Raw genomic sequence first — 49721 nt, 5'->3', positions numbered from 1 at the left:
CTGCTTGGGCATGATGGGGCTTCCTTCTTCGTCCCGCAAAGTCTATACCAAACCCCTCAGAGCGCGAGGTTTTTCAGACCTTCCTTAGGTAAATTTCTTTCGTACCGTCGCTAGAATTGTGAGTTCTAACTTGAATTAGAACGGCCAGCATACCACCAATCACTGCTAAGGAAAGCGTGGACAAGAGCTCCGCCTGACTAATTATGCTGCGCTCAGCAGAACCCGCAATTTCCAAGTCCATGTCTACCTCGAAGTGCTTTTCTAAACCAGTCGAAATCCAGCCTGGGAAATCCGTTCACGATCCACATCGTCTCGAGATTGAACGCGTCCACGCATTGAAATTACTCCATAGGATAGAAGGAACCGCCGACGGTTTCAATCCGCCAACGGATGGCTGAATTTTTGGGGGTATCGTCAAACATGAGCGAGCCGTCCCGACTGTCAACTCTGCGGGACGAAGCGGACGTTGGCGCAACGCGCAGCATGCGCAAACTGGCCTCCAACCGATCATTCGCCAACCCCTGCGAGAACGACGACTTTCAGCGCCCTCAGGCGAGCGGCCGCTCCCGGAAAGGCAAGCCTCTCCTACATAAGGGACAGGCCCCGCCTCGGATTGTCCGGCGCGCCTTCACGACACGGCCCTCCACCGTCGAGACAGAGCAGACCCAGGCCCGCCCAGCTTGACCCGCATGCCGCTAACGCATTTGATGGCGCGGCCTGCACCATCCGCGAAAGGACCCCGATGGCCAAAGCCGAGCTTGCCCATCTTGCCACACCCGGCGCCACGCTGGAGCTGCGCGTCACGCCCAAGGCCTCGCGCAACGAGATCCGTGCCGAAGAGGGCACGCTGCGGGTCTATGTCACCACCGCCCCCGAGGACGGCAAGGCCAACGCCGCCGTGCAAAAGCTGCTCGCCAAGGCGCTGGGCGTGCCGAAATCGCGGCTGACGCTGATCCGCGGCGCCACCGCGCGCGACAAGGTGTTTCGGGTCGAGCCCTGAGGCCGTGAGGCGCTATTCTTCCTCGTCGCGGACGTAGACGCCTTCGGGCAGGGAGATGGCGGCGGCAAGATCCTCCATCTGCGTGATCGAGAGGGTGATCTTGTTCACCCGGTCGGTGCGCGGATCGTATTGCTCGACCGTGACGCATTCCTCGAAGGTCGAAACGATCACGTCTTCCTGGAGGGGCTGTTCGCCCTCGTCGACCAGGGTGACGATCGTGGCGTCAAATTCGTGCTCGATGCTGAACATGACGGCAGCCTAGCCCAGCCGGAAGAGGCTGCCTATCCCGAAAACGCGCCCGTGCGGCACTGTGACAGTCAGCCTCTGGCGCGATGCCCTCGCGCCCCCTATGGTGACGGGACCCAACCCCGGACCCGAGCCCGACCGCCCATGCGCCGCTTTCTGCCCCTCGTCCTGTTCCTGCTCGCGGCCTGCGAGTCCGTGCCGGTGCTCACCGGGCCGGATCTCTCCACCCCGGACGACCCGGTGCAACAGCAGGCCGCCCGCGCCTCGCGGCAATTCGTGGCTGTCGCCAGCACCATCGAGCCGGTGGCCGAGGCCGAATGCCGGCGCCTGACGCGCAACCTCAATTGCGACTATCTGATCGTCGTCGATGACCGGCCGAACGAAGATCCCAACGCCTTCCAGACCCTCGACCGGCGCGGCCGTCCGATCATCGCCTTCAACCTCGCGCTGATCGCCTCGGTGCAGAACGCCGACGAACTGGCCTTTGTCATGGGGCATGAATCCTCCCATCACATCCTCGGCCATCTCGCGCGGGTCGAGGAAGACGCGGCGATGGGCGCGATCATCTTCTCGGGCATCGCCGCGATGTCGGGGGCCGACGAGGCGACGGTGCGCTCGGCCGAACAATACGGCGCCAGCGTCGGGGCGCGGACCTTCTCCAAGGAATACGAGCTCGAGGCCGATCAGCTCGGCACGATCATCACGCTGCGCGCGGGATACGACCCGGTGCGCGGCGCGGCCTTCTTCACGCGGATCCCCGACCCCGGCGACCGGTTTCTGGGCACCCATCCGCCCAATTCCGCGCGAATCGCCATCGTGCGCCGCACCGCCGAGGCCTATGCCGCCGGGCTCTAGCCCGTCCGACCCGCGTTGACTTGCATCAAGGGCAAAGCGCCCTTCTGCTGTTACGTTCCCTTACGTCCGACAGCACAATCAGCGGGGGTATGAAAATGCCTGGTCTTACCGATTTCAACAGACACGCCCGACTGGTCGATCACATGGCGACGACCTTGGGGCTCGATCTCGACGAACAGATGATGCGCGGGAAACTGACGTCCTCGCAGCTCGACGATGCCGTCCTCAGTTGCACCGGCTGCACCCAGCCCTGCGCCTGCGAAGTCTGGCTTGCCTCGCAAGAGGAGGTGGCGCCGACGCCGCCGTCCTATTGCCGCAACGTGTCGCTCTTCGAAGAGCTGCGCAAGACCTGAACCGATATGGCGGAGGAGAGAAGGATGTTCGACGCCCGGCCCAACCAGCCGCTCGGTGACGAGAAGGATCATTACTGGCTTGTTCAGCGCATGGCACAGGCGAATGGCACCGATCTGGTCGCCGCCGCCGATGCCGGCATTCTGGCCCAGGAGGATTGGGCGGGAATGGTGCAGCGTTGCCGGGGCTGCCAATGGACCGAAGGCTGCCAGCGCTGGCTGGATCAGCCCGAAACGGCCCTGCGCGACACGCCGGAAAGCTGCGTGAACCGGGGCCATTTCGCGGCGCTGCAAGCCAAGTTGCAAGAGTGAAGACCATGAAAGAGACGCTAGGAGACCCCGCCAGACATTTCTGGATGACCCGAAGCGTGGCCCGAGCAATGGGGCTGAACCTGTCCGAAGAGATGCTTTCCGGCCGGCTTGAACCCGACGATTACGCCGATATGGTCACCTGCTGCCGCGGCTGCGCGCTGGTCGAGGCCTGCGAGAAGTGGCTGGGGACGCAAACCGCCGTTTCCGCCGCCCCGCCGCCGGGCTGCTGCAACGGGATGATGCTGGCGCAGCTCAAGAAACTGCATTGATCCCGCGCCCATGACAGAACGCCCAGACCCCGCGGCCTGGGGTCTCTCCGCGAAACTGGACCGCCTGCCGACAGGCGCCCGGAATGCGGTGTTCCGTTGCGGCGATCTGGTGCTGAAATCCACGCGCCGCAGCGAAGCGGCGCTGCGCTGGCTCGGACCCGTTCACGCAGCCGCACGCAAAGCGGGCTTCACCGTCCCCGAGCCCGTGCCCACCCGCGCGGGTTTGCTGATCGCCGACGGCTGGACCGCCGAACGGTTCCTGAACGGACGGCTGGCCAAGCCTGCGGAGCTTGCCGGGCTTGCACCTCGCATCGCCACCTTTCACCGATATGCGTTGCGGCTGCCGCCCCGCCCCGGGGTGCCGGGGCTGCTGGCCTTGCCGCAAACGGGCCGGGGCGGTGACGTCGATCTGTCGGCGATGCCCCGACCGCTGGCCGGGGCGCTGCGCAGGGCATTCGCGGCGGTACAGCGCGCCGAGCAGGGGGTCGTGCATGGCGATCTCAACGCCGGCAACGTGATCATGGCGGAGCCAGGGCCGGCATTGATCGACTGGGACGAATCCCGTCGTGACGCGCTGTTTCTAGATCAGGCGGCCTTGGGCCGACCGGTGCCGCGCAAGGCAGCGCGCGCGGCGCTGGCCTGGGAAATCGCCTGCTGCTGGCAGCTGGAGCCGCAGCGCGCGCGCCGTCTGGCGCGCGGCTTTATTCGGTCCGCAGGTTCTGCGCCGATTCCTTGATCAGATCGTATTGGCCGGAGGGACGGAAGCGCCACAGATAATCCGGCAGCACCGCTTCGGGCGAGGTCGGCACGATCCCGAGCGCGGCAAAACCCTTGGCATCTTCTGCCACCACATTGTCCTGGCGCAAGGACGTGACCTGATCGCGGGTGATCTGCGCCTTGAACAAGCCGCCCGTCAGCGTTTGCAGCAGCTCAAAGCTCCAGCCCATCACCGAGGCGATCCCGAAGGGGATATTGGCGATGAGCTTGCGGCGGCGGATCACCAGCAGCATCTGCTCCATCAGCGCGCGGAAGCTCAGAACTTCCGGACCGCCCAGCTCGTAGATGCCCGGCGCGGCATCGCCCGTCACGCCCATGACGGCGGCCTGCGCCACATCGTCCACATAGACCGGCTGGAATTTCGTATCGGCGCCCACCAGCGGCAGCACCGGCCCCAGCCGCGACATCGCAGCGAAGCGGTTGAAGAACTGGTCCTCGGTCCCGAAGATCACCGAGGGGCGCAGGATCACCGCCTCCGGCATATGCGCCAGCACCGCCTCCTCGCCCAGCGCCTTCGTGCGGGCATAATCGCTGTCGCTGTTTTTGTCCGCGCCGATGGCCGAGATCTGCACCATCCGGCCGACCCCCAGCTCGGCGGCGATTCGCGCGATGCGCTCGGCCCCCTCGTGCTGGACGGCGTCGAAATTGTTCTTGCCCTTCGCATCGAAGGTGCCGACGCAGTTCACCACCGCATCCGCGCCCTGCATGACGGCACGGACCGACTCGTCGTCGCGGATGTTGCAGAGTACCGGTTCGACCTGGCCGACAACACCATAGGGTTTGACGAAAAGCGCCTCGTTGGGGCGCCGCACCGCGACGCGCACGCGCCAGCCCAGCTTGGCCATGCGGCGTGCGATATAGCGGCCCACAAAGCCGGACCCCCCGTAGATGGTGACGAGTTTGCTCATTGGCCTGGCTCCGTGCTGCGAGGTTTTCAGACTCTGAATACCGGCAGGCGGCCAGCGCGGCAAGGTGCCGTGGCGCGGGATGGAAAACAAAGCGAAAAAACGGCGTTGACACCGGATCGCGGGCCGCGTAAACGCCTGCCTCACATCACCTGTGCCCAGGTGGCGGAATTGGTAGACGCGCTGGTTTCAGGTACCAGTGGCTTAACGGCCGTGGAGGTTCGAGTCCTCTCCTGGGCACCATCACCCCCTCTCTGACGGGTGTGACTTTCCTCCGATTTTCGAGCGATACGAACAGGCCCTTTAAGCCCCTCATCCTTAGTGCCCAGAGCGCGCTGGGACGGCCCGACGCACTCTGTGCAACGCAAGGCCGCGCGCCCGGCCATGCCGGTTGCCCCCTTGCCGCAGCAGCCGATCCGTGTCGAAGCTGAGGCGTTCCGTCGCAGCCCCCCTCGCCCGCTCAGGGCGGCGCGCCGAAACAGGCCATGCCCGTATCACGAACACCCAGATGGGGCATCTCGCAGACGGATCTTTCGACGCAAAAGCCGTAGAGACATCAACCACTTGAAAAGAATATGTAATTTTTCCGATTTTTCATCGCGACGCATGGCGAATGCCACGCCTTGAATGATCGTCACGGTCGCGCCACCACGGCAGGTCCGTTCCCCATGCGCACGACCGGAATAGGACAGCGCACGTCCCGCGTGGGCCTGAACATTAAGGGTCTGTAAACCATAATTTTGCCCGAATTGATGACAATACAGTGACACAAGAATTCGACTCATGCGGTCCGTCGCGTGCGTCCTGGAATATGAACATCGGGAAGATCATCGCTCGTAGAAACGTGAGTATGGAGAGGCAAAATGCCTATGCGTTTGGTAAGAATGTCCGCCGCCGCCGTCCTGGTGGCCTCTGTTGCAACTGCTGTCGCTCCGCACGCCACAAACTACATCTCGACCTCGGCAGTGGTGAACGCGCCGCTGGTCTCGGTCTATTCGCCCTTCGAAGGCATCGTCGAAACGCCGAGCCTTGGCCCCGCACGCACCATTCACGCTGGCGACTACGCCTTCGAGCTGCGCAAGGCCCGCAATGAAAGCGCCGGCCTGCGCGCGCTGAAAAGCGAAATGACCAGCCTGTCCGGCGAAATCTCGAGTCTCAAGATGCAGCGTGAGCGCCTTGATGCGCTCCGCGAGACGCTGCTCGAACGCCGCAAGCATCAGATCGCCGTGCGCGGCCAGTGGTACGAGACGCGGCTGCTGGAAGCGCAGGCCGAACTGTCCGGCGCCGAAGGCGCGCTGCACCGCATCCAGGCGGCGTACGACCGGGCCGCGCTGCTCGCCGCAAAGGACCGCCTGTCCGAAAGCGAACTGATCGAGGCGCAAGGCGAACTGGCCGAGGCCCGGGCCGTGGTGTCCGGCCGTGAGGCGACGCTGAAACGGCTCGAACTCGAACGCGACTTCCTCGCCGAAGGCGATGTCCTCGACACCTCGACCAACGACATCGAGGCCATCGAATACCGGCTTGACGAGATTGCCGTGCGCACGGCCGAGCTGGACGCCCAGCTCATGACCCGCCAGACCCGGCGCGAAGCGCTGTACCGGGAAATCTCCGGCATGGAGATCGAACAGACCAAGAATGATGCGTTCCGTCCCAAATCGGCGACCGACGGCATCGTCTGGGAATCCTCCCCCCCCGCCGGGGCGAACGTCACCACCGGCGAACAGGTGGTGCAGATCCTCGACTGCACGCGGCGCTTCCTCGAATTCGAACTGCCCGAGCGCCATTTCGAGCGGATCACCCCGGGCACCGAGGTCAGCGTGCGTCTGAAAGGCGCCGAAAGCTCCTTTACCGGTCAGATCTTTGCGGCCTATGGCGGCGGATCGCGTCCGAACCGGAACATGCAGGCGGCGCAGCCGCGCATCACCACGCCGAACGGGCTGCGCGTCATCGTCACCATTCCCATGGCCGATGTCAGCGATCAAACCGTCGCCCGGGCGTTCTGCGATGTCGGACGCTCGGCGGAGGTGCGCATGAAACTTCCCTCCGGCTCGATCGCCAAGGAATGGATGGGCCGCGCGCAGGATATGGCGCGGGCGCTCTTCGGACGCGGCGGGCAGCAGACCGACAGCACCCCGGAAGAAGAGATCGCCGCGAATATCGGCCCGGCGCGGCAGCCCGAGATCAACTGACATGCCCGAGTATCTCGTTCCGCTGGCGGTGACGCTGACCGCGCTGCTGCTCTTTCCGCGCAATGCGCTGAGCGGCGCGCAGGTCCAACGCCTCCCCGCGATCGTCGTTCTGGTCGCGCTGGCCGGCATCACCCTGCGCTATCTGCACTGGCGGATCACCGCGACCCTGCCCGGACCGGAAAGCAGCACCGGAGAGACGATCTTTGCCTGGGTCCTCTTCGTGATCGAGATGCTGGTGCTGTTCGACACCACGATCCTCTTTTCGACGCTGCTGCGCAAACGCGACAACACGCCCGCCGCCGATGCCGGCGAGACCCGGCTGCGCGCGCGCGACCCCGGCGACCTGCCCACGGTCGATGTCTTCATCGCGACCTATAACGAAGGTCTGGACGTTCTCGAAAAGACCATCATCGGCGCGCTGGCGCTCGACTGGCCGGCCGAGCGGCTGAACGTCTACATCCTCGATGACGGCAAGCGGGACTGGCTGCGCGATTTCTGCGCGCGCAAGGGCGCGGGCTATCTGACCCGCGCCGACAACAAGCACGCGAAGGCCGGCAATATCAACGCCGCCATCGCCCGGACCAGCGGCGAGTTCTTCATGGTGCTCGATGCGGATTTCATCCCGCAGCGCAACTTTCTCTATCGCGCGATGGGGCTTTTCGACGATCCGAAGGTGGGCATCGTGCAGGCGCCGCATTGCTTCTACAACGCCGATCCGATGCAGACGAACCTGAACATGCGTCACCGGATGCCCGACGACCAGCGGCTGTTCTTCGATTCGATCATGCCCGGGCGCGATGGCTGGGACGCGGCTTTCTGCTGCGGATCGAATTCGATCACCCGGCGCTCGGCCATCGAGGCGGTGGGCGGCGGCCTGCCCACGGGCTCGATCACCGAGGACATTCTGCTGAGCCTGGCGATCCTCCGCAAAGGCTATGTCACCCGCTATCTCAACGAGCGGCTGGCCATCGGCCTGGCGCCGGAATCCCTCAGCGCGATGTATGTCCAGCGCACCCGCTGGGCCCGTGGTGCGATCCAGATCCTGTTTCTCCGCGAAGGGCCGCTGGGCCCGGGTCTGAAACTCCGTCACCGGCTCATGTTCCTGCCGCTGCACTGGGTCATTCAGCCGCTGATGGTCACCGCCACGCTCACCGTCCCCGCGATCTGCCTCTGGACGGGCTGGGCGCCGCTGCCGAAATCCAGCCTGGCGGATCTGCTGAACTTCCAGATTCCCGTATTGCTTGCGACGCTGGGAACGCTGCGCCTGATCGCGCCGACCGCGTTCTTCCCGCTTGCCTCGACCGTGCATGCCGCAATCCAGGCCCCGCGCATCCTGCCAACGGTGATCGGCACGCTGATCCGCCCGCATGGCCATGTGTTCAAGGTGACCCCCAAGGGCCGCGGCGTTGCGGGGCGGACGGTCGATCACCTGATGATCCTGCTTCCGGCGCTGCTGATCTTCGCGACCGCGCTCGGCTTTGCCACCAACGCGAATTTCAATTCGCGCATTCTCACCTCGCTCAACCAGATGCCGGTGCTTGCCTTCTGGGCCTGCGCAAGCGTTCTGGTCCTGCTCTGTGTCCAGGCCGTCGCGGTTTCGGCGGAATCGCCCAACCGCGACGAGCATTTCGCGCTGGATCTGCCCTGCACCGTCGGCGCGCGGCCCAACCAGAGCCTGACGGCGCGCATCGACTGGCTGTCGGTGTCCGAAGCCTGCATCACCGTGACCGACCCAGACGAGATCGGCTATAACAAGAGCTGGATGCGGCTGGACATTCCTCAGATCGGATCGGTCTCCGCACGGGTCCTGCGCCAGCAGGGCGCCGGGCTGAAGCTGGCCTTCGAGCTCGAGGACGACGCGCGCCGCGACCAGCTCCTGCGTCTTCTGTTCACCAGCGGATACGAGAACACACCGAGCACGCAAAACGCCCTGCGGGCCAGCCTGTCGATGCTGACGAGGATCTTCATGCAGCAAAGCCACGCGGATGCGGCGCGACAGGCCGATGCCGGGCAGGTGACACCGCCCGAGTGGCTGCGGATGGAAGCGGCACGGCCCTTGCCCCAGGCATAGCCTCTGCCCCGCATGGGAGATTCAGGAACTTATGGCCGGGTCCGTCCCGGCCATACGCCGTTTTGCACTGACCTGCCACGGGTTTTTCATCCGGCCGCGACCGGAGCCCGATTGGTGTTTACGCAGATCAGCGCAGGTTGAGCAATCGCCCGACACGCGGAGTTATCATCTCGAGCAGCGGGGCGGGCGATTGCGGCGGTCAGGGCCCGTGCGTAGTCAGCCGGGGTCTGGTAGTCCAAGGCCGAATGCGGGCGTTCGGTATTGTAGTCGGCAGCCCAAGCGGCGATCACGACGCGCGCATGAGCCAGGTTGCGGAACATGGTCTCGTTGAGAAGTTTATCCCGCATCCGCCCGTTGAAGCTCTCCACGAAGCCGTTCTGCATCGGCTTGCCCGGCGCGATGTAGTGCCACTCGAGCTTCCGGTCTTCCTGCCATTTCAGAATGGCGTTCGATGTCAGCTCCGTTCCATTGTCGCTGACCACCATGCAGGGATAGCCACGTACTTGGGCAATGTTGTCGAGCTCGCGGCCAACGCGTAGCCCCGACAGGGAGGTGTCCACGACGGCGGCCAGGCAGTCGTCGATGACGCAGAGCACCCGGAAGCGGCGGCCATCCGAGAGACTGTCCGAGACGAAGTCCAGGGACCATCGCTGGTTCGGCCCCTGAGGGATCGCCATCGGCGCCCTCGTTCCGATCGCGCGCTTGCGACCGCCACGCTTGCGCACTGTCAGCCCCTCTTCACGGTAAATCCGGTAGAGTTTCTTCCAGTTCACCTTCCAGCCCTCGCGTCCGAGCAAAAAGTGCAACCTTCGATAACCGAACCGTCGCCGTTCGCAGGACAGCTCCTTCAGCCTCTCTCGCAGTCCGGTGTCCGCAGGCCTCGTTGATCCACGCCGATAGACACGCGGGTCGATCCCGGCCAGGGCACAAGCCCGCCGCTGGTTGTAGCTCTTCTCTTTCATGGCCCAGTCCACGGCTTTCCGCCTTGCACCGGGCTTCAGAAGTTTTTCCCAGCATCTCCTTCAGCGTGGCCACATCCAGCATGTGCTCCGCGAGCATCTTCTTCAGCTTCGCGTTCTCAGCCTCCAAGGCCTTCAGCCGTTTGGCCTCCGACACCTCCATGCCGCCATGCTTCGAGCGCCACTTGTAAAACGTGCCATCGCTGATGCCGTGCTTGCGGCACAGCTCTTTCGCGCCCAGCCCGGCCTGGTGCTCCTTCAAGATGCCAATAATCTGCTCTTCGCTGAACCGGCTTCTCTTCATCGTCTGTCTCCTCGTCTGGAGAACAGGCTAACCTCAAAACGAGGACATTTCAGGGGAGCAGGTCAAATCGGTTACGGTCCGGGATCTTCGGAAAACGGAAATGACCAACGCATCCGATACCGAAGCAAGCGATGCCGTCTCTACTCTGGGCTTGGCCGACTGGGAAAGACGTTGCGAGCACCCTGCCTTCCCCCAGACGCCAATACTCTGCCCGCCAGCCACCGGGCTTCCCGGGCCGTGATGCATGTTGTCGCTCCGGGAAGAACGGCGCACAGGCGCGGCGGGCAGCCGGTGATCTATGGAAAAGCGCAGACCGACGCTCGAGTTCCTGCTCCGCGGACCGCTGCGAGACTTGGGATTTTGCCGAACCTGATCTGACCTTGGAACGCCCGGCATGTCGCGCCCGCTCGGAACAGGATCGCACCGGCGGAGGCCCTCGATACGCAAGGGCCGCACGGGATCTCCACGCGTTGCGATGCGGCCCAAAGCCGATGCGCGTGGCGATGCCGTTGCATCGTGATTCTGCCTTGCGCGGGCTGCTGCTTGTGTTTAAACGACACATCCGCAGAGCCCCCGTGGCTTGGCTGGCAGAGCATCTGTTTCGTTTGTCGCGGGGTCGCCCGCGCGCGACATGTCAAAGCCAGTCGCCAGTGGGGCGTGCAGTAGCAAGTAGGGCCATGGTAAGGCCGCACGAGAGAAGGATGCCGGTGTAGCTCAGCTGGTAGAGCACGTCATTCGTAATGATGGGGTCGGGGGTTCGAGTCCCTTCACCGGCACCATCCTTCTCCGATTTTTCCCGATACTGCCATCTCGTCCCATGCAAAATCTCTGCATGAGCCAAGCAGCTTTGGCCTTCGCCCGCTCCGGAGGAAATCTGCTCTCGGCTGAGACAAAAGCGATGTCTGGACGGCTCGGGTCGCTCAGCCTGCACCCATACAGGCGTAAGCCTGCAACCAATACCCTGGTCTCGATGGCTTGTCCGAACCTATAGGAACGACGCACCATGCCGCACGCTGGCCGATGCGGCGGGAAAACGCTCGGACGGCAGCGCACGAAAGGGCGGCTTCCGCGATGGGGCTTCGACCCCAAGAAAGATCGCGCCGCCGGGGCCGGCACACAGGGCCATCAGTGGTAGACAGCGCAAAGGCGGCCCCGGCAATCCGGGACCGCCCGTGGCAAAGCGTTACTTTGCCGGTTCTTTCTCGGGCTCTTCCGAAACCTCCTCGGCGTCCTCCACCGACGGCTCGGGCGCCGTCTCCGCGCTCTCTTCGGCGGGCGGCTCGGGTTCGACGATTTCCGCCTCGGGCTCGGGCATTTCGGCCTCGCCGGCCTTGTCCTCGATGGCTCCGACGATCAGCGGCAGCATTTCGGCCCCCGGCGGCACCGCATCCGATTGCGGCGGCGCGGTCCAGCTCAGCGTGTCGAACCCGCCGCAATGCTCGCAGACCGGCACCCATTCGCCATGGATGTGGTTGCAGTTGTCGCAAACCCATTGCGGCCCGCGCGGCGCCACCAGCGCCTTGGCCAGCCAGCCGCGCACCTCGGCCTCGCCCGCACCCTCGCCGCGCGCGATCGCCGCCATCACCGTCAGCACCCGGGCATCGGGCTCCTTCTCGACCAGATCGCCCACGGCACGGCGCGCCTCGGGGAAATCCTCGGCCGCCAGCGCCAGTTCGGCGCGCAGCAGCCGCGTCTCGCGATGTTCGGGCTTGATCGCCGTCAGCGTGCGGAAGCGCTTCATCCGCTCCGCCGGTGTCTCTTCCGGCGCGATCTCGGCGAAGGCGGCGGCGAGATCGGGATGAGGCTGCACGCTCCACGCCTTTTTCAGCAGGCGCACCGCCAGCTTGGGCCGCTGCTGCGCGATATAGGACCGAGCCGCCATGGCCGCCGCCGGAATGAGATCGGGCGAGCCCTTGGCCGAGGCGATGGCCGCCTCGCGGGCCTCGATGGGCTTGTCCTCGGCGAAGATGTCCTTTGCCTCCGACAGCGCCAGCACCGCGTCGCGCCGCTTGAACACGTCGCGCGGCAGGGCGCCGTGCTTGAGCTTGGCCGACAGCGTTTGCCGCGCGCCGCGCCAATCGTGTTTCTGCGCCTGAAGCTGGAGCAGCGTGTCCTGGATCTCCGGATGCTTGGGCTTGAGCGCAAAGGCCCGCTCGGCGAGCTTCAGCGCCGTCTCGGTGTCGCCCTTGGCGAGCTTCTGCTTCATCATGCCGCGAATGCCGACAAAGCGCGTCTCGTCATCGGTGATGAGCTTTTTATAGACCTCTTCCGCCTTGCGCGTGTCGCCGGTCATCTCGGCGGCCTGCGCGGTCAGCAGGTTGGTGAGGCCCGGCTTGTGCAGATAGCGGTCGGCTTTCTGCGCCTTGGCCATGGCGAGCTTGCCCTCGCCCGAGGCCAGCGCCAGCAGCCCCTCGGAGAGCGCCTGATAGCCCTTGCGCTCGCGGTTGCGGTCGAAATAGCGCGACAGCGCCGTGTCGTCGCCATTGATGAATTTCAGCACCGCGATCAGCAGCGAGACCAGCTTGAACAGCACATAAAGCACAATCACCAGCACGACGGCGGCAATCACCGATTGCAGCGGGCCGAGATTGAACTCATAGCCGCCGGCGGTGATCTGGAGGCCGCCCTGGCTCTCCATGATATAGCCGGCACCAAGGGTCAGAGCCGCCACCGCGGCGACGAAGAGAGTGATCTTCAGAAGTGACCAAAGCATGTTGCGACCCTTATTCCTTGTTCAAATCCTGCGCCACGGCCTCGGCCGCCGCGACTGCGCCGGCGCGGGCCTGCGCGTCGGCAATCCAGGCCGACAGCGGGCCCCCGGCCGCCTCCGGAAGCGCCTCGAGCTCGGTCAGGGTCTGCCCCAGATCGCCGCTTCGCAGCGCCGCCTCGGCACGCGAGAGCACCGCGTCGGGGCTGTCGCCCTCACGCGCGGTAACCGAGCGGGCGCCAAGCTGATCGGCAAGGAACGTGGCCAGACGGTTCGTGCCGCTCTCGGCCTCGGCCTCGCTTTGCCGGGCAGCCGAGAGCGCCTCGCGCGCGGCGGGCGGGAAGGCCTCGGTCAGCGCCGCAAGCGTCGGCACGCCGTCGGCGGCGGGGGCGCTGAGCGCGGCGGGAATCTCGGTGCCGTTTTCGGCGATCACGCCCAGCGCCTCGGCATAAGGCGCGCCATTCGTAAGCGCCGACATCACCTCGGAGAGCGCCGCGCGGGCCTTCGACAGCGCCGCCTGATCCTGGGCATTCGCCTCGGCCTCCAGCGCCTGGCGGGTCATCTGCTCGACCTCCTGGCGCTGCGTGGCGATGGCCTGGCGCACATCTTCCAGCTCGCGCTCATAGGCGGCGATGGCCTCGGGCGAGACCGCCTCGGCGACGGGGCGTTTCTCCATTGCGCCAAGCCGGGTGTCGAGATCGCCAAGCTGCGCGGAAAGCCCGTCGATCTGGCCACCAGCCGCGTCGAGCCGCGCGCCCAGATCCGACACCGCGCTTTGCAGGCCGGAAAGGTCGATGCCCGAGACCGCGTCGCTGGCCGCCTGAACCGCACCTTTCAGCGTCTCGATCTCGCCCGCCTGGCTTTGCAGCGCGGCGGTGGTGTCGGCCTCGAACGTATCCGCATCGCCGCCGCCCAGGAACGGCAGCGTGCCGCTCTGATAGGCCGAGGCGCCATAGCCCAGCGCCGCTGCGACCACGCCGCCCAGCAGCATCGGGAAAAAGCCGCCCTTGCGCTCGACGATCTTCTCCTGAACCACCGGGGCCGCAGCGGGCTCGACAGGTTCGGGCGCAGGCGGCGGGGTCTCTTCCTCGGGCTTTGCCTCGGCTGCGGCGACCGCCTCGTCAGACGCTGTCTCATCTTCCTCGGCGGGCTCATCCTCGACAGGTTCGGTGCTCTCCTCTTCGGGAGCCTCGCCCTCATCCGTCTCCGGCTCGGGCTGGCCCTCTGCCGCGACATCGTCTTCGCTGGTGTCCTGGCCGAGCGCTTCCGCGTCGTCCTCTTCGGTCACCACCGCATCTGCGACCGTTTCCGGCGTCAGTTCGGTGTCGGGAGTTTTCGCCTCATCCGTCCCGGCGGTCTCCTCGGTGCCGTCCACTGGCTTTTTCTCGTCGGCCACGCTCCACCCTTTCAAATTCATGCCTCGGCACGTTTTCCGTGCCTGTCTAACCTTCCACAGACCTGCGGCCTTCTACAAGCGCACCGCAGTCCCTGAGTAAACCAATCACAACCGACCGCATTTGCGCTGCGTCAGGCCGTGCCGGAATTTCCAATCGAGTCACATATAGCGCCTCCAGTGCCGCAGACACATCCCCGCTCATCGCTGCGACGAAAAGCGGCGCGCGTCCCTGCGGCGCGCGGGCAAACTGCGCCGCACTGCGCGGAGAGAAAAGGGGAAGAATCACAGGCACATCGCCATCCAGCGCCGCTTTGGCCCCGGCGCTCAATTCCTGTGCAGGCTGGTCATAGATCACCGCATCGCGCGTTTCGATGCCCGCGCGCGTCAGCCGCCCCGCCACATCGCCACGGGCATGGGTGCCGTGCAGATGCATCAGCGGGCCTTCAGGCGCCGCTTTCTCGATCATCTCCACCAGCGCATCGGCAGTGCCATCGGCGCTTTGGGGGGCGAATCCCGCGTCGCGCGCCGCCAGCGCCGTGGCCTCACCCACCGTATAGCAGAGCGGCAGCACGCCGCCGCCGAGCTGCGCATAGGCCCGCACGCCATTGGCGGAAGTAAAGATCGCGCCCCGCACCCCCGCCAGATCGGGCAAAGGCCCGGTGATCTCGATCCCGATCAGCGGGCTGATCACCGGCGTGAAGCCGGTGACCCCCTCTTCCGACAGCGCCGCCAGAAACCGCCGCGACGCCGCTTCCGGGCGGGTCAGCAGCAGAATGGGCGGGGTCGGGGCCATGGGCGCTCTGGCATTGTGGGGCGGTTGTCGTGGTGGTAGCTGCATGGGGAGAGCTTTGCAACGGACGTGCCGATGCCGGATCCCATCATCCTCGGGCTGGAAAGTAGCTGCGACGACACCGCCGCCGCGGTGCTGCGCGGGCACGAGATCCTGTCCTCGGTGGTCATGGGCCAGACCGAGCTGCACGCGGCCTTCGGCGGCGTGGTGCCCGAGATCGCCGCCCGCGCCCATGCGGAAAAGCTGGATCTTGCGGTGGAAGAGGCCGTCGCGCGTGCCGGTGTGACGCTGGCAGAGGTCGATGCGATCGCGGTCACCGCCGGGCCGGGGCTGATCGGCGGGGTGCTGTCGGGGGTGATGCTGGCCAAGGGGCTGGCGACGGGGCTGGGCAAGCCGCTGGTCGGGGTGAACCACCTCGCGGGCCACGCGCTGACGCCGCGCCTGACCGACGGGCTGGCCTATCCTTACCTGATGCTGCTGGTCTCCGGCGGCCATTGCCAGTTCCTGATCGTGCGCGGCCCGCAGGAGTTCACCCGGCTCGGCGGCACCATCGACGACGCCCCAGGCGAGGCCTTCGACAAGACCGCGCGCCTGCTGGGCCTGCCGCAGCCGGGCGGCCCCTCGGTCGAGAAGGCCGCGCAAGGGGCCGACGAGAGGCGCTTTGCCTTCCCCCGCCCGCTGCTCGACCGCGAGGGCTGCGACCTGAGCTTTTCGGGGCTGAAAACCGCTCTGCTGCGCACCCGCGACAAGCTGGTGGCCGGACAGGGCGGGCTGCACGAAAGCGACCGCGCCGATCTTTGCGCCGGGTTCCAGGCCGCCGTGCGCGACGTGCTGCGCGAGAAGACCCGCCGCGCGCTGGCAGTTTATCTCGCCGAGACCCCCGCCGAACCCGCATTCGCCATCGCGGGCGGTGTCGCGGCGAACAAGGCGATCCGGGCGGCGTTAGAGACGCTTTGCGCCGAGCAGGAGGTGCGTTTCACCGCCCCGCCACTGCCGCTTTGCACCGACAACGCGGCGATGATCGCCTATGCCGGGTCCGAGCTTCTGGCGGCGGGCGAGACCGCCGACATGACGCTCGCCGCCCGCCCGCGCTGGCCGCTCGACCGCGCCGCAGCCCCCTTGCTGGGCTCGGGGAAAAAAGGGGCCAAGGCATGAGCGTCGCTATCCTTGGCGCTGGCGCCTTCGGCACCGCGCTGGCCGTTGCGCTGGCCTCGGCCGGACAGCCCGTCACGCTCTGGGGCCGCAATGCCGAGACCATGGCGGAGATGCAAAAGACCCGCGAGGCACCGCGCCTGCCCGGCATCGCATTGCCGCCCGAAATCACGATCTCCGCTGAATTGGAGGCGGTTGCGCAGGCGGAAACCCTGCTGCTCGCCGTGCCCATGCAGACGCTCTCCGCGCTGCTGCACGACATCGCCGCCCCGCTGAACGGCCAGCATCTCGTGGCCTGCTGCAAGGGCATCGACCTTGCCACCGGCACCGGCCCCTCGCATGTGATCGCCCAGGCGAAACCGCAGGCGGTGCCCGCTGTGCTCACCGGCCCCAGCTTTGCCGCCGACATCGCGCGCGGCCTGCCGACCGCACTGACGCTGGCCTGCGCCGATCCCGAAATCGGCCACACGCTCCAGCATGCGCTCTCCACCCCCACGCTGCGGCTCTACCGCAGCACCGATGTGGCCGGGGCCGAGCTGGGCGGGGCGCTCAAGAACGTCATGGCCATTGCCTGCGGCGCCTGTATCGGCGCGGGCCTGGGCGACAGCGCGCGGGCCGCGCTGATGACGCGCGGCTTTGCCGAGATGACCCGCTTTGCCGTGTTCTACGGCGCCCAACCGGAAACGCTCGCCGGGCTTTCGGGGCTTGGCGATCTGGCACTGACCTGCACGTCGGAGCTGTCGCGCAACTACCGCTTCGGCCAGGCACTGGGGCGCGGCGAAAATTTCGACGCAAGCGTCACCGTCGAAGGCGCCGCCACCGCCCGCGCCGTCACCGCGATTGCGCAACAACAGTCTCTGTCCCTGCCCATTTCCACCGCTGTTGCCGCGCTGGTCGAACAGCGTGCTACGGTCGGCGAGGTGTTGCAGGACCTGCTTTCACGACCGCTCAAGGAGGAATAACCATGCTCGTCGCTCTCATCGCCAAGGACAAACCCGGCGCCCTTCAGATCCGCAAGGACACCCGCGAGGAGCACCTCGCCTATCTCAAGGCCACCGGGGTCGTGTCGCAGGCGGGACCGCTGCTGGACGACGCCGGAGAGATGTGCGGCAGCCTCGTCATCCTCGACGTGGCCGACATGGCGGCCGCGCAGGACTGGGCCGACAACGACCCCTATGCCAAGGCCGGGCTTTTCGACAGCGTCGAGCTGGTGGCCTGGAAAAAGGTCATCTGATGGCCCGCTGGCTGTTCAAGTCCGAGCCTTCAACCTGGTCCTGGGAGGATCAGGTGGCCAAGGGCGACGCGGGCGAGGAATGGGACGGCGTCCGCAATTATCAGGCGCGGAACTTCATGCGCCAGATGGCGGTGGGCGACCGGGGGTTCTTTTACCACTCGCTCAAGGAGAAATCCGTGGTCGGCATCGTCGAGGTGATCGCCGAGGCGCATCCCGACAGCAAAGCCAATGATCCGCGCTGGGAATGTGTGGACATCAAAGCCGTGCAGGCGGCGAAGCGACCTGTCTCGCTGGACGAGATCAAGACCGATCCGCGCCTGTCCGAGATGGTTCTGGTGAAAAACTCGCGCCTGTCCGTGCAGCCGGTGAGCGAGGACGAGTGGCAGATCATCTGCGATCTGGCGGGGCTCGACCCCTGAGGCCATCGGAACTGGCCTCTCTATTCTCCGCATCGCATGGCCAATGCCTGAGCGGCCTTGAAACGCTGTAGGCAAACGCCTCTGTCTCGGGAAGAGTTCTTGCGCGTGAACAGGGAGGAACCGGAATGGGCATAATGTCCGTACTCGCCGCGGCGGCGGCTGGCTGGGTGTTCGGGGCCGTCTGGTATATGGCGCTGTCGAAACCTTGGCTCGAGGCCTCGGGCATCGACTGCGACGAGACCGGCAAACCGAAAGGCGGCAGCCCCCTGCCCTTCGTGCTGTCGGCTTTCGCGATGCTGCTGGTGGCGGGCATGATGCGGCATATCTTCGGCATGGCAGGCATCGCCACGGCGGGCGCCGGGTTGGTGTCGGGACTGGGGGTCGGGCTGTTCTTCATCGCACCCTGGATCATGATCAACAACGCCTACGGCATGCGCCCGTTCAAGCTGACACTGATCGACGGTGGCTATGCGACATTCGGCTGTGGCGTGATCGGGCTGGTGCTGACGCTGATCTGAGCGGCGACTGAGGAGCACGGGCATGGACGGGGCCCGGCCGCTGCCGGACCCCGTTCTCACCCCACGGCAACTCCCACATTGCGCACGGTTCGACCCGGTTCCGGCCATTCTGGCCACCCATCCGTTATAAACCCCCGCCCCGGTTTTGGCAAAACACAAATAGCTAAAACCCCGTGCCAATAAAGAAACGCCCGGTTAAGACCGGGCGTTTCTTCTTGGCTCCGAAGCGCGGTTCAGCCGTAAACCGCTTCTTTTCCGAAATGCTTGACCAGCATGTAATAGACGACCGCACGATATTTGTTGCGCTCGGACCGGCCATAGGTCTCGATCACCGCATTGATCGCATCCATCAGCTCGGGACCGTCGGCGAGGCCCAGCTTCTTGATGAGGAAGTTGGTCTTGACGGTCTCCAGCTCGCTCTCCTGCGTGGCGGCAACGGTCGAGGCATCGTCGTTGTAGATCGCCGGGCCGCAGCCGATGGTGACCTTGGTCAGCAGGCCCATATCCGGCTCCATGCCGCATTTTTCGCTCAGATCCGCAGCGTATTTCGCGATCAGTTCGTCTCTCTTGCCCATGTTCCGTTCTCCCAATCTGGCGGGTGTCGCCCGCATGCTCGTTTCGCGAGAGCGCCTCGCGATCACAGGCACTTTACCGCCGCCGCTGGGGATAAAAAGAGATAAATATCGCCGCATTTTCCCCAGCAGAGGCAAAACCGGGCCTGAAACCGGCAATTTCGTGCTGATCTGCAAAATTTTCGTGACAGACTCGCCGACTGTCGCCGAGCATTGAGTCATTCGCAGGGCAACAATTTCGCCCAATAGACCCGAACATAAAGACAAAAAGGGACAGTCCGAATGAGTTCAGAGATATTCGTCGTGGCCTATGAAGGCGCACCGGACGACCCGGGGGTTCTCGATTACGCCATCACCCGCGCCAAGGCCGAAGACGCCCGGCTGCTGCTGGTTCATATCCTCGAATGGTCGCCTTATTCCTTTCTTACCCCCCAGGAGCTGGAAGAGCGCCACGGGCGCCGAAAGCAGGAGCTCGCCCGCGCGCGCGAGGTGGTCATGGCCCCGGCGCTGCAAAAGGCCGAGGCCGCAGGCGTGACCGCCGACGGCGTGATCCGCTACGGCCAGGTCGTCGAGCTGATCGTGGAAGAGGCGAAAAAGGCCGAGGCCTCGGTCATCTTCGTGGGTCGGTCGGGATCCAACTCCATGGCGGCACGGGTCTTTGGCTCGGTGCCCCTCGGTCTGGCCCAGATTGCCCCCGTTCCCACCGTTATTGTGCCCTGAGCCAAGGAGAGTACCGGAATGTTTGACAGAAAAACCGTATCCCTGGCCACCGCCTTTGCGCTTTCGGGCGCCGCGCAGGCCCAGGCCTCCATCGACGAAACCATCAACAGCGTGATCGGCGCCGCCACCGGCCCCTTCGTGAGCTTTATCTTCTCGCCCTTCCCCGGCACCTCGTTCCCCTGGATCGTGCTCTGGCTGGTGATCGCGGCGACGATCTTCACCCTCTATTTCGCCTTCGTGCAGTTCCGCGCCTTCCCGCATTCCATCGCGCTGGTCTCGGGCAAATATTCGGACCCGGACGATGCCGGCGAGGTCAGCCACTTCCAGGCGCTGGCCACGGCGCTTTCGGGCACGGTGGGGCTCGGCAATATCGCGGGCGTCGCGGTCGCCGTCTCCATCGGCGGGCCCGGCGCCACGTTCTGGATGATCCTCGCGGGGCTCATGGGGATGGCGTCGAAATTCACCGAATGCACATTGGGCGTGAAATTCCGCAACGAATACGAAGACGGCTCGGTCTCGGGCGGCCCGATGTATTACCTGTCGAAAGGCATGGCCGAGCGCGGTTTCGCCGGGCTGGGCAAGGGGCTGGCCATCGTCTTCTCGATCTTCTGCGTCTTCGGCGCGCTGGGCGGCGGCAATATGTTCCAGGCCAATCAGGCGCATGCGCAGATCACCAATATCGTCGGCGATTACCCCGGCTGGATCACCGGCGTGATCTTTGCGGGAATCGTCTTTGCGGTGATCGTCGGGGGTCTGAAATCCATCGCTCAGGTGACCGAAAAGGTCGTGCCCTTCATGGGTGTGCTCTATGTCGGCACGGCGCTGATCGTGATCCTGATGAACTTCGACAAGATCGGCTGGGCCTTCGGACAGGTCTTCGACGGCGCCTTCACCGGCGCCGGTGTCGCGGGCGGTCTGGTCGGCGCGCTGATCCAGGGGTTCAAGCGCGCGGCCTTCTCGAACGAGGCGGGTGTCGGCTCGGCGGCCATCGCGCACTCGGCGGTGAAAACCAAGGAGCCGATCACCGAGGGCTTTGTGTCGCTGCTGGAACCCTTCATCGACACGGTGGTGATCTGCACCATGACCGCGCTGGTGATCATCATCACCGGGGTGATGCAGATCGACCCGGAGACCGGCAATTACATCTGGAACGCCGATCTGGGCCGGGTGGAAACGGTGGGCGATGTGTCCGGCGTGGCGCTGACCTCGGCGGCCTTTGGCTCGGCGATCTCGTGGTTTCCCTATGTGCTGGCCATCGCGGTCATCCTCTTCGCCTTCTCGACGATGATCTCGTGGAGCTATTACGGGCTCAAGGCCTGGACCTACATGTTCGGCGAGGGCAAGGCGCAGGAGCTGAGCTTCAAGGTGCTGTTCTGCGTCTTCGTGGTCATCGGCGCGGCGATGAATCTCGGGCCGGTCATCGACTTCTCGGACGCCTCGATCTTCGCCATGGCGCTGATCAATATCATCGGGCTCTATTTCCTGATGCCCATCGTGAAGGCCGAGTTGACGAGCTACAGCGCGCGGCTCAAGTCCGGCGAGATCAAGCGCTTCGCCTGAGCGCTCGATAGGTGAGGGGTGGGCAGATTGCCCACCCTACGGGGTCCGAACACGGCAACCCAAACTCTCGCACAAAGTAGGGTGGGTAATCTGCCCACCCTTTTTTCCGGCCTACTTCGCCGCCAGCAGCTCCGGCACCGAAAGCAGGATGAACTCGTTATGCGCGGCCTTGCCGATCTCGCGCCCGCCCGAGAAGGGCAGGTTGTTGTCGTTGGCGACCACGATATGAGTCTCGTCCACCCGCACCACATCCTCGATGGTGAAGAAGGGGAAGGTGAACGGCCCCTCCGCCGGCGCCAGGCCCGCGATGGCCTTGCCGTCCGGATCGGCGATGTTCATCAAGTCGATATGGCCGATCCGGCGCATGAAACCGTCAGCATCGACATCCGCCGTATCCACCAGAACGATATTCTTCACCTTCGCCGGACGCGGATAGCAGGACGAGGTATCGGTCACGCCCTCGGCACAGGCCAGCGCCGCGTCGCCCTCGCCATTGTCACGCTCGATCACCAGCGCGCGGGTCTCGTCGATGAAGTTGAAATCGCCGATGGCGGTCGCCCCCTCGGCCAGCGCGAATTTCACGCTCTCGCCGGTCCAGTCGCCGGCTTTCGGATCGAACTGGATCACGCGCAGGAAGGGGCCCTCGGTCTCGCCACCGTCGAGCAGGATCGGTTTCTCCAGCATCGCCCAGAGCAGATCCGTGCCCGGCTGTAGCGCCATGCCCTCATAACCGCCCGACCGCTGCACCTGGAAATCGCTGCCCGCGCTGGCGGGCACATAGACGCTGTAGGTATCGGGGCCGTGCAGTTCCTGCCCGTCGAGCAGAGTGGCGTAGACCTCTTTCACCACCCCGTCGAGGCTGGCGCGGATGATGTAGGGGCCGAACTCGTCACCGATGAAGACCTCGTCGCCCAGCACCTGAATCGACTCGGTGTCGAAATCGGCGCCGGTCAGATAGCGGCTCTCGCTGCCCTCATAGGCGATGCGGAACGGCACCTTGTGATCGGGGTCGCGCAGGAAGATCGTCTCGCGGCGCGCGACGGTGCCCGCCTCGAAATCCGGTGCCATGCGGTGGAAGAACAGCAGCGCGTCAGGCGAGTTGCGTTTGTTGCCGAACCCGTTGTCGGTCAGCGTATAAAGGCTGCCGTCCTCGGCGGGCGTCATGGCAAAGCCCGACATGCCCTGCACCGGCTGGCCGATGAAGGGCAGCGCGATCCCGGTCTCGTGGCCGCCATAGCCTTTGCCCACATTGCCCATGACGCTCATCGGCACATCGTTGCGCGCCCCGCCGGTGAATTTGCCCGACACCCAGGCATCGCGCGGCGCGTCGGCCGGCGGCGCAACCAGCGACAGGGCCGGCAGATAGGCATGGCCCGCCAGCGTGGCGGGAAAGATCTCTTCGGCGAGCGCCGGCGCGGACAGCGCCGCAGCCATGGCGAAAACGGAAAGCGAAAGACGCATTGCAGTCATCCCTTGATGCAAGTGAATGACCGGCTGCTACCGCCCGACGGTAACGCCCCCATGGCCGGGCCGTGTCACTTTGGTAACGTGCCCCTGCCTTTCATCTTTCCGAAAAATACTCCCGCCGGAGGCATCCCTCCGCGCCACAAACACCACGGCCTCAGAGCGAGAACACCGCCTCCAGATCCGCCTCGCGCATCCCTCCGGCCCCCTCGCCACGCGCCACCATCGCGGCGGCGACCCCGGTCAGCCTTGCATTGAGCGGCGCGGGCACCCCGTGCAGCCGCCCCAGCAGCGCGATCTCACCGTTCAGGTAATCGGTCTCGACGCTGCCCGCGCCCCGCGCGATGCTCTGCCGCGTCGAGCTGCCCGCCCGGGGCGCACCGTCGATATCGACGATCTGCAGGAACTCCTTGCGCCGGGGCGTGTCGAGCCCGACATCGCTCCAGGCGATCCCCGCCGCCTCGAAGACCGCCATCGCCTCCGCCTTGAGCCGGTCGGTGAACTGCGCGCGATCGGCCTCCTGCGGCAGCAGCGCATCGACGATATTACCGAGATTCATCAGCAGTTTGCCGTATTTCGACTCCATCACCGCCTGCATCGGGAAGGCGGCGATATTCGCCTGCGTCAGAACCGCCGCCAGGGCCTCGTCCACAGCATCAACGCCGCCCGGAAAGCGCCCCATCTCGAACAGCCCGTAGCAGGGGGCGCCATGGGTGATCACCTCACCCGGCTCCAGATAGGTTGCGGGCATCATCACAGTGACGCCATGCACATTGGGGAAATAGCGCAACGCCAGCCGCTCGTTGGCCACCCCGTTCTGAAGGCAGAAAAGCGGCTGATCCGTCATGCCCGCCGCGCGCAGGTCGCGCAGCGCCGCCTCGGTATCCTGCCCCTTCACGCAGAGCAGCACCACATCGTCGGGGCGGAACGCGATCTCGGAGGGATGTCCGACGCAGGGCATCGCCACCTCAAGCCGGCCCTTGGGGCTGATCATCGTCAGCCCCTTCGCGCGGATCGCCTCAAGCATGCGCCCGCGCGCGATGCCCAGCACCTCCTGCCCGGCCTCGATCAACGCCGCGCCGACAACCCCGCCGATGGCGCCGACCCCGTGAATGATGATCCGCATATCCTGTCCTTCCCGTACTGACCGCCGCAAGGCACCGCCATTCGCCGGCGATTGCAAGGCCCGGACGGCAAAACGCCCCGCTGAGCCAGCGGGGCGTTTTGTGAAACGATGCCACAACGGGCAGGGCGTGTAGGGTGGGCAATTCTGCCCACCTTCCGCTCAATAGCGATAATGCTCGGGCTTGAACGGCCCTTCCGGCGTCACACCGATGTAGGCGGCCTGCTCGGGCGACAGCTTGGTCAGCTTCACCCCGATCCGGTCGAGATGCAGCCGAGCGACTTTTTCGTCCAGATGCTTGGGCAGGATATAGACCTTGTTCTCGTATTGCGCGCCGTTCTTGTAGAGTTCGATCTGCGCCAGAACCTGATTGGTGAAGCTCGCCGACATCACGAAAGAAGGGTGGCCGGTGGCGTTGCCGAGGTTCAGCAGACGGCCTTCGGACAGCAGGATGATCCGCGCACCCGAGGGCATCTCGATCATATCCACCTGGTCCTTGATATTGGTCCATTTGTGGTTGCGCAGCGAGGCCACCTGAATCTCGTTGTCGAAATGGCCGATATTGCCGACGATGGCCATGTCCTTCATCTCGCGCATATGCTCGATGCGGATCACGTCCTTGTTGCCGGTGGTGGTGATGAAGATATCCGCCGAGGACACAACCTCTTCCAGCAGCACCACCTCGAACCCGTCCATGGCGGCCTGAAGCGCGCAGATCGGGTCGGCCTCGGTCACTTTCACACGCGCGCCCGCGCCCGCCAGCGACGCCGCCGAGCCCTTGCCCACATCGCCATAGCCGCAGACCACGGCGACCTTGCCCGCCATCATCACATCGGTGGCGCGGCGGATGCCGTCGACCAGCGATTCCTTGCAGCCGTATTTGTTGTCGAACTTCGACTTGGTGACGCTGTCGTTCACGTTGATCGCCGGGAAGGGCAGACGGCCGGTCTTTTGCAGGTCATACAGGCGGTGCACGCCGGTCGTGGTCTCTTCGGATACGCCCATGATCTGGTCGCGCACCTTGGTGAACCAGCCGGGGCTCGCCGCCATGCGCTTGGCGATCTGCGCCTTGATCACCGTCTCTTCCTCGGATTGCGGCACCGGGATGATCTCTTCCCCGGCCTCGGCGCGGGCGCCCAGCAGCACATAAAGCGTGGCGTCGCCGCCATCGTCGAGGATCATGTTCGGGCCGTCCTCGAACTGGAAGGAGCGGTCGAGATAATCCCAATGCTCTTCCAGGCTCTGCCCCTTGACCGCAAAGACCGGAACGCCGCCCGCCGCGATGGCGGCGGCGGCGTGGTCCTGGGTCGAGAAGATGTTGCAGGAGGCCCAACGCACATCGGCGCCCAGCGCCACCAGCGTTTCGATCAGGCAGGCGGTCTGGATCGTCATATGCAGCGAGCCGACGATGCGCGCGCCTTTCAGCGGTTTTTCTTCGCCGAATTCGGCACGGCAGGCCATCAGGCCCGGCATCTCGGTTTCGGCGATGTCCAGTTCCTTGCGGCCGAACCCGGCCAGCGCGATGTCCTTGACGATATAGTCCTGTGCCATTTCCGGCGCTCCGATCCTGTCTCTGGGTTGCATGCGGGGTAGCATCCCTTGATTTGGCAGGCAACGTGCATCAGAATCCTTGCCAAACAGAACAATAAATCCCGAGGCAACGCGGTGGAAAACGTGGATACGTCCTATCCCGAGAACGAATACGGGCGCTATTGCGTGCCCGAGGGGCTGGAGGCCCGGCCCGCCGCCAAGGCGGTGCTTGCGGGCCAGGCCTATGAGCCCGACACGCTGCGCTTCATGCGCGCCCATGCGGGCGATGGCGACATCATCCATGCCGGGACGTTCTTTGGCGATTTCCTGCCCGCGCTGTCCTCGGCCATGGCCGAGGGCCGGACGGTCTGGGCCTTCGAGCCGAACCCCGGCAATTACGCCGCCGCCCGCAAGACCGTGGAGCTGAACGGGCTGGAAAACGTCACGCTGACCAACGCCGCGCTGTCGAACCGCGACGAGACGGTCCTCTTCCGCACCCGCGACGCGACGGGCAAAAGCCTGGGCGGTCTGTCGCATTTCACCGAGGAGGAGGGCGAGGGCGTCGAGCCGGTGCAGGCGCTCATGCTGGATTTCACCGTGCCGCTGGCGCGCAAGGTTTCGATCCTGCAACTCGATGTCGAGGGGCACGAGAAACAGGCCCTGCGCGGCGCCTGGCACCTGATCCACCGCTGGACCCCGATCCTGATTCTGGAATATTTCAAGCAGGAGCAATGGCTGCAGCGCACCTTCCGGGGCCTCGGCTATCGCAAGATCGGCCGTCTGCACGGCAATTTCGTATACGCCTGCACGCCCATGGAGATCTGAGCCTCAATCTAGTACCGGGAGATCTCTTCTAATGTCAGCTGACACTTACGCTCATCGAAGACTAGGCTTATCTTTAGTCTCACTTCGTCTTCAAAAAGCTCGAGGGCGTTGCCCGGCCCTGCGATCATGCTTCGAAATCGAGCCTTGTCCAGATCAACGACCGATAAGTCTTCCTGTTCCGTCGCAGCCCTTAGCCAAGCGGCTATGAAAAGCAGGAGAAGGCCGTCGACAACTAGACGCTCACATGGTGACGAGCTTTCATATACAGCGCGCGCGCGACGAGATAATATGAAGAACTCACCGCTCTCCATCATTACTTTTTCCGTAAAATTTCATGAATATCTTGCACTCGTGGAACATTTGTAGTAGGTATGAGTTGTCAGGGCGGCTCTGTGAGGAGCCCGCCCTATCGGGAGTCGGAGGGTTGTGACCGTACTGGAGCACGCCTTTATCGGAGAATCAAAATGGAAAAGTATCGCTTCACGGTTGATGTAAACAAAGCTCTCGCTGAAGAGATTGAAAAGCTCGCCCGAGAAACGGGTAAGCCAAAGTCTGAAGTCTTTCGTCTGGCGATAAATCTTTTGGCTCACGCAAGAGATGCTCGCGACAAGCGCGGCATGACCGTTGGCGCATGGAGCGACGATAACGAAACCAAGAGTGAATTTATCGGGTTCTAAAAACCCGTCTTGCGCAATGCTGCCCATCGGAGATGACCGAAGGATAGTTCATGGCAGATCAGACACCGATCAACATCAGCGAAGGCGACGCACGCGCGTTCGACGATGCTGAGTTGGGCCGAAAGAAATTCGACCTCAAGCAACGCCAGGTTATTTTCTACCTGTCTATAGGTATCGTGATAGTGCTAACCCTGTTCTCTATTACCGTCGTCGCATACGACGTCATCTCCGGGGTCAGCACAAATCCAAAGGCTGCTTGGTTTTATGATCTTCTAAAGATTCTATTCGGCTTCGTCGCAGGAGCGATTTGGCCTTCGACCCAGCAATCCTAGGACGATACTCGAACTTATGAAGCAACCCCGCGCCTGGCAACGGATGCTCTCGGGCCGCAGGCTCGACCTGCTCGATCCGACCCCGGTGGATATCGAGATCGAGGACATCGCCCACGGGCTTGCCTTTGTCGCCCGCTGGAACGGCCAGACCGAGGGCGATTATCCCTATTCCGTGGCCGAACATTCGCTGCTGGTCGAGGCGCTGTTCTCGCGCCTCTGCCCCACAGCCCGCCCGCAGGAGCAGCTCACCGCACTGCTGCACGACGCGCCGGAATACGTGATCGGCGACATGATTTCGCCGGTGAAAGCGGCGGTGGGGCCCAGCTATGGCGAGCTCGACAAGCGGCTCTCGGCGGCGATCCACATCCGTTTCGGCCTGCCCGCCCTGACGTCTGCGAAGCTGAAAAAGCAGATCAAGAAGGCCGATCTGGTCTCGGCCTGGATGGAGGCCACGCAGATCGCGGGCTTTACCGAGGCCGAGGCGACGAAGTTCTTCGGCCGTCCGGCACCCGAGGTGATCGCGGGGCTCGACATCCATCTGCGCCCGCCGGTCGAGGTGCGCCGCGATTTCACCGCCCGCCACGCGGCGCTGCTGGAGCGCCTGCCATGACGATCACCACCCGCCGTGCCGGACCGCTCGACGCCCGCCCCATGGCCGAACTGCTGAACGAGATCATCGCGATCGGCGGCACCACCGCGATTACCGACCCGGTGAGCCGCGCGGATCTGCAAAGCTGGATGGAGGCCGACCCGTGCTCGATCTGGCATGTGGCCGAGGATGCGGGCGGCCATCTGATGGGGTTCCAGTGGATCGAACCGCACCGCGACCATGGCGCGACCGTCGGCCAGATCGCCACATTCGCCCGCGTGGGAAAGACCGGGCTGGGCATCGGCTCGAAACTGTTCGACGCCACCAGGGCCGCCGCGCGTGCCGCGGGCTATGCCTGGATCAACGCCGAGATCCGCGCCGACAACGAGGGCGGGCTGATCTATTACCAGTCGCGCGGCTTCGAGGATTACGGCGCGATCAGGGGCTATGTGATGGGCAACGGTCAGGTCGTGGACAAGGTGCTGAAGCGCTATGATCTTTGAAACCGCCCCGTTGCGCATCCGCCCGGCGACGCCGGAGGACGCGACCGGCATGAGCCGTCTGCTCACCGCGATCCTGAAAGCGAAGAACAGCCCCCGCCCCTCCGCACCCGAAGATGTGCTGGCCCGCTATATCGACAACCCCGACCGCATCGCCTGCACTCTGGCCGAAGCCGGGGGAGAGGTGATCGGCTTCCAGTCTCTGAAACGCGCCCGCACCGGCAATCCCTATGGTGTGACTCCCGGATGGGGCATCATCGGCACCTATGTGGATGCAAACCACAACGGGCGTGGCATCGGCCGTCGTCTCTTCGAAATCAGTCATCGCGCCGCGAAAGACGCCGGATTGCCCGCCATCGACGCCAGCATCGGCCATGCGAATGCGGGCGGGCAGGCCTATTACGAGGCGATGGGGTTCCAGAGCTACGGGCAAACGCCCAGTGCCGTGATGAAGAAATTCACCCTGTCCTGAGACCGTTCTTCATCTTTCCGTGAAATACTCCCGTCGGAGACATCGCACAGGCACAACGGCGGCGGAACACCCCGCCGCCCTCCACGAGCGAGAGGACTTCAGCGCGGCGAGCGCTTCGCCAGGATCCGCTGAAGCGTGCGGCGGTGCATGTTCAGCCGCCGCGCGGTTTCCGACACGTTGCGGTCGCAGAGCTCATAGACCCGCTGGATGTGTTCCCAGCGCACCCGGTCGGCGCTCATCGGGTTTTCCGGCGGTGGCGGCAGCGTCTCGCCCTTGGCCAGCAGCGCGTTGGTGATGTCGGTGGCGTCCGCAGGCTTCGACAGGTAATCCGTCGCGCCGATCTTGACCGCGGCCACCGCCGTGGCAATCGCGCCATAGCCGGTCAGCACCACCACGCGGGAATCCGGGCGCCGTTCGCGCAGCACCTCGACCACGTCGAGCCCGTTGCCATCGTCGAGCCGCAGATCGACCACCGCATAGGCGGGCGGACGCGCCGTGGCGATGGCACTCCCGGCGGCGACCGATCCGGCGGTCTCGACCTCGAAGCCGCGCTTTTCCATGGCTTTGGCTAGACGCCGCAGGAACGGCTCGTCATCGTCGACAAGAAGCAGCGATCTGTCGTCGCCCAGCTCTTCGATCGTCTGTTCCGACACGATTTTCCCCCCGGTCCCGTTCACCGTCTGGAAGACGGTAATATCCCGCAGGGGCCAAGGGGTCAAATGCCCAAAGCGCTTACATCCGGTCGATAAAGCAGGCCGCGCGCTCGGCAAGCGCCTCGGGCGGCAGATCGCGGCGGAAATATTCGACAAAACCGTGCCCCGGCAGCACCAGATAGGTGAAGGTGGAATGGTCCACCAGATAGAACTCGTCGTCCGAGGGCTGCTTCTTGTAATAGGTCCGGTAGGCCAGGCTCGCCGCCTTGACCTGCTCGAGCGAGCCGGTCAGCCCGATCATCCGCTCGTGCACGTTATGGGCAAAATCGCCCACCGCCTCGGGCGTGTCGCGCTCCGGGTCGATCGAGATGAAGACCGGCGTCACCATCTTGCCCTGCGCCTCGAGAAGATCCACCGCATCGGCGTTGCGCACCGTGTCCAGCGGGCAGACATCCGGGCAGAAGGTATAGCCGAAATACAGCAACGTCGGCCCGGTGATCACATCTGCGTCAGTCACCGTCTCGCCATCGGAATTGACCAGCGTGAACGGCCCGCCGATCTGCTCGGCCCCGCCCGCAATGGCCGCCGTGCGGCAGGGCGCGAACGGGTCCACCGCCTGATCGCCGGGCCGGGTGGCGTACCAGATCCCCCCCAGAAGCAGGGCGAGAACGGCGGCGGCGGCGGCGAAAATCCAGCGCATGGGCAACGGGTCCGGAGTTGATTGCGTAAAAGACCCCGCAGACCTATCAATTGACCACGCAGGATCAAGGGACGAAAGCGCGCAGATGAGCCAGACCGACCTGGGATTGCTGGGCGAGGACCAGCGCGGCAACTTCATCCGGCTGCGCACCATGATCCTGTTGCGCTGGGTCGCCATCGGCGGCCAGCTCATCGCGATCCTGGTGGCGCAGCAGCTTTACGACCTGCGGCTCGAGCTGGGGCTCTGCTATCTCGCGGTGGGCGTGTCGATCATCGGCAACCTCGTGGCGATGTTCATCTTCCCCGAGAACAAACGCCTGTCGGAAAACGAAAACTCGCTCATGGTCATGTTCGACCTGCTGCAACTCTGCTTCCTGCTGTTCCTGACCGGCGGGCTGAACAACCCGTTTTCGCTGCTGGTGCTGGGGCCCGTCACGGTCTCGGCGGCGGTGCTGTCGCTGCGCTCGACCATCATTCTCAACATCACCGCCTTCGTGCTGATCTCGGTGATGGCCTTCTTTCACCTGCCGCTGAGGACCTTCGACGGCGTCACCCTGCGCCTGCCCGAAGTGTTCATCTTCGGCCAATGGACGGCGATCACAATCGCGTTGGTGTTCATCTCGGTCTACGCCCGCCGCATCACCCGCGAGATGAACGCCATGTCCGACGCGCTGACGGCGACGCAGATGGCGCTGTCACGGGCGCAGAAGCTGAACGATCTGGGCGGCGTGGTCGCGGCGGCGGCGCATGAGCTGGGCACGCCGCTGGCCACCATCAAACTGACCTCGGCCGAGCTGATCGAGGATCTCGACGACCGGCCCGAATTGCAGGAAGACGCCAGGCTGATCCGCGACCAGGCCGACCGCTGCCGTGACATCCTGCGCGGCATGGGCCGCGCCGGCAAAGACGATCTGCATCTGCGCCAGGCGCCGCTGACCGAGGTGATCCGCGAAGCCGCCGAACCGCATGAGAACCGCGGCAAGCAGATCGTGATCGAGGACGGCCCCGGCCCCGGCGGCGAGCCGCTGCAACCGCAGATCCTGCGCCGGCCCGAGATCATCCACGGGCTGCGCAACCTGATCCAGAACGCAGTGGATTTCGCCCGCAGCCAGGTCTGGGTCGAGGCGATCTGGACCGCGGAAACCGTGACCATCCGCATCCTGGACGACGGTCAGGGCTTTCCGCCGCATCTCATCGGGCGGCTGGGCGACCCGCTGATGCGCCGCCGCCGCAGCGAAAGCGACCGCAGCACGCGCCCCGAATACGAAGGCATGGGGCTGGGGCTGTTCATCGCCAAGACGCTGCTGGAACGCAGCGGCGCCGAGCTGAGCTTTGCCAATGGCGCCGATCCGTTCATCGGCTCGGAAAAAGGCGCCCGCCGCGGCGCCATCGTCGAGGTCGTCTGGCCGCGCGCCAGCGTGGTCCCGGCGCGCCCGGCGCCGGGCACCCCGCTTGGGGAAAACCGCCCCATCGAAATCTGACAGCCACGCCCTTTGTCCCGGCTTAACCCGAAATTAACCTTCTCTGCCTAGTCCGGTCTCTGGGGACAACGATCTGTTTGGGACAGACAGTGTGTTAGATACGGTGATTGCACTCGCCACCGGCCTCGGCGCCGGTGCGGCGGCCTTTTCCGGGGCCTGGCTTATGTGGTTTTCGGGCCGTGACAAACGCCCGGCCGCCGCGCCCTCGTCCGGGCGGACGCAGACCGAGATGCTGGTCACCGACGGCGTCCTCACCGACGCCACCTTCCAGGCACGGCGCCTGCTCGATTGTTCCACCTGCGAACGGCTCGGCTGGTCCGAGATCGCGGCCGCGCTGCAACCGTTCTTCGGGCCCCTGCCCGACCGGCAGCCGGCCGAACCTGCGGTGCTGCCGGCGCTCGGCGATCCCGAAACGCTGCTGACCCTCACCCCCGCGGGGCGCTGCCTGCGCGTCACTCTCTCCGGCCCGCCGCTCGGCACCGGAGAATCACTGCGCCTGCGCGCCGACCAGCACGAACTCGCGCGGCTGCGCGGGGTCATGGCCCGCGCCCCCGCGCCGATCTGGCAGACCGATGCCGACCGCCAGGTGGTCTGGAGTAATGCCGGCTTTGCCGATCTCTGCGCCCAGGCCGGGCTTCCCGGCCAGACCGCCCCGCCCTTCGGCATCCTCCCCGGCCCGGACGAAGACGTGCATGTCACCCGCGCCAGCATCGGCCGGCGCGAGGACGGCACGCAATCCTGGTACGAGGTGCAATCCTACCGGGTGCCCGACGGCTGGCTGCATTTCGGCCAGAACATCGACGCGGTGATTCATGCCGAGGCGACGCAGCGCAACTTTCTCCAGACCCTCACGCGCATCTTCGCGCATCTGCCCATCGCGCTGGCGGTCTTCGACAAGGACCGGCGCCTTGTCCTGTTCAACCCGGCGCTGATCGACCTGACCTGCCTGCCGGCGGAATTCCTCAGCAGCCGGCCCAATCTGCTGAGCTTCTTCGATCTGCTGCGCGAAAAGCAGATGATGCCCGAGCCCAAGAACTACCGGAGCTGGTGCGAAAAGCTGAGCGATGTCATCGCCGCCGCAAGCAGCGATCTTTATATCGAAACCTGGAACCTGCCGTCGGGCCTGACCTACAAGATCACCGGACGGCCGCATCCGGACGGCGGCGTCGCCTTTCTCTTCGAGGACATCAGCGCCGAGATTTCGCTCACCCGCCGCTTCCGGCAGGAGATGGAGATCAGCCAGGCCGTGCTCGACTGTCTCGACGACGGCGTCGCGGTGTTCTCGCAGCTCGGCGTGCTGTCCTTCTGCAACGAGGCTTATCGCCGGCTCTGGGGCACGGACCCGGACAGCGCCTTTGCCGAGGTCGGCATCGCCGAGGCCACGCGCGACTGGCAGGCCGCCTGCAAGCCCAGCCCGATCTGGGCCGAGCTGCGCGACTTCGTGCTGACCCTGCGCGACCGCGCCGCCTGGGATGCCGAGCTGGAAACGCTCGCCGGGCAGCACATGCTGTGCCGGGCAGAACCGCTGGCGGGCGGTGCGACGCTGGTGCGCTTCGGCCAGATCCCCGCCCTGACCGCCCGTCAGCCGGACATGCAAACCGCCCGCGCCTGATCGCCCTTGCGCCGCCGGTCGGGCGCGATATTTTCGCGCCCATGACCCTGCCCCGCGCCGTCCTGACCCTGCCCTCGCCCGAGGCGACCTGCGCCCTCGCCGCCGCGCTGTCCGAAAAGCTGCGCCCGGGCGACGTGCTGCTGCTGTCCGGCGGCATCGGTGCCGGCAAGACCCATTTCGCGCGCTGTCTGATCCAGGCCCTCCAGGACCCGCCCGAGGATGTGCCCTCGCCCACCTTCACGCTGATCCAGGTCTACGACACGCCGGCGGGCGAGCTGTGGCACAGCGACCTTTACCGCCTCTCCGACCCCGACCAATGCATCGAGCTCGGGCTGACCGACGCCTTCGAAAGCGCCATCTGTCTGGTGGAATGGCCCGACCGCCTCCAGGACCTCGCCCCCGAGAGCGCGCTTTCGCTCAGCTTCGGCCCGGGTGAGACCGACGAGTCCCGCAGCCTGGCGCTCGACTGGCGCGACCCGCGCTGGGACGCGACGGTCGCGGAGCTTTCGGCATGAGCGCGGCCTTTCTCGCACGCGCCGGCTGGGACGCGGCCCGCGCCATGCCGCTTGCCGGAGACGCCTCGGCGCGGCGCTACACCCGGCTGGCACGCGGTGGCGAAACCGCGATCCTCATGGAAGATCCCGAGGGCGACACCGCGCTCTTCGCCCGGCTCGCGCGGCATCTGACGGCGCTTGGCCTCAGCGCCCCGCGCATCCTCGCCGAAGCGCCGGGCCTGCTGCTGCTCGAAGATCTGGGCGACGGGCTGATCGCCCGGCTCGCCACCGATCCCGAGACCGAAAAGCGTCTCTATATCGCCGCAACCGACGCGCTGATCGCCCTGCACCGCCATGCGCCGCCCGCAGAGCTGCCGCAGGCCGACCCGCCCCGTCTGGCGGCGATGACCGACCTCGCCTTCGATTGCTATGCCGCCGGCGCCGGCCACAGGCCCGCCGCCGACGCCGCCCGGATCTGCGCCGGGGCCTTCGAAACCGCGCTGCGGCAGCACGCCGCCGACACCGACGTGATGATCCTGCGCGATTTCCACGCCGAAAACATCCTCTGGCTGCCCGCGCGCGCGGGTGCCGCCCGCGCCGGGCTGCTGGATTTTCAGGACGCGCTGCAAGGCCACCGGGCCTATGATCTCGTCTCCCTGATCGAAGACGCGCGGCGCGACGTCTTGCCCGAGACCGCCGAGGCCGTCATCCGGCACTATCTTGACGCAACCGGCCTGCCGGACGCGCCGTTCCGCAGTGCCCTCGCCGTACTCGGCGCCCAGCGCAACCTGCGCATCCTGGGCGTCTTCGCGCGGCTTGCCGCCAGCCGTGGCAAGCCGCATTACATCGACCTCATCCCGCGTGTCTGGGGCCATCTGCAATCCGACCTGAGCCATCCCGCATTGGCCGGGATCGCCACGCTCCTGCAAGAGACGCTGCCCGCCCCGACGCCGGAAAGACTGCAAAGGCTGAAAACCCCATGCCCGATGCCCTGATGCTGTTTGCCGCCGGTTTCGGCACCCGCATGGGCGCGCTCACCGCCGACCGCCCCAAACCGCTGATCGAGGTGGCCGGCAAGCCGTTGATCGACCATGCGCTGGAGCTCACCGACGGTTTCGGCCCGCTGCGCCGCGTGGCCAACGCCCATTACCGCGCCGACCAGATCGAGACCCATCTCGCGGATCGCGGCATCGCCGTCTCGCGCGAGGAACCGCAGATCCTCGACACCGGCGGCGGGCTGCGCGCCGCGCTGCCGCTGCTCGGCGCCGATCCGGTCTTTACGCTCAACACCGATGCGGTCTGGTCCGGCCCCAACCCGCTGCGCCTTCTGGCCGAGGCCTGGGACCCCGACCGCATGGATGCGCTGCTGCTCTGCGTGCCCCTCGCCCGCGCGGTCGGCCGCAAGGGCGGCGGCGATTTCTCGATGGAGAACGACGGAAGGCTCCTCCGCCGGGGCGATCTTGTCTATACCGGCGCGCAGATCCTAAAGACCGGGGCGCTGGAGATCGTCCCCAGACCGGTCTTTTCGCTGAACCTGATCTGGAACGGCATGGACGCGGCGGGCCGCCTCTTTGGCCTGAGCTATCCCGGTCACTGGTGCGATGTCGGCCACCCCGAGGGCATAACGCTGGCCGAAGAGATGCTGGACGCCGATGTTTGACCCGGGCACGACCCCGCGCGTGTTCGCGCTTGCCTCAGGGGTCGATTTTCCCGCGGCGCTGGTCGCGGGGCTGCGCCGGCGCATGGCCGGGCAGCCGCCCGAGGCGATGGCGCGGGTCGAGCTGATCGTCAACACCACCCGCATGGCCCGCCGTATCCGGCAGATCTTCGACAGCGGCCCGGCCTGTCTGCTGCCCCGCATCCGCCTGCTGGGCGGTGTCGCCGATCCGGTGGCGCTGGCCCGGCTGCCCGCGCCCGTGTCACCGCTGCGCCGGCGGCTGGAACTGACCGGGCTGGTGTCGAAACTGCTCGACGCGCAGCCCGATCTCGCCCCGCGCACGGCGCTTTTCGATCTGGCCGACAGCCTTGCCACGCTGATGGACGAGATGCAGGACGAGGGCGTCTCGCCCGAAATCATCGCCGGGCTGGATGTCAGCGATGAGTCCGGCCACTGGCAGCGCGCGCTCAGCTTCCTTTCGATCGTGCAGCGCTATTTCGACACCGGAGAGGATGCGCCCGACACCAGCGCGTTCCGTCGTCTTGCGCTGGAACAGCGACTGAAAGACTGGGAAACGCGGCCGCCCGCACATCCGGTGATCCTGGCGGGCTCCACCGGCTCGCGCGGGATGACCAACCGGCTGATGCGCGCGGTGGCCGGACTGCCGCAAGGCGCGCTGGTGCTGCCCGGGTTCGATTTCGACACGCCCGAGCGGGTCTGGGACGGGCTGAGCGATGCGCTGTCGGGCGAGGATCACCCGCAATTCCGCTTTGCCAGGCTGATGGCCGATCTCGGCATCCGCGCAACAGAGGTGATGCGCTGGACCGACGATCCCGCCCCGCAGCCTGAACGCAACCGCCTGATCTCGCTGGCGCTCCGCCCGGCGCCGGTCACCGACCAGTGGCGCGACGAAGGGCCCGCGCTGCCCGATCTCGCCGCCGCCACCGCCGAGCTGACGCTGGTCGAGGCGCCCTCGCAGCGCGACGAGGCCACCGCCATCGCCCTGCGCCTGCGGCAAGCCGCCGAAGAGGGGGTGACGGCGGCGCTGATCACCCCCGACCGGATGCTGACCCGGCAGGTCACCGCGGCGCTCGATCGCTGGAACATCCTGCCCGACGACAGCGCCGGCACGCCGCTGCAACTGACCCCGCCGGGCCGCTTCCTGCGCCATGTGGCGGGCCTGTTCCAGCAGGAGCTGACCGCCGAGGCGCTGCTGACCCTGCTCAAGCATCCGCTCACCCACAGCACCCGGGCGCGCGGCGAGCATCTGCGCGCCACCCACGAGCTCGAACTGCATATCCGCGCCAAATCCTGGCCCTACCCGCAGCCCGAAAAGCTCCACGCCTGGGGTGTGGCGGCCAAGCAGGAGAGCTGGGCCGCGTGGGTCGTGGCCTGTTTCTGCCAGCCACCGGTGCGCGGCACCCGGTCTCTTTCCGACTGGATCGCCACGCATCTGGAACGCGCCGAGAAGATCGCCGCAGGGCCCGAGGCGGAGGACTCCGAGCTGTGGAAAGAGGCCGCCGGGCGCAAGACCCGGTCGGTGGTCGCGGCGCTAAAGGCCGAGGCCGCCCATGGCACCGATCTCGACCCGCGCGATTATGCCGATCTTTTCGGCGCCATCCTTGCCCGCGAGGAGCTGCGCGACCGCGACGCCCCGCATCCGCGCATTCTGATCTGGGGCACGCTCGAGGCGCGGGTGATGGGCGCCGATCTGCTGATCCTCGGCGGGCTCAACGAAGGAAGCTGGCCGGAACTGCCCGGCGCCGACCCCTGGCTGAACCGGCGAATGCGGCACAAGGCGGGGCTGCTCGTGCCGGAACGGCGCATCGGGCTTGCCGCCCATGATTTCCAGCAGGCCGTGGCGGCGCCGCAGGTCTGGCTCACCCGCGCGCTGAAATCCGACGATGCCGAAACGGTGCCCTCGCGCTGGCTGAACCGGCTCACCAACCTGATGAACGGGCTGCCCCAGCGCAGCGGCCCCGAGGCGCTGAAGGACATGCGGCGGCGCGGCGCCCACTGGCTGGCGCTGGCCCGCGCGCTGGAAGAGCCGCTTCCCAGCGCCCCCGCGCCGCGCCCCTCGCCCGCCCCGCCCGTCGCCGCGCGGCCGCGCCGGCTGTCGGTCACCGAGATCAAGCATCTGATCCGCGACCCGTTCCACATCTACGCCAAGCGGGTGCTGCGCCTTGCGCCGCTGAACCCGCTGCAACGCGCCCCCGACGCGCTGCTGCGCGGCACGCTGATCCACCGCGTGCTTGAGGAGTTCATCAAGGAAAGCGTCTCTGATCCGGCGCAACTCCGCGCCGACGTCCTGCTGCACAAAGCCGCGCAGATCGTCGGCGACCCGGAGATCGTGCCCTATCCGACGACCCGCCACCTGTGGCTGGCGCGGATTGCGCGGATCGCCGACTGGTTCACCGAGACCGAGCTGGCCCGCCGGACCCTTGCCCATCCGACCCATTTCGAGATCATGGGTCAGGCGCTGATCCCCGCGCTTGGCTTTACCCTGCGCGGCAAAGCCGACCGGATCGACATCGACGCGCGCGGCAACGCCCATCTCTACGATTACAAGACCGGCACCGCGCCAAGCCCCAAGGAACAGCGCTATTTCGACAAGCAGCTCTTGCTCGAGGCTGCCATGATCGAGCGCGGCGCCTTCAAGGATCTGCACCCCAGACACACCGAACGGGCGGTGTTCGTCTCGGTCGCCGCGACACCCAAGGAAGTGCCCGCCCCGCTCGACGAGGCGCCCGCCGCACAGGTCTGGGACGAGTTCGAGCGGCTGATGACCCGCTGGTTCGAACGCGAACGCGGCTATACCGCCCGCGCCGCGCTGCTCAAGGAAAAGGACCTGTCCGAATACGATCACCTGTCCCGGTTCGGCGAATGGGATTTGATCGACACGCCGAAGCCCGAGGTGCTGGAATGAGCCGCAACGACGCCAGCGAACGCCAGGTTCAGGCCGCCCGTCCGGATATGTCGACCTGGCTGTCGGCCAATGCCGGATCGGGCAAGACGCGGGTGCTGACCGACCGGGTGGCGCGGCTGCTGCTCGACGGGGTGCTGCCGGAACATATCCTCTGCCTCACCTACACCAAGGCCGCCGCGACCGAGATGCAGAACCGGCTGTTCCGCCGGCTCGGCGCCTGGGCGATGCTCGACGACGGCAGCCTGCGCGACGAGCTGCGCCAGCTCGGGCTCGACGGGGCCTTGCCGCCCGACCGTCTGGCCGGCGCGCGCACGCTTTTTGCCCGCGCCATCGAAACGCCCGGCGGGCTGCGCATCCAGACGATCCATTCCTTCTGCGCCAGCCTGCTGCGCCGCTTCCCGCTCGAAGCCGGAGTCTCGCCGCAGTTCCACGAGATGGAGGATCGCGCCGCGCAACGACTGCGCGCCGAGGTGCTGGACCGGCTGTCCGAAGGCGCAAAAGCACCTCTGGTGGCCGAGATGGCGCCCTGGCTGCCGGAAAACCACGAGGCGTTCCTCGCGGAAATCTGCGGAAACAGAGACACATTCCTGCCGCCCCGCTCCGAGACGGCGATCTGGGCGCTGTACGGGCTACAACCCGGCGACGACGAGGACTCGCTGCTCTCGCAGGTCTTTCTGGGCGGCGAGGCGGAGCTTGTCGGCGAGGCGCTTCCCATCCTGCGAATGGGCAAGAGCACCGACCAGACCGCCGCGGAAAAGCTCTCTGGCGTCTCGGGGCGCGATCTGGACAGTCTTGTCGCGCTTGAAGCGGCCTTTCTAACACAGAAGGGCACCCGCAGCAGCCGCGTCCCGACAAAAGACACCAAGGCCGCGCTTGGCGGGCTCTGGGACCGGCTCGACCAGCTCGCCGCGCGGGTCGAGGATGCCCGTGAAACCCGGCTCGCCCTCGCCGCCGCCCGGCGCGAGCACGCGCTGCACCGCTTCGCGCAGGCTTTCCTCCCCGCCTACGAGGCCGAGAAGCAGCGCCGCGGCTGGCTCGATTTCGACGATCTGGTGACCCGCGCCCGAGACCTGCTCTCCGACGACCGCGTCGCGGAATGGGTGCTGTTCCGGCTCGACGGCGGCATCGACCACATTCTGGTGGACGAGGCGCAGGATACCTCGCCGGTGCAATGGCAGGTGATCGAGCGGCTCGCGCATGAGTTCACCAGCGGCGAAGGCGCGCGCTCGGATGTGCGCCGCACGATCTTTGTCGTGGGCGACAAGAAGCAGTCGATCTATTCCTTCCAGGGCGCCGACCCGCGCGAGTTCGACCGCATGTGCGACGAATTCGCCGAACGGCTGAAACGCACCGACGCGCCGCTGTGCCGCATGATGCTGGAATACAGCTTTCGGTCCGCCGACCCGATCCTGCGCCTGGTGGACACCACCTTCGAGGGGCGCGAGGCGGCGGGGTTCTCCCAGGATCAAAAGCACCGCGCCTTCAAGACGCAGATGCCCGGGCGCGTCGATCTCTGGCCGGCCGTCGAGCCGACGAAGGACGAAGAGGAAGATCGCGACTGGTTCGAACCGGTCGACCGGGTGGGCCAGCAGCATCACGCGGTGATCCTTGCCAACCGCGTCGCCGGCTTTATCGCCCGCACCATCGGCACGCCGCTGCCCGAAGAGATCGGCCATAGCGGCAGCTACCAGACGCGCCCTGCCCATGCCGGCGATTTCCTGATCCTCGTGCGCGGGCGCGGCGCGCTCTTTGCCGAGATCATCCGCGCCTGCAAGCAGCGCGCCCTGCCCATCGCCGGCGCCGACCGCCTCAAGGTCATGTCCGAGCTGGCGGTGAAGGACATCGGCGCGCTGCTGTCCTTTCTTGCCACCCCCGAAGACGACCTGTCGCTGGCCACCGCGCTGCGCTCTCCGCTATTTAGCCTGTCGGAACAGGCGTTGTTCACATTGGCCCACAGCCGCAAGGAGGGCAGCTATCTCTGGGCCGAGTTGCGCGGGAAGAGAGACGATTTTCCCGAGGTTCTGGCGATTCTGGACGATCTGCGCGGCAAGGCCGATTTCCTGCGCCCCTACGATCTGATCGAACGGATCCTGATCCGCCATGACGGGCGGCAAAAGCTGCTCGGGCGGCTGGGGGAAGAGGCCGAGGACGGCGTCAACGCCCTGTTGCAGCAGGCGCTGGCCTATGAGCAGACCGAGGTGCCGTCGCTCACCGGCTTCCTCGAATGGATGCAGACCGACGATCTGGAGATCAAGCGCGCACCCGACAGCGCCGGGGCGCGCATCCGGGTGATGACGGTGCACGGGGCCAAGGGGCTCGAAGCACCCATCGTCATCCTGCCCGATTGCGCCAAACCCATGGTGACGATCCGCGAAAGCCTGCTCGAAGGCGAGACCGGCACGGTCTGGAAGGCCAGCGCCGACAGCCAGCCGCAGGTACAGGCCGAGGCACTGGCGCGCGCCAAGGATGCCGATCAGCGCGAACGCGACCGGCTGCTCTATGTGGCGCTGACCCGGGCCGAGAAATGGCTGGTGGTGGCCGCCGCCGGCGATCTCGGGAAGGACGGCAGCGCCTGGTACGATCAGGTGCGCGGCGGCATGACGCGCGCGGGCGCGATTCCCGCGGAATACGACTTCGGCGCCTGGGGGCGCGGCGACGGGCTGCGGCTGGGTGACGCGGACTGGAGCGATCTGCCCCACGAAACGCGCCCCGAAGAGCCCGAGACCAAAGCCGCCCTGCCCGAGCTCTTCCGCCTGCCGGCCCCCGCCGCCGCGCCGCTGCCCGAGTCGCGCTCGCCCTCGGATCTCGGCGGCGCCAAGGCGCTGAGCGGCGAAGAGGGCGAGGACCCGGACGAGGCGAAACGGCGCGGCACCGTGCTGCACCTGCTTCTGGAACATCTCGCCGCGCTGCCGGCGGCCGAGCGTGCCGCCGCCGTGCCGCATGTCCTGGCCATCGCCGAAGAGCTGCCCGACGAGACCGACACGCTGGCATCCGAGGCGCTGGCGGTTCTGGATGCCCCCGGGCTTGCCCGCTTCTTCGCGGCGGACAGTATCGCCGAGGTGCCCGTTTCCGCCGAGATAGAGCCGGTCGGGCGCATCCATGGCATCATCGACCGGTTGCTTGTCCTGCCCGACCGGGTGGTGGCGGTGGATTTCAAATCGAACCGAACGGTGCCCGACTGCCCGGCGGACACGCCCGAGGGCCTGCTGCGCCAGATGGGGGCCTATGCCGCCGCATTGGCGCAGATTTGGCCGGATCGCGAAGTCGAAACCGGGCTCATCTGGACCACGACGCAAAGCTATATGGCGCTACCACACGATCTTGTGTCTGCGGCGTTGGCGCGCGCTACAACGGCTTGACGACTCTCCGGCGCCTACCTACCTTCCCCACTCAAGTTTTCCGGCTGCCCAACCCGCAAGGAGAGAATCATGGCCACCGTTCCCGTCACCGACGCGACCTTCGATGAGGAAGTGAAAGGCTCCGACATTCCCGTCGTGGTCGATTTCTGGGCCGAATGGTGCGGCCCCTGCAAGCAGATCGGCCCGGCTCTGGAAGAGCTGGCCAAGGAATACGAAGGCAAGGTGAAGATCGCCAAGGTCGATGTCGACCACAACCACGGCGTTGCCGCCGCCCTCGGCGTGCGCGGCATCCCGGCGCTGTTCCTGTTCAAGGACGGTGAAGTGGTCTCCAACCGCACCGGCGCGGCCCCCAAAGCCTCGATCGAAAGCTGGATCAAAGACGCGCTCTGATCCGCGCCTTCCAGAACAATCCGAAAGGCCCCGCACCGGCGGGGCCTTTTTCGTTCCGGGCCCCCGCCGCACCCCACCCGGCCCCCGGTGCATTTCCTTCCGCCCGGCTCTGCGCTATGCCCGGAGCCGGGAACGCCGCCTTGTCGCGGCCCGCTCCGGCCCCCATATGGCGGCAAGCAGGAAAGGAAGCAGCACATGTCCGATCAGGATTTCCCCGGCTGGCACGGCACCACGATCATCGGCATCCGCAAGGGCGGACAGGTGGTCATCGCGGGTGACGGGCAGGTGAGCCTCGGCCAGACCGTGATCAAGGGCACCGCCCGCAAGGTGCGCCGGCTTGCGCCCGGCGGCTACGATGTGGTCTGCGGCTTTGCCGGCTCCACCGCCGATGCCTTCACCCTGCTGGAACGGCTGGAAGGCAAGCTGGAAAAGACCCCGGGCCAGTTGCAGCGCGCCTGTGTCGAGCTGGCCAAGGACTGGCGCACCGACAAATACCTGCAAAAGCTCGAAGCCATGCTGATCGTCACCGATGGCGCCGAGCTTTACGTGATCACCGGCGCGGGCGATGTGCTGGAGCCCGAACACGACGTGGCGGCCATCGGCTCGGGCGGCAATTTCGCGCTGGCCGCGGCGCGGGCGCTGATGGACAGCGATCATTCCGCCGAAGAGATCGCCCGCCGCGCCATGGCCATCGCTGCCGACATCTGCGTCTACACCAATGGCAATCTCACCGTTGAGAGCATTTCGGCCTGAGACGCGCCCCGAAAGGACCACCATGACCGACCTGACCCCCCGCGAGATCGTCTCGGAGCTCGACCGTTTCATCATCGGCCAGCAGGATGCCAAGCGCGCCGTGGCCGTCGCCCTGCGCAACCGCTGGCGCCGCAAGCAGCTCTCCGAGGATCTGCGCGACGAGGTCTATCCCAAGAATATCCTGATGATCGGCCCCACCGGCGTCGGCAAGACCGAGATCTCGCGCCGCCTCGCCAAGCTCGCAAAGGCGCCCTTCATCAAGGTCGAGGCGACGAAATTCACCGAGGTAGGCTATGTCGGCCGCGACGTGGAGCAGATCGTCCGCGATCTGGTCGATAGTGCCATCGCCATGACCCGCGAACAGATGCGCGAGGACGTCAAGGCCGCCGCCCACAAGGCTGCCGAGGACCGGGTGATCGAGGCCATCGCCGGCACCGATGCGCGTGAGGGCACGCGCGAGATGTTCCGCAAGAAGCTGCGCAGCGGCGAGCTGGACGATACCGAGATCGAACTCGACGTGGCAGAAACCGCCTCGCCCTTCCCGATGATGGAGATCCCCGGCCAGCCCGGCCAGAACATGGGGATGATGAATCTCTCCGATCTCTTCGGAAAGGCGTTTGGCGGGCGCACCGCCCGCAAGAAGATGAGCGTGGCGCAAAGCTATGAAGTGCTGATCCAGGAAGAGGCCGACAAGCTGCTCGACGACGAGGTCGTGAAAACCGCCGCGCTGGAAGCGGTGGAGCAGAACGGCATCGTGTTTCTCGACGAGATCGACAAGGTGGCGGCGCGTCAGGAGACGCGGGGCGGAGATGTCAGCCGCGAGGGCGTGCAGCGCGATCTGCTGCCGCTGATCGAAGGCACGACGGTCAGCACCAAACACGGGCCGGTCAAGACCGACCATATCCTGTTCATCGCCTCCGGTGCCTTCCACATCGCCAAACCCTCGGATCTGCTGCCCGAGCTTCAGGGCCGCCTGCCGATCCGGGTGAACCTGCGGGCACTGACCGAAGAGGATTTCGTCCGCATCCTGACCGAGACCGACAACGCGCTGACCCGGCAATACACCGCGCTGATGCAGACCGAAGAGGTCGCCGTCAGCTTCACCGAGGACGGCATCCAGGCGCTGGCCCGGATCGCCGCCGAGGTGAACGAGTCGATCGAGAATATCGGCGCGCGCAGGCTCTACACCATCATGGAACGGGTCTTTGAGGAACTGTCCTTTACCGCGCCGGACCGCGCGGGCGATGCGGTGACGGTGAATGCCGAATTCGTGGAAACCTATCTTGGCGAGCTGACCCGCTCGGCCGACCTGAGCCGTTACGTGCTCTGACCCGCCGCGAAGAACCGGGCGGGCCGCGGGCCGCCCAGGGTTACTTCAGCACCGGATGCCGGTTCGACGCGGCGAATTCGGTGATCGTCATCCTGGCCACCTCGTGAATGGCGAAGGGATCCTGCGCCATCAGCGCCGCAACCTCGTCCTTCGAGGCACCGATGGCAATGATCACCCCGCCGCTGCGCGGGCTCTTAGGGCCCGAGGCCAGAAACCGCCCCTGCCCGTAACCTTCGGCGATAAAGGCCATATGCGGCTCCAGCACCGGCTCGATCTCGGCAAAGGGCACGATATATTCGATGTCCACGACAAAGAGGCTGTGCCCCTCGGGAATGACGCTCATGTCTCTGCTCCTCAGGCCGGGTTGATCGCGGCGGTGACGTAGTTCACCGACAGGTCGCGGTCCGAGATCGTCCACGCCCAGCTCACCGGGTTGAAGACATAGCCCTTGCGGTCCACCGGCTCCAGACCCGCCTCGCGCAGCAGCTTGTAAAGCTCGTCCGGCGTGATGAACTTCGACCATTCATGCGTGCCCTTGGGCAGCCAGCGCATGACGTATTCCGCCCCGACGATCGCCATGGCAAAGCTCTTGGGGTTGCGGTTGATGGTCGAGCAAAGATGCAGCCCGCCCGGCTTCAGCAACTGCCGGCAGGCGGTGAGAAAGGCCAGAGGATCGGCCACATGCTCGACCACCTCCATGTTCAGCACCACGTCGAACCGCTCGCCCGCCGCCGCCAGCGCCTCGGCGGTGTCGTGGCGATAGTCGATCTCGAGCCCGGATTGCGCCGCATGGGTCATCGCCACGGGAATGTTGCGCTCTGCCGCATCGACCCCCACGATCTCGGCACCGAGCCGCGCCATGGGTTCGCACAACAGCCCGCCACCGCAGCCGATGTCGAGGATGCGCAGCCCCTCGAACGGCGCGGGCTGCGTCAGATCGCGCCCGAACTCGCCCGCCACCTGGGCGGTGATATAGTCGAGCCGCACGGGATTCATCATGTGCAGCGGCTTGAACTTGCCGTTCGGGTCCCACCATTCGGCGGCCATCGCTTCGAACTTGGCGATCTCGGAAGGGTCGACGGTCACGGTCATAGGTCACATTTCCCCATGGTCATTTGGGTTTCCATGCCAATATAGATGGGACATGGACAAATTCTCGGGCCAAAAGCGCGCAGTGCAATATCTCTATCCGGCCATCGACCCGTTCGATCAACGCATGATCGACATGGGCGACGGGCACAAGATCTATATGGAACAATGCGGCAACCCGCGCGGCGTGCCGGTGATCGTGTTTCACGGCGGGCCCGGCGGCGGCTGCTCTCCGGCGATGCGGCGCTATTTCGATCCGCGCGTGTTCCGCGTGGTGCTGTTCGATCAGCGCGGCTGCGGACGGTCGCGGCCCCATGCCAGCATCACCGACAACACCACCTGGCACCTGATCTCCGACATCGAGCGCATCCGCGAGACGCTGGGCATCGAGCAGTTCATCGTCTTCGGCGGAAGCTGGGGCGCGACGCTGGCGCTGGTCTATGCCATCAGCCACCCCGAGCGCGTGCGCCATCTGGTGCTGCGCGGGGTCTTCATGATGACCCGGGCCGAGCTGGACTGGTTCTATGGCGGCGGCGCGGGGCAGTTCTGGCCCGAGCCCTGGGCGCGGTTCACCGATCTCATCCCCGAAGACGAGCGGGGCGACCTGATCGCCGCCTATCACCGGCGGCTGTTCTCCGGCGATCTCCAGGAAGAGACCCGCTTTGCCCGCGCCTGGTCGGGCTGGGAAAACGCGCTGGCCTCGGTCTATTCCAACGGGGCCGGCGGCGACGCGCCGGGCGATTACGCCCGCGCCTTCGCGCGGCTGGAGAACCATTATTTCGTCCATGACGGCTTTCTCGAGGAAGACGGCTGGATTCTGAAGAACGTGGACAAGCTGCACGGCATCCCCGGGGTGATCGTGCAGGGCCGCTACGACATGATCTGCCCGCCGCAACGTGCCTGGGAACTGGCGCAGGCCTGGCCCGACGCCGATCTGCGGATGATCCGCAACGCCGGCCACGCGCTCTCAGAGCCTGGAATCAGCGCCGAACTGGTGCGCGCGATGGACCAGATCGCAGGCGCGATGGACGGCCCCGGGGCCTGAACGACAGCCGCTCCGCCAGAGAAATGCACCCGCGACGCCGGTCGCGGCGCAATGCCGCGCGCAGAGCGGAAACTTTGCTTGGGCTCCTTGCGACTTGCCCCTAAGATGCTTCGGCGCCGGGCGCCTGCCCCCGCACCGCAAGGACTCTCGAAAGACCCGCCCATGAGTGGTTTCAAACGCCGTCGCCTGATCCAATCCGCCCTCGCCGCCGCAGTGCTGGGCGCGTCGGGTCTTGCCGCCGGAACCGCACGGGCCGGCGGGACACTGCGCGCGGCACTGGGCGGCGCGCACCGCTCCGACAATTGGGACGCGCGCAACCACGCCGATTTCTTCATGGTCGCCGCCGCGCAGGGCGCGGTCTTCGACACGCTGACCGAGGTCGCCGCCGATGGCAGCCTGCGCGGAGAGCTGGCGACCGGCTGGGATGCCAGCGCCGATGCGCGCGTCTGGACGGTCACGCTGCGCGAAGGCGTGCGCTTTCACAACGGCAAGCCCTTCAGCGCCGAAGACGTCATCGCCTCGCTCCGCCTGCATCTCGATCCCAGGGCCGGATCGGGCGCCCGCCCGCTGGTGGCCTCCATCGCGCAGATGGAGCGCCTCTCCGATCACCGGATCCGCTTTACCCTGTCCGCCGGAAACGCCGATTTCCCCTATCTGCTCGCCGATTATCACCTGCTGATCTACCCTGCGGGACAGATCGACGAGGCCATGGCGAAGGGCATCGGCACCGGCCTTTATCGGGTAGAGCATTTCGACCCCGGCGTGCGCTTTCTCGGCAAGCGGGTCGCGGGTCACTACAAGGACGGGCAGGCCGGCTGGTTCGACGAGATCGAGTTCATCGCGATGAACGACGGCGCCGCGCGGGTTTCGGCGCTGCGCGCGGGCCGGGTGGATGCGATCAACCGGGTGGCGCCGCAGCGCGCGGCGCGGCTGCGGGCGGCCCCGGGCCTGCGGCTACAGGATGTGCCCGGAAACCAGTATTACGGCTTTGCCATGCAGACCGGCGCGGCGCCCTTCGATGCGGTGCAGATCCGGCAGGCGCTGAAACACGCGATCGACCGTCACGAGATGGTGGACAGGCTGTTGCTTGGCCATGGCCGCGTCGGGGCGGACAGCCCGCTTGGCCCGGCCAATCAATATGTCGCCGATCTGACGCCCCCGCCCTACGACCCCGACCGCGCCCGCTATCATCTGCGGCAGGCCGGCCTGTCATCGCTGACCTTGCCGCTATCCGTTTCCGAAGGCGCCTTCGAAGGCGCCCCCGACGCGGCTGAACTGTTCCGCGACTCGGCCCGTGCCGCAGGCATTTCGCTCGAGATCGTTCCGGAACAGGCCGAGGGCTATTGGACGCGGGTCTGGCGCAAGACGCCCTTCTGCGCCTGTGCCTGGTCGGGGCGCGTCACCGAGGACTGGATGTTCTCGACCGCGTTGCAACACGGCGCGCCCTGGAACGACACGCAATGGGGCCTTGAGCAGAGCCCGCGCTTTCAGGCGCTTCTGGGCGAGGCGCGCTCGGAGCTCGACAGCGCGAAGCGGCGCGCGCTTTACGGCGAGATGCAGCAGATCCTGCGCGACGAGGGCGGGCTGCTGATCCCGGTCTTCGCCAACCACCTCCAGGCGGTGAGCGACCGCATCGCCACACCCGCCACGCTGGGCAATCTCTGGCAGATGGATAACGCGCGCTTTGCCGAGCGCTGGTGGCGGGCGTAAGGCATCGGGGAAGGTGGGCAAATTGCCCACCCCTATCTTAGAGCTTGTCGTCGTAATCCGACACCAGCAGATGGAGCGGCGCTTCGTCCTCCTCGACGGTCGAGAACCGGCCGATGTCCATCTCGAAGATATTGTCGGTCAGGTCGTCGTTCACCGTCGAGACCTCGCCAATCAGCACATCGCTGCCCTCGCCCCAGAAGGCGTGCCAGGTGCTGGGGAACAGCGTCACGGATTCGCCCGGATCGAGTTTGAGATGCCCGCCCGGCGGCAGGGTCCGGTCGATGCCGTCGCACATCACCGTCACCGGCCCGTGGCGGTCGATTCCGCCCTCGGGCGTGGCCGCGTGCAGCTCGAGCACCAGCGTGCCGCCACCGCGGTTGATGATGTCCTCGACCTTGAGCGCGTGGCGGTGATTGGGGCTGAGCTGATCGCGGCGCGAGATCATGATCTTTTCCGCGTAAAGCATGGCGCTGCGCTTGCCCAGATCGCCGTTCAGCCCATTGCGGGTGGTGAACAGGAACAGCCCCAGATCGTCGAACCGGCCGGCGCCGTAATCGGTGATGTCCCAGCCCATGCGGCGGCGCTTGATCTCGGCATGATCGGCGGCGCGCAGCGCCTCCGGCGTCCAATAGGCGAAAGGCGGCAGGCAATAGCCATGCGCGCGGATAAAGGCATCGCCTTCGCGGATGATCTCGTTGATACGCGAACGTTTCATTTTGCGCCTCCCGGACGTGTCGGCGCGACCATAGCGGCCCCGGCTGCCGGAGGGTAGAGCCGTGGCGCTCCGGACCGCCCCGCCCTCAATCCGCCTCGAGCTTGAGCCGCAGCTCGCGCAGCACCGGCAGCGCCGCGCGCACCTTTTCCACGCCCAGCTCGCTTACCATCTCGGTGATCACCGGGGTCATCGCCGCCAGCGCCGCCTCGCGCGCGCGCTTGCCGGCCGGGCTGATCGACACCATCTTGCGGCGCGCATCGTCCCAGTCGGGGCGGATATGCACGTATCCGGCCAGTTCGAGCTTGGCCAGCGTGTTGGTCATGGCCCCGCGCGTGACGTGAAAGCTGCGGGCAAGCTGCGCGGGCGAACGTTCGTTCTGCACCCGGGCCAGATGGTTCAGCACCGAGAAATGCGAAATCTCCATCCGGTTCGGCAACACGCGGGTCAACCGGTTCCGCAAAAGCTGATCCGCCGTCAGAAGCTCGCTGAACAGCGAGATGGCAAGCGCATTCTCGGGACTGTTCATGCCGGGCCGGTGAAGCTGCGGTCGTGTTGCAGGGCGGGAATCTGCGCCCGCGCCTTGCGGACCTGCGCCAGATCGAGATCGGCATAGACGATCCCCGGACGGTCGCCGGCATCGGCCAGAACGGCACCCCAGGGCGAGATTGCCAGCGAATGCCCATGGGTCGCGCGCGGTTTGCCGTGGCGGACCGTATGCTGTCCGACCTGACCGGGCGCGAGCACGTAACACCCCGTCTCGATGGCCCGCGCGCGCAGCAGCGGCTCCCAGTGGCCCGGGCCGGTGGCGGGCGAGAAGGCCGCCGGCACGGTGAGAATCTCCGCCCCCGCCTGCGCCAGCGCCCGGTGCAGATAGGGAAAACGCACGTCATAGCAGATCGTCATGCCGACGGCGCCGAAACCGGTCGGCGCGATCACCGCGCGGTCGCCGGGGGCGAACCCCTCGGATTCGCGATAGGTCTCGGTTTCGGTC

Annotated in this window: 50 protein-coding genes and 2 tRNA genes (1 of these 52 only partly in view); 35 read left to right on the top strand and 17 right to left on the bottom strand. The window is 66.0% G+C overall.

Features of this window, described 5'->3' with window-relative positions; all coding sequences use genetic code 11:
• The first annotated feature begins 742 nt into the window (after positions 1 to 742).
• Positions 743 to 1000 (top strand): DUF167 domain-containing protein, encoded by a 258-nt coding sequence (locus tag M4578_RS17490; protein ID WP_258094584.1) that lies wholly within the window; start codon positions 743 to 745, stop codon positions 998 to 1000.
• Between the two features lie 12 nt (positions 1001 to 1012).
• Here M4578_RS17490 and M4578_RS17485 read toward each other — a convergent pair whose 3' ends face one another.
• Complete coding sequence (locus tag M4578_RS17485; protein ID WP_258094583.1) at positions 1013 to 1249, bottom strand: hypothetical protein; 237 nt, start codon at positions 1247 to 1249, stop codon at positions 1013 to 1015.
• Positions 1250 to 1390: 141 nt separating this feature from the next.
• Here M4578_RS17485 and M4578_RS17480 point away from each other — a divergent pair, with 141 nt between their 5' ends.
• The 5 genes from M4578_RS17480 to M4578_RS17460 all read left to right on the top strand — a co-directional run bounded on the left by M4578_RS17480 (position 1391) and on the right by M4578_RS17460 (position 3768).
• Complete coding sequence (locus M4578_RS17480; RefSeq protein WP_258094582.1) at positions 1391 to 2101, top strand: M48 family metallopeptidase; 711 nt, start codon at positions 1391 to 1393, stop codon at positions 2099 to 2101.
• A gap of 95 nt (positions 2102 to 2196) precedes the next feature.
• Complete coding sequence (locus M4578_RS17475) at positions 2197 to 2454, top strand: DUF6455 family protein (RefSeq protein ID WP_258094581.1); 258 nt, start codon at positions 2197 to 2199, stop codon at positions 2452 to 2454.
• Positions 2455 to 2478: 24 nt separating this feature from the next.
• Positions 2479 to 2763, top strand: a complete 285-nt coding sequence (locus M4578_RS17470) for a DUF6455 family protein (RefSeq protein WP_258094580.1) — start codon at positions 2479 to 2481, stop codon at positions 2761 to 2763.
• Between the two features lie 5 nt (positions 2764 to 2768).
• The gene (locus M4578_RS17465) at positions 2769 to 3032 is read left to right on the top strand and encodes a DUF6455 family protein (protein ID WP_258094579.1); all 264 of its coding nucleotides are present in this window, start codon (positions 2769 to 2771) and stop codon (positions 3030 to 3032) included.
• A gap of 10 nt (positions 3033 to 3042) precedes the next feature.
• Entirely contained in the window at positions 3043 to 3768 is a 726-nt protein-coding gene (locus tag M4578_RS17460; RefSeq protein ID WP_274705666.1) for a phosphotransferase, read from the top strand.
• On the opposite strand, the gene M4578_RS17455 is transcribed toward M4578_RS17460, so the two are convergent.
• Positions 3734 to 4717: a complex I NDUFA9 subunit family protein gene (locus M4578_RS17455; RefSeq protein ID WP_258094577.1), complete on the bottom strand. Its 984-nt coding sequence runs from the start codon at positions 4715 to 4717 to the stop codon at positions 3734 to 3736. The genes M4578_RS17460 and M4578_RS17455 overlap by 35 nt on opposite strands.
• Before the next feature lie 153 nt (positions 4718 to 4870).
• On the opposite strand from M4578_RS17455, the gene M4578_RS17450 reads away from it, so the two are divergent.
• The 3 genes from M4578_RS17450 (at position 4871) to M4578_RS17440 (ending at position 8974) form a co-directional block, all read left to right on the top strand.
• Positions 4871 to 4957 (top strand) — tRNA-Leu (locus M4578_RS17450).
• A gap of 626 nt (positions 4958 to 5583) precedes the next feature.
• The gene (locus M4578_RS17445; protein WP_258094576.1) at positions 5584 to 6903 is read left to right on the top strand and encodes an HlyD family secretion protein; all 1320 of its coding nucleotides are present in this window, start codon (positions 5584 to 5586) and stop codon (positions 6901 to 6903) included.
• A gap of 1 nt (position 6904) precedes the next feature.
• Complete coding sequence (locus M4578_RS17440; RefSeq protein WP_258094575.1) at positions 6905 to 8974, top strand: glycosyltransferase; 2070 nt, start codon at positions 6905 to 6907, stop codon at positions 8972 to 8974.
• Positions 8975 to 9060: 86 nt separating this feature from the next.
• Here the strand turns inward: M4578_RS17440 and M4578_RS17435 are convergent.
• A protein-coding gene (locus tag M4578_RS17435; RefSeq protein WP_258094574.1) for an IS3 family transposase occupies positions 9061 to 10237 on the bottom strand; the annotation gives its coding sequence in 2 pieces (ribosomal slippage) (positions 9061 to 9985 and positions 9984 to 10237; 1179 coding nt in all).
• Between the two features lie 703 nt (positions 10238 to 10940).
• Between M4578_RS17435 and M4578_RS17430 the strand changes: the two genes are divergently transcribed.
• Positions 10941 to 11016 (top strand) — tRNA-Thr (locus M4578_RS17430).
• Between the two features lie 404 nt (positions 11017 to 11420).
• Here M4578_RS17430 and M4578_RS17425 read toward each other — a convergent pair.
• Genes M4578_RS17425 through M4578_RS17415 form a run of 3 tightly spaced genes read right to left on the bottom strand, consistent with a single transcriptional unit; the run spans position 11421 to position 15133 of the window.
• On the bottom strand, positions 11421 to 12950 hold the full coding sequence (locus M4578_RS17425; RefSeq protein ID WP_258094573.1) for a heme biosynthesis protein HemY: 1530 nt from the start codon (positions 12948 to 12950) through the stop codon (positions 11421 to 11423).
• A 10-nt stretch (positions 12951 to 12960) separates the two neighbouring features.
• The gene (locus tag M4578_RS17420; protein ID WP_258094572.1) at positions 12961 to 14361 is read right to left on the bottom strand and encodes a COG4223 family protein; all 1401 of its coding nucleotides are present in this window, start codon (positions 14359 to 14361) and stop codon (positions 12961 to 12963) included.
• Positions 14362 to 14386: 25 nt separating this feature from the next.
• Entirely contained in the window at positions 14387 to 15133 is a 747-nt protein-coding gene (locus tag M4578_RS17415; protein ID WP_258094571.1) for a uroporphyrinogen-III synthase, read from the bottom strand.
• Between the two features lie 72 nt (positions 15134 to 15205).
• On the opposite strand from M4578_RS17415, the gene tsaD reads away from it, so the two are divergent.
• The 5 genes from tsaD to M4578_RS17390 all read left to right on the top strand — a co-directional run bounded on the left by tsaD (position 15206) and on the right by M4578_RS17390 (position 18453).
• Entirely contained in the window at positions 15206 to 16285 is a 1080-nt protein-coding gene (gene tsaD, locus M4578_RS17410) for a tRNA (adenosine(37)-N6)-threonylcarbamoyltransferase complex transferase subunit TsaD (protein ID WP_258094570.1), read from the top strand.
• Positions 16282 to 17244, top strand: a complete 963-nt coding sequence (locus M4578_RS17405) for an NAD(P)H-dependent glycerol-3-phosphate dehydrogenase (RefSeq protein ID WP_258094569.1) — start codon at positions 16282 to 16284, stop codon at positions 17242 to 17244. The genes tsaD and M4578_RS17405 overlap by 4 nt, the downstream gene beginning before the upstream one ends.
• A gap of 2 nt (positions 17245 to 17246) precedes the next feature.
• Positions 17247 to 17516, top strand: coding sequence for a YciI family protein (locus M4578_RS17400; protein ID WP_258094568.1), 270 nt, complete (start codon positions 17247 to 17249; stop codon positions 17514 to 17516).
• Positions 17516 to 17935: an EVE domain-containing protein gene (locus tag M4578_RS17395; RefSeq protein WP_258094567.1), complete on the top strand. Its 420-nt coding sequence runs from the start codon at positions 17516 to 17518 to the stop codon at positions 17933 to 17935. The genes M4578_RS17400 and M4578_RS17395 overlap by 1 nt, the downstream gene beginning before the upstream one ends.
• 125 nt (positions 17936 to 18060) lie before the next feature.
• Positions 18061 to 18453: a DUF1761 domain-containing protein gene (locus tag M4578_RS17390; RefSeq protein WP_258094566.1), complete on the top strand. Its 393-nt coding sequence runs from the start codon at positions 18061 to 18063 to the stop codon at positions 18451 to 18453.
• A gap of 233 nt (positions 18454 to 18686) precedes the next feature.
• Here the strand turns inward: M4578_RS17390 and M4578_RS17385 are convergent, their stop codons facing one another.
• A complete protein-coding gene (locus M4578_RS17385) occupies positions 18687 to 19028 on the bottom strand; it encodes a DUF2853 family protein (protein WP_258094565.1) in 342 nt (113 codons plus the stop codon).
• Between the two features lie 279 nt (positions 19029 to 19307).
• On the opposite strand from M4578_RS17385, the gene M4578_RS17380 reads away from it, so the two are divergent.
• Together M4578_RS17380 and M4578_RS17375 are read left to right on the top strand one after the other, a co-directional pair.
• Positions 19308 to 19745, top strand: coding sequence for a universal stress protein (locus M4578_RS17380; RefSeq protein WP_258094564.1), 438 nt, complete (start codon positions 19308 to 19310; stop codon positions 19743 to 19745).
• Positions 19746 to 19763: 18 nt separating this feature from the next.
• Complete coding sequence (locus tag M4578_RS17375; protein WP_258094563.1) at positions 19764 to 21305, top strand: alanine/glycine:cation symporter family protein; 1542 nt, start codon at positions 19764 to 19766, stop codon at positions 21303 to 21305.
• 111 nt (positions 21306 to 21416) lie between these two features.
• On the opposite strand, the gene M4578_RS17370 is transcribed toward M4578_RS17375, so the two are convergent.
• The 3 genes from M4578_RS17370 to ahcY all read right to left on the bottom strand — a co-directional run bounded on the left by M4578_RS17370 (position 21417) and on the right by ahcY (position 25443).
• Positions 21417 to 22766, bottom strand: a complete 1350-nt coding sequence (locus M4578_RS17370) for an esterase-like activity of phytase family protein (RefSeq protein ID WP_258094562.1) — start codon at positions 22764 to 22766, stop codon at positions 21417 to 21419.
• A gap of 160 nt (positions 22767 to 22926) precedes the next feature.
• Positions 22927 to 23895, bottom strand: a complete 969-nt coding sequence (locus M4578_RS17365) for a ketopantoate reductase family protein (protein WP_258094561.1) — start codon at positions 23893 to 23895, stop codon at positions 22927 to 22929.
• Positions 23896 to 24054: 159 nt separating this feature from the next.
• A complete protein-coding gene (gene ahcY / locus M4578_RS17360) occupies positions 24055 to 25443 on the bottom strand; it encodes an adenosylhomocysteinase (RefSeq protein ID WP_258094560.1) in 1389 nt (462 codons plus the stop codon).
• A gap of 123 nt (positions 25444 to 25566) precedes the next feature.
• Here ahcY and M4578_RS17355 point away from each other — a divergent pair, with 123 nt between their 5' ends.
• From M4578_RS17355 to M4578_RS17330, 6 genes are all read left to right on the top strand, one after another.
• Positions 25567 to 26247: an FkbM family methyltransferase gene (locus M4578_RS17355; RefSeq protein WP_258094559.1), complete on the top strand. Its 681-nt coding sequence runs from the start codon at positions 25567 to 25569 to the stop codon at positions 26245 to 26247.
• Between the two features lie 464 nt (positions 26248 to 26711).
• The gene (locus tag M4578_RS17350; protein ID WP_258094558.1) at positions 26712 to 26924 is read left to right on the top strand and encodes a ribbon-helix-helix domain-containing protein; all 213 of its coding nucleotides are present in this window, start codon (positions 26712 to 26714) and stop codon (positions 26922 to 26924) included.
• A 50-nt stretch (positions 26925 to 26974) separates the two neighbouring features.
• Complete coding sequence (locus M4578_RS17345; protein WP_258094557.1) at positions 26975 to 27256, top strand: hypothetical protein; 282 nt, start codon at positions 26975 to 26977, stop codon at positions 27254 to 27256.
• Positions 27257 to 27272: 16 nt separating this feature from the next.
• Entirely contained in the window at positions 27273 to 27866 is a 594-nt protein-coding gene (locus M4578_RS17340) for an HD domain-containing protein (protein ID WP_258094556.1), read from the top strand.
• On the top strand, positions 27863 to 28348 hold the full coding sequence (locus M4578_RS17335; RefSeq protein ID WP_258094555.1) for a GNAT family N-acetyltransferase: 486 nt from the start codon (positions 27863 to 27865) through the stop codon (positions 28346 to 28348). The genes M4578_RS17340 and M4578_RS17335 overlap by 4 nt, the downstream gene beginning before the upstream one ends.
• Positions 28349 to 28397: 49 nt before the next feature.
• Entirely contained in the window at positions 28398 to 28817 is a 420-nt protein-coding gene (locus tag M4578_RS17330) for a GNAT family N-acetyltransferase (RefSeq protein WP_338054568.1), read from the top strand.
• 98 nt (positions 28818 to 28915) lie between these two features.
• Here M4578_RS17330 and M4578_RS17325 read toward each other — a convergent pair whose 3' ends face one another.
• Together M4578_RS17325 and M4578_RS17320 are read right to left on the bottom strand one after the other, a co-directional pair.
• The gene (locus tag M4578_RS17325; protein WP_258094553.1) at positions 28916 to 29470 is read right to left on the bottom strand and encodes an ActR/PrrA/RegA family redox response regulator transcription factor; all 555 of its coding nucleotides are present in this window, start codon (positions 29468 to 29470) and stop codon (positions 28916 to 28918) included.
• Between the two features lie 79 nt (positions 29471 to 29549).
• The gene (locus tag M4578_RS17320; RefSeq protein ID WP_258094552.1) at positions 29550 to 30170 is read right to left on the bottom strand and encodes an SCO family protein; all 621 of its coding nucleotides are present in this window, start codon (positions 30168 to 30170) and stop codon (positions 29550 to 29552) included.
• Between the two features lie 85 nt (positions 30171 to 30255).
• Between M4578_RS17320 and regB the strand changes: the two genes are divergently transcribed.
• The 10 genes from regB (at position 30256) to hslU (ending at position 44171) form a co-directional block, all read left to right on the top strand.
• A complete protein-coding gene (gene regB, locus M4578_RS17315; RefSeq protein WP_258094551.1) occupies positions 30256 to 31650 on the top strand; it encodes a sensor histidine kinase RegB in 1395 nt (464 codons plus the stop codon).
• 91 nt (positions 31651 to 31741) lie between these two features.
• Positions 31742 to 33262 carry a PAS-domain containing protein gene (locus M4578_RS17310; RefSeq protein ID WP_258094550.1) on the top strand — a complete coding sequence of 507 codons (1521 nt, stop codon included), beginning with the start codon at positions 31742 to 31744 and terminating at the stop codon, positions 33260 to 33262.
• Between the two features lie 41 nt (positions 33263 to 33303).
• Complete coding sequence (gene tsaE, locus M4578_RS17305) at positions 33304 to 33777, top strand: tRNA (adenosine(37)-N6)-threonylcarbamoyltransferase complex ATPase subunit type 1 TsaE (RefSeq protein ID WP_258094549.1); 474 nt, start codon at positions 33304 to 33306, stop codon at positions 33775 to 33777.
• Entirely contained in the window at positions 33774 to 34751 is a 978-nt protein-coding gene (locus M4578_RS17300; RefSeq protein ID WP_258094548.1) for an aminoglycoside phosphotransferase family protein, read from the top strand. Before tsaE ends, M4578_RS17300 begins: the two co-directional genes overlap by 4 nt.
• Entirely contained in the window at positions 34736 to 35416 is a 681-nt protein-coding gene (locus M4578_RS17295; RefSeq protein ID WP_258094547.1) for a nucleotidyltransferase family protein, read from the top strand. Before M4578_RS17300 ends, M4578_RS17295 begins: the two co-directional genes overlap by 16 nt.
• The gene (addB, locus tag M4578_RS17290; protein ID WP_258094546.1) at positions 35409 to 38339 is read left to right on the top strand and encodes a double-strand break repair protein AddB; all 2931 of its coding nucleotides are present in this window, start codon (positions 35409 to 35411) and stop codon (positions 38337 to 38339) included. Before M4578_RS17295 ends, addB begins: the two co-directional genes overlap by 8 nt.
• Entirely contained in the window at positions 38336 to 41698 is a 3363-nt protein-coding gene (gene addA / locus M4578_RS17285) for a double-strand break repair helicase AddA (protein WP_258094545.1), read from the top strand. The genes addB and addA overlap by 4 nt, the downstream gene beginning before the upstream one ends.
• A 69-nt stretch (positions 41699 to 41767) precedes the next feature.
• Positions 41768 to 42088, top strand: coding sequence for a thioredoxin (trxA, locus tag M4578_RS17280; RefSeq protein ID WP_258094544.1), 321 nt, complete (start codon positions 41768 to 41770; stop codon positions 42086 to 42088).
• Between the two features lie 195 nt (positions 42089 to 42283).
• Complete coding sequence (gene hslV, locus M4578_RS17275) at positions 42284 to 42841, top strand: ATP-dependent protease subunit HslV (RefSeq protein WP_258094543.1); 558 nt, start codon at positions 42284 to 42286, stop codon at positions 42839 to 42841.
• A 22-nt stretch (positions 42842 to 42863) separates the two neighbouring features.
• Entirely contained in the window at positions 42864 to 44171 is a 1308-nt protein-coding gene (gene hslU / locus M4578_RS17270) for an ATP-dependent protease ATPase subunit HslU (RefSeq protein ID WP_258094542.1), read from the top strand.
• 40 nt (positions 44172 to 44211) lie between these two features.
• Here the strand turns inward: hslU and M4578_RS17265 are convergent, their stop codons facing one another.
• A complete protein-coding gene (locus M4578_RS17265) occupies positions 44212 to 44514 on the bottom strand; it encodes a YciI family protein (RefSeq protein WP_258094541.1) in 303 nt (100 codons plus the stop codon).
• An 11-nt stretch (positions 44515 to 44525) separates the two neighbouring features.
• The gene (gene ubiG, locus M4578_RS17260; protein WP_258094540.1) at positions 44526 to 45263 is read right to left on the bottom strand and encodes a bifunctional 2-polyprenyl-6-hydroxyphenol methylase/3-demethylubiquinol 3-O-methyltransferase UbiG; all 738 of its coding nucleotides are present in this window, start codon (positions 45261 to 45263) and stop codon (positions 44526 to 44528) included.
• A gap of 52 nt (positions 45264 to 45315) precedes the next feature.
• On the opposite strand from ubiG, the gene pip reads away from it, so the two are divergent.
• Together pip and M4578_RS17250 are read left to right on the top strand one after the other, a co-directional pair.
• Entirely contained in the window at positions 45316 to 46305 is a 990-nt protein-coding gene (gene pip / locus M4578_RS17255) for a prolyl aminopeptidase (RefSeq protein WP_258094539.1), read from the top strand.
• A gap of 162 nt (positions 46306 to 46467) precedes the next feature.
• On the top strand, positions 46468 to 48015 hold the full coding sequence (locus M4578_RS17250; protein ID WP_258094538.1) for an ABC transporter substrate-binding protein: 1548 nt from the start codon (positions 46468 to 46470) through the stop codon (positions 48013 to 48015).
• Between the two features lie 37 nt (positions 48016 to 48052).
• On the opposite strand, the gene M4578_RS17245 is transcribed toward M4578_RS17250, so the two are convergent.
• From M4578_RS17245 to M4578_RS17235, 3 genes are all read right to left on the bottom strand, one after another.
• Positions 48053 to 48730 (bottom strand): D-lyxose/D-mannose family sugar isomerase, encoded by a 678-nt coding sequence (locus tag M4578_RS17245; protein WP_258094537.1) that lies wholly within the window; start codon positions 48728 to 48730, stop codon positions 48053 to 48055.
• Positions 48731 to 48815: 85 nt separating this feature from the next.
• Positions 48816 to 49256, bottom strand: coding sequence for a MarR family winged helix-turn-helix transcriptional regulator (locus M4578_RS17240; RefSeq protein ID WP_258094536.1), 441 nt, complete (start codon positions 49254 to 49256; stop codon positions 48816 to 48818).
• Positions 49253 to 49721, bottom strand: the 3' portion of a protein-coding gene (locus M4578_RS17235; RefSeq protein WP_258094535.1) for a carbon-nitrogen hydrolase family protein. It continues 365 nt past the right edge of the window; the window shows 469 of its 834 coding nt (coding positions 366-834); its start codon lies beyond the right edge, outside the window; the stop codon is at positions 49253 to 49255. The genes M4578_RS17240 and M4578_RS17235 overlap by 4 nt, the downstream gene beginning before the upstream one ends.

The organism is Salipiger pentaromativorans, assembly GCF_024721115.1.
Taxonomy (GTDB): Bacteria; Pseudomonadota; Alphaproteobacteria; order Rhodobacterales; family Rhodobacteraceae; genus Salipiger; species Salipiger pentaromativorans.
This window is presented reverse-complemented; position numbering and strand designations above follow the sequence as displayed.

Bases quoted from the DNA above. Each gene is read 5' to 3' on its own strand.
- M4578_RS17460 (WP_274705666.1), top strand. From the start codon at position 3,043: ATGACAGAACGCCCAGACCCCGCGGCCTGGGGTCTCTCCGCGAAACTG.
- addA (WP_258094545.1), top strand. From the start codon at position 38,336: ATGAGCCGCAACGACGCCAGCGAACGCCAGGTTCAGGCCGCCCGTCCG.
- hslU (WP_258094542.1), top strand. From the start codon at position 42,864: ATGACCGACCTGACCCCCCGCGAGATCGTCTCGGAGCTCGACCGTTTC.
- M4578_RS17265 (WP_258094541.1), bottom strand. From the start codon at position 44,514: ATGAGCGTCATTCCCGAGGGGCACAGCCTCTTTGTCGTGGACATCGAA.
- M4578_RS17370 (WP_258094562.1), bottom strand. From the start codon at position 22,766: ATGCGTCTTTCGCTTTCCGTTTTCGCCATGGCTGCGGCGCTGTCCGCG.
- M4578_RS17390 (WP_258094566.1), top strand. From the start codon at position 18,061: ATGGGCATAATGTCCGTACTCGCCGCGGCGGCGGCTGGCTGGGTGTTC.
- M4578_RS17465 (WP_258094579.1), top strand. From the start codon at position 2,769: ATGAAAGAGACGCTAGGAGACCCCGCCAGACATTTCTGGATGACCCGA.
- pip (WP_258094539.1), top strand. From the start codon at position 45,316: ATGGACAAATTCTCGGGCCAAAAGCGCGCAGTGCAATATCTCTATCCG.
- M4578_RS17385 (WP_258094565.1), bottom strand. From the start codon at position 19,028: ATGGGCAAGAGAGACGAACTGATCGCGAAATACGCTGCGGATCTGAGC.
- M4578_RS17475 (WP_258094581.1), top strand. From the start codon at position 2,197: ATGCCTGGTCTTACCGATTTCAACAGACACGCCCGACTGGTCGATCAC.
- M4578_RS17300 (WP_258094548.1), top strand. From the start codon at position 33,774: ATGAGCGCGGCCTTTCTCGCACGCGCCGGCTGGGACGCGGCCCGCGCC.
- M4578_RS17330 (WP_338054568.1), top strand. From the start codon at position 28,398: ATGAGCCGTCTGCTCACCGCGATCCTGAAAGCGAAGAACAGCCCCCGC.
- M4578_RS17405 (WP_258094569.1), top strand. From the start codon at position 16,282: ATGAGCGTCGCTATCCTTGGCGCTGGCGCCTTCGGCACCGCGCTGGCC.
- M4578_RS17350 (WP_258094558.1), top strand. From the start codon at position 26,712: ATGGAAAAGTATCGCTTCACGGTTGATGTAAACAAAGCTCTCGCTGAA.
- M4578_RS17365 (WP_258094561.1), bottom strand. From the start codon at position 23,895: ATGCGGATCATCATTCACGGGGTCGGCGCCATCGGCGGGGTTGTCGGC.
- M4578_RS17320 (WP_258094552.1), bottom strand. From the start codon at position 30,170: ATGCGCTGGATTTTCGCCGCCGCCGCCGCCGTTCTCGCCCTGCTTCTG.
- M4578_RS17380 (WP_258094564.1), top strand. From the start codon at position 19,308: ATGAGTTCAGAGATATTCGTCGTGGCCTATGAAGGCGCACCGGACGAC.
- hslV (WP_258094543.1), top strand. From the start codon at position 42,284: ATGTCCGATCAGGATTTCCCCGGCTGGCACGGCACCACGATCATCGGC.
- M4578_RS17490 (WP_258094584.1), top strand. From the start codon at position 743: ATGGCCAAAGCCGAGCTTGCCCATCTTGCCACACCCGGCGCCACGCTG.
- M4578_RS17340 (WP_258094556.1), top strand. From the start codon at position 27,273: ATGAAGCAACCCCGCGCCTGGCAACGGATGCTCTCGGGCCGCAGGCTC.
- M4578_RS17425 (WP_258094573.1), bottom strand. From the start codon at position 12,950: ATGCTTTGGTCACTTCTGAAGATCACTCTCTTCGTCGCCGCGGTGGCG.
- M4578_RS17375 (WP_258094563.1), top strand. From the start codon at position 19,764: ATGTTTGACAGAAAAACCGTATCCCTGGCCACCGCCTTTGCGCTTTCG.
- addB (WP_258094546.1), top strand. From the start codon at position 35,409: ATGTTTGACCCGGGCACGACCCCGCGCGTGTTCGCGCTTGCCTCAGGG.
- ahcY (WP_258094560.1), bottom strand. From the start codon at position 25,443: ATGGCACAGGACTATATCGTCAAGGACATCGCGCTGGCCGGGTTCGGC.
- M4578_RS17395 (WP_258094567.1), top strand. From the start codon at position 17,516: ATGGCCCGCTGGCTGTTCAAGTCCGAGCCTTCAACCTGGTCCTGGGAG.
- M4578_RS17245 (WP_258094537.1), bottom strand. From the start codon at position 48,730: ATGAAACGTTCGCGTATCAACGAGATCATCCGCGAAGGCGATGCCTTT.
- M4578_RS17295 (WP_258094547.1), top strand. From the start codon at position 34,736: ATGCCCGATGCCCTGATGCTGTTTGCCGCCGGTTTCGGCACCCGCATG.
- M4578_RS17445 (WP_258094576.1), top strand. From the start codon at position 5,584: ATGCGTTTGGTAAGAATGTCCGCCGCCGCCGTCCTGGTGGCCTCTGTT.
- M4578_RS17335 (WP_258094555.1), top strand. From the start codon at position 27,863: ATGACGATCACCACCCGCCGTGCCGGACCGCTCGACGCCCGCCCCATG.
- ubiG (WP_258094540.1), bottom strand. From the start codon at position 45,263: ATGACCGTGACCGTCGACCCTTCCGAGATCGCCAAGTTCGAAGCGATG.
- M4578_RS17240 (WP_258094536.1), bottom strand. From the start codon at position 49,256: ATGAACAGTCCCGAGAATGCGCTTGCCATCTCGCTGTTCAGCGAGCTT.
- M4578_RS17440 (WP_258094575.1), top strand. From the start codon at position 6,905: ATGCCCGAGTATCTCGTTCCGCTGGCGGTGACGCTGACCGCGCTGCTG.
- M4578_RS17455 (WP_258094577.1), bottom strand. From the start codon at position 4,717: ATGAGCAAACTCGTCACCATCTACGGGGGGTCCGGCTTTGTGGGCCGC.
- M4578_RS17485 (WP_258094583.1), bottom strand. From the start codon at position 1,249: ATGTTCAGCATCGAGCACGAATTTGACGCCACGATCGTCACCCTGGTC.
- M4578_RS17400 (WP_258094568.1), top strand. From the start codon at position 17,247: ATGCTCGTCGCTCTCATCGCCAAGGACAAACCCGGCGCCCTTCAGATC.
- M4578_RS17480 (WP_258094582.1), top strand. From the start codon at position 1,391: ATGCGCCGCTTTCTGCCCCTCGTCCTGTTCCTGCTCGCGGCCTGCGAG.
- tsaD (WP_258094570.1), top strand. From the start codon at position 15,206: ATGCCGGATCCCATCATCCTCGGGCTGGAAAGTAGCTGCGACGACACC.
- M4578_RS17420 (WP_258094572.1), bottom strand. From the start codon at position 14,361: ATGAATTTGAAAGGGTGGAGCGTGGCCGACGAGAAAAAGCCAGTGGAC.
- tsaE (WP_258094549.1), top strand. From the start codon at position 33,304: ATGACCCTGCCCCGCGCCGTCCTGACCCTGCCCTCGCCCGAGGCGACC.
- M4578_RS17470 (WP_258094580.1), top strand. From the start codon at position 2,479: ATGTTCGACGCCCGGCCCAACCAGCCGCTCGGTGACGAGAAGGATCAT.
- M4578_RS17345 (WP_258094557.1), top strand. From the start codon at position 26,975: ATGGCAGATCAGACACCGATCAACATCAGCGAAGGCGACGCACGCGCG.
- M4578_RS17415 (WP_258094571.1), bottom strand. From the start codon at position 15,133: ATGGCCCCGACCCCGCCCATTCTGCTGCTGACCCGCCCGGAAGCGGCG.
- M4578_RS17250 (WP_258094538.1), top strand. From the start codon at position 46,468: ATGAGTGGTTTCAAACGCCGTCGCCTGATCCAATCCGCCCTCGCCGCC.
- trxA (WP_258094544.1), top strand. From the start codon at position 41,768: ATGGCCACCGTTCCCGTCACCGACGCGACCTTCGATGAGGAAGTGAAA.
- regB (WP_258094551.1), top strand. From the start codon at position 30,256: ATGAGCCAGACCGACCTGGGATTGCTGGGCGAGGACCAGCGCGGCAAC.